The 57,191-nt window shown below is 59.5% G+C and carries 54 protein-coding genes and 1 tRNA gene (1 of these 55 running past the window's edge); 15 read left to right on the top strand and 40 right to left on the bottom strand.

Annotated elements, in window-relative coordinates; all coding sequences use genetic code 11:
* Positions 1-389, bottom strand: partial view of a YceI family protein gene (locus QP363_RS08925; RefSeq protein ID WP_070818865.1) — the 5' portion only. Its footprint begins 310 nt before the window's first position; only the first 389 of its 699 coding nucleotides appear in the window; the start codon lies at positions 387-389; its stop codon lies beyond the left edge, outside the window.
* A 3-nt stretch (positions 390-392) separates the two neighbouring features.
* Positions 393-752, bottom strand: coding sequence for a hypothetical protein (locus tag QP363_RS08920; protein ID WP_070818866.1), 360 nt, complete (start codon positions 750-752; stop codon positions 393-395).
* Positions 753-883: 131 nt separating this feature from the next.
* Between QP363_RS08920 and QP363_RS08915 the strand changes: the two genes are divergently transcribed.
* Positions 884-1,267 (top strand): RNA polymerase-binding protein RbpA, encoded by a 384-nt coding sequence (locus tag QP363_RS08915; RefSeq protein WP_284764083.1) that lies wholly within the window; start codon positions 884-886, stop codon positions 1,265-1,267.
* 94 nt (positions 1,268-1,361) lie between these two features.
* Here QP363_RS08915 and musI read toward each other — a convergent pair whose 3' ends face one another.
* From musI to QP363_RS08870, 9 genes are all read right to left on the bottom strand, one after another.
* Positions 1,362-2,003 (bottom strand): ABC transport system MusEFGK2I component MusI, encoded by a 642-nt coding sequence (musI, locus tag QP363_RS08910; RefSeq protein ID WP_284764082.1) that lies wholly within the window; start codon positions 2,001-2,003, stop codon positions 1,362-1,364.
* A gap of 24 nt (positions 2,004-2,027) precedes the next feature.
* Positions 2,028-2,942 (bottom strand): carbohydrate ABC transporter permease, encoded by a 915-nt coding sequence (locus QP363_RS08905; RefSeq protein WP_070511921.1) that lies wholly within the window; start codon positions 2,940-2,942, stop codon positions 2,028-2,030.
* 3 nt (positions 2,943-2,945) lie between these two features.
* Positions 2,946-3,791 carry a carbohydrate ABC transporter permease gene (locus QP363_RS08900; protein WP_070511918.1) on the bottom strand — a complete coding sequence of 282 codons (846 nt, stop codon included), beginning with the start codon at positions 3,789-3,791 and terminating at the stop codon, positions 2,946-2,948.
* A gap of 188 nt (positions 3,792-3,979) precedes the next feature.
* Complete coding sequence (locus tag QP363_RS08895) at positions 3,980-5,311, bottom strand: ABC transporter substrate-binding protein (protein ID WP_070511914.1); 1,332 nt, start codon at positions 5,309-5,311, stop codon at positions 3,980-3,982.
* 365 nt (positions 5,312-5,676) lie between these two features.
* Positions 5,677-6,921: a DUF4032 domain-containing protein gene (locus QP363_RS08890; RefSeq protein WP_284764077.1), complete on the bottom strand. Its 1,245-nt coding sequence runs from the start codon at positions 6,919-6,921 to the stop codon at positions 5,677-5,679.
* Positions 6,922-7,003: 82 nt separating this feature from the next.
* Positions 7,004-8,134, bottom strand: coding sequence for an ABC transporter ATP-binding protein (locus QP363_RS08885; RefSeq protein ID WP_284764075.1), 1,131 nt, complete (start codon positions 8,132-8,134; stop codon positions 7,004-7,006).
* Positions 8,135-8,339: 205 nt separating this feature from the next.
* The gene (locus tag QP363_RS08880) at positions 8,340-9,215 is read right to left on the bottom strand and encodes a polyprenol monophosphomannose synthase (protein WP_070643588.1); all 876 of its coding nucleotides are present in this window, start codon (positions 9,213-9,215) and stop codon (positions 8,340-8,342) included.
* Between the two features lie 28 nt (positions 9,216-9,243).
* Entirely contained in the window at positions 9,244-10,731 is a 1,488-nt protein-coding gene (gene lnt / locus QP363_RS08875) for an apolipoprotein N-acyltransferase (protein WP_070730215.1), read from the bottom strand.
* Complete coding sequence (locus tag QP363_RS08870; RefSeq protein WP_070710627.1) at positions 10,731-11,312, bottom strand: FxsA family protein; 582 nt, start codon at positions 11,310-11,312, stop codon at positions 10,731-10,733. The genes lnt and QP363_RS08870 overlap by 1 nt, the downstream gene beginning before the upstream one ends.
* Positions 11,313-11,382: 70 nt before the next feature.
* Between QP363_RS08870 and QP363_RS08865 the strand changes: the two genes are divergently transcribed.
* Positions 11,383-12,237, top strand: coding sequence for a cobalamin biosynthesis protein (locus QP363_RS08865; protein WP_070710626.1), 855 nt, complete (start codon positions 11,383-11,385; stop codon positions 12,235-12,237).
* On the opposite strand, the gene QP363_RS08860 is transcribed toward QP363_RS08865, so the two are convergent.
* Together QP363_RS08860 and QP363_RS08855 are read right to left on the bottom strand one after the other, a co-directional pair.
* The gene (locus tag QP363_RS08860) at positions 12,234-13,007 is read right to left on the bottom strand and encodes an SDR family oxidoreductase (protein ID WP_070710625.1); all 774 of its coding nucleotides are present in this window, start codon (positions 13,005-13,007) and stop codon (positions 12,234-12,236) included. The two genes, QP363_RS08865 and QP363_RS08860, sit on opposite strands and share 4 nt — an antisense overlap.
* Positions 13,007-14,122 carry a Xaa-Pro peptidase family protein gene (locus QP363_RS08855; RefSeq protein ID WP_070730223.1) on the bottom strand — a complete coding sequence of 372 codons (1,116 nt, stop codon included), beginning with the start codon at positions 14,120-14,122 and terminating at the stop codon, positions 13,007-13,009. The genes QP363_RS08860 and QP363_RS08855 overlap by 1 nt, the downstream gene beginning before the upstream one ends.
* Positions 14,123-14,167: 45 nt before the next feature.
* On the opposite strand from QP363_RS08855, the gene QP363_RS08850 reads away from it, so the two are divergent.
* On the top strand, positions 14,168-14,797 hold the full coding sequence (locus tag QP363_RS08850; RefSeq protein WP_236659272.1) for a trypsin-like peptidase domain-containing protein: 630 nt from the start codon (positions 14,168-14,170) through the stop codon (positions 14,795-14,797).
* Between the two features lie 9 nt (positions 14,798-14,806).
* Here the strand turns inward: QP363_RS08850 and QP363_RS08845 are convergent, their stop codons facing one another.
* From QP363_RS08845 to QP363_RS08795, 11 genes are all read right to left on the bottom strand, one after another.
* Complete coding sequence (locus QP363_RS08845) at positions 14,807-17,620, bottom strand: RNA helicase (RefSeq protein WP_284764070.1); 2,814 nt, start codon at positions 17,618-17,620, stop codon at positions 14,807-14,809.
* A 96-nt stretch (positions 17,621-17,716) separates the two neighbouring features.
* On the bottom strand, positions 17,717-18,706 hold the full coding sequence (tatC, locus tag QP363_RS08840) for a twin-arginine translocase subunit TatC (protein ID WP_070710621.1): 990 nt from the start codon (positions 18,704-18,706) through the stop codon (positions 17,717-17,719).
* Between the two features lie 191 nt (positions 18,707-18,897).
* Positions 18,898-19,161 (bottom strand): Sec-independent protein translocase subunit TatA, encoded by a 264-nt coding sequence (gene tatA, locus QP363_RS08835; RefSeq protein ID WP_070446624.1) that lies wholly within the window; start codon positions 19,159-19,161, stop codon positions 18,898-18,900.
* Between the two features lie 83 nt (positions 19,162-19,244).
* Positions 19,245-20,210 (bottom strand): YafY family protein, encoded by a 966-nt coding sequence (locus QP363_RS08830; RefSeq protein ID WP_070710620.1) that lies wholly within the window; start codon positions 20,208-20,210, stop codon positions 19,245-19,247.
* Positions 20,203-21,246, bottom strand: a complete 1,044-nt coding sequence (locus tag QP363_RS08825; RefSeq protein ID WP_070446622.1) for a YafY family protein — start codon at positions 21,244-21,246, stop codon at positions 20,203-20,205. Before QP363_RS08825 ends, QP363_RS08830 begins: the two co-directional genes overlap by 8 nt.
* A 31-nt stretch (positions 21,247-21,277) precedes the next feature.
* Positions 21,278-22,660, bottom strand: coding sequence for a Pup--protein ligase (pafA, locus tag QP363_RS08820; RefSeq protein WP_070446621.1), 1,383 nt, complete (start codon positions 22,658-22,660; stop codon positions 21,278-21,280).
* Between the two features lie 47 nt (positions 22,661-22,707).
* Positions 22,708-22,899 (bottom strand): ubiquitin-like protein Pup, encoded by a 192-nt coding sequence (locus tag QP363_RS08815; RefSeq protein WP_070446620.1) that lies wholly within the window; start codon positions 22,897-22,899, stop codon positions 22,708-22,710.
* A 35-nt stretch (positions 22,900-22,934) separates the two neighbouring features.
* A complete protein-coding gene (gene dop, locus QP363_RS08810; protein ID WP_070717767.1) occupies positions 22,935-24,479 on the bottom strand; it encodes a depupylase/deamidase Dop in 1,545 nt (514 codons plus the stop codon).
* Positions 24,476-26,050 (bottom strand): proteasome ATPase, encoded by a 1,575-nt coding sequence (arc, locus tag QP363_RS08805; protein WP_070710619.1) that lies wholly within the window; start codon positions 26,048-26,050, stop codon positions 24,476-24,478. Before arc ends, dop begins: the two co-directional genes overlap by 4 nt.
* 44 nt (positions 26,051-26,094) lie before the next feature.
* Positions 26,095-26,931 carry a tRNA (adenine-N1)-methyltransferase gene (locus tag QP363_RS08800; protein ID WP_010186638.1) on the bottom strand — a complete coding sequence of 279 codons (837 nt, stop codon included), beginning with the start codon at positions 26,929-26,931 and terminating at the stop codon, positions 26,095-26,097.
* Between the two features lie 38 nt (positions 26,932-26,969).
* Entirely contained in the window at positions 26,970-28,232 is a 1,263-nt protein-coding gene (locus tag QP363_RS08795; RefSeq protein WP_284764066.1) for a M18 family aminopeptidase, read from the bottom strand.
* Between the two features lie 76 nt (positions 28,233-28,308).
* Here QP363_RS08795 and QP363_RS08790 point away from each other — a divergent pair, with 76 nt between their 5' ends.
* A complete protein-coding gene (locus tag QP363_RS08790; protein WP_284764064.1) occupies positions 28,309-29,112 on the top strand; it encodes a RecB family exonuclease in 804 nt (267 codons plus the stop codon).
* A gap of 31 nt (positions 29,113-29,143) precedes the next feature.
* On the opposite strand, the gene QP363_RS08785 is transcribed toward QP363_RS08790, so the two are convergent.
* The 9 genes from QP363_RS08785 to QP363_RS08745 all read right to left on the bottom strand — a co-directional run bounded on the left by QP363_RS08785 (position 29,144) and on the right by QP363_RS08745 (position 38,618).
* Complete coding sequence (locus QP363_RS08785; protein WP_070446614.1) at positions 29,144-30,811, bottom strand: formate--tetrahydrofolate ligase; 1,668 nt, start codon at positions 30,809-30,811, stop codon at positions 29,144-29,146.
* 62 nt (positions 30,812-30,873) lie between these two features.
* Positions 30,874-32,181: an anaerobic C4-dicarboxylate transporter gene (locus QP363_RS08780; protein WP_070446613.1), complete on the bottom strand. Its 1,308-nt coding sequence runs from the start codon at positions 32,179-32,181 to the stop codon at positions 30,874-30,876.
* 299 nt (positions 32,182-32,480) lie between these two features.
* Entirely contained in the window at positions 32,481-34,013 is a 1,533-nt protein-coding gene (gene aspA, locus QP363_RS08775) for an aspartate ammonia-lyase (RefSeq protein WP_284764060.1), read from the bottom strand.
* 91 nt (positions 34,014-34,104) lie between these two features.
* Positions 34,105-34,950 (bottom strand): ATP phosphoribosyltransferase, encoded by an 846-nt coding sequence (gene hisG, locus QP363_RS08770; protein ID WP_284764059.1) that lies wholly within the window; start codon positions 34,948-34,950, stop codon positions 34,105-34,107.
* Between the two features lie 64 nt (positions 34,951-35,014).
* Positions 35,015-35,278, bottom strand: a complete 264-nt coding sequence (locus tag QP363_RS08765) for a phosphoribosyl-ATP diphosphatase (RefSeq protein WP_284764058.1) — start codon at positions 35,276-35,278, stop codon at positions 35,015-35,017.
* A gap of 59 nt (positions 35,279-35,337) precedes the next feature.
* The gene (locus tag QP363_RS08760) at positions 35,338-36,063 is read right to left on the bottom strand and encodes an HAD family phosphatase (RefSeq protein WP_284764055.1); all 726 of its coding nucleotides are present in this window, start codon (positions 36,061-36,063) and stop codon (positions 35,338-35,340) included.
* A complete protein-coding gene (locus QP363_RS08755; RefSeq protein ID WP_070717751.1) occupies positions 36,064-36,447 on the bottom strand; it encodes a hypothetical protein in 384 nt (127 codons plus the stop codon).
* 24 nt (positions 36,448-36,471) lie between these two features.
* Entirely contained in the window at positions 36,472-37,716 is a 1,245-nt protein-coding gene (mshC, locus tag QP363_RS08750) for a cysteine--1-D-myo-inosityl 2-amino-2-deoxy-alpha-D-glucopyranoside ligase (protein WP_284764052.1), read from the bottom strand.
* Between the two features lie 50 nt (positions 37,717-37,766).
* Positions 37,767-38,618, bottom strand: coding sequence for an undecaprenyl-diphosphate phosphatase (locus QP363_RS08745; RefSeq protein WP_201828226.1), 852 nt, complete (start codon positions 38,616-38,618; stop codon positions 37,767-37,769).
* Between the two features lie 75 nt (positions 38,619-38,693).
* On the opposite strand from QP363_RS08745, the gene QP363_RS08740 reads away from it, so the two are divergent.
* Positions 38,694-39,725 (top strand): hypothetical protein, encoded by a 1,032-nt coding sequence (locus tag QP363_RS08740; RefSeq protein WP_284764099.1) that lies wholly within the window; start codon positions 38,694-38,696, stop codon positions 39,723-39,725.
* Between the two features lie 47 nt (positions 39,726-39,772).
* The gene (locus tag QP363_RS08735) at positions 39,773-40,885 is read left to right on the top strand and encodes a quinone-dependent dihydroorotate dehydrogenase (RefSeq protein ID WP_284764050.1); all 1,113 of its coding nucleotides are present in this window, start codon (positions 39,773-39,775) and stop codon (positions 40,883-40,885) included.
* Positions 40,886-40,968: 83 nt separating this feature from the next.
* Here QP363_RS08735 and QP363_RS08730 read toward each other — a convergent pair whose 3' ends face one another.
* Both QP363_RS08730 and QP363_RS08725 read right to left on the bottom strand, forming a co-directional pair.
* Complete coding sequence (locus QP363_RS08730; protein WP_070446604.1) at positions 40,969-41,364, bottom strand: hypothetical protein; 396 nt, start codon at positions 41,362-41,364, stop codon at positions 40,969-40,971.
* Positions 41,365-41,387: 23 nt separating this feature from the next.
* Complete coding sequence (locus QP363_RS08725) at positions 41,388-41,951, bottom strand: YbhB/YbcL family Raf kinase inhibitor-like protein (protein WP_216381940.1); 564 nt, start codon at positions 41,949-41,951, stop codon at positions 41,388-41,390.
* Between the two features lie 219 nt (positions 41,952-42,170).
* Between QP363_RS08725 and QP363_RS08720 the strand changes: the two genes are divergently transcribed.
* Positions 42,171-42,256: transfer RNA gene (locus QP363_RS08720), tRNA-Leu, on the top strand.
* A gap of 79 nt (positions 42,257-42,335) precedes the next feature.
* Positions 42,336-42,605, top strand: a complete 270-nt coding sequence (locus tag QP363_RS08715) for a hypothetical protein (protein WP_070643533.1) — start codon at positions 42,336-42,338, stop codon at positions 42,603-42,605.
* Here QP363_RS08715 and QP363_RS08710 read toward each other — a convergent pair.
* A complete protein-coding gene (locus QP363_RS08710; protein WP_201828231.1) occupies positions 42,602-43,018 on the bottom strand; it encodes a DedA family protein in 417 nt (138 codons plus the stop codon). The genes QP363_RS08715 and QP363_RS08710 overlap by 4 nt on opposite strands.
* A 175-nt stretch (positions 43,019-43,193) precedes the next feature.
* Between QP363_RS08710 and QP363_RS08705 the strand changes: the two genes are divergently transcribed.
* Entirely contained in the window at positions 43,194-43,934 is a 741-nt protein-coding gene (locus QP363_RS08705) for a TVP38/TMEM64 family protein (RefSeq protein WP_070643528.1), read from the top strand.
* Between the two features lie 37 nt (positions 43,935-43,971).
* Positions 43,972-44,544, top strand: coding sequence for a MarR family transcriptional regulator (locus QP363_RS08700; RefSeq protein WP_284764046.1), 573 nt, complete (start codon positions 43,972-43,974; stop codon positions 44,542-44,544).
* On the opposite strand, the gene QP363_RS08695 is transcribed toward QP363_RS08700, so the two are convergent.
* On the bottom strand, positions 44,541-45,383 hold the full coding sequence (locus QP363_RS08695; protein ID WP_144656398.1) for a DUF3097 domain-containing protein: 843 nt from the start codon (positions 45,381-45,383) through the stop codon (positions 44,541-44,543). The two genes, QP363_RS08700 and QP363_RS08695, sit on opposite strands and share 4 nt — an antisense overlap.
* Positions 45,384-45,422: 39 nt before the next feature.
* Between QP363_RS08695 and QP363_RS08690 the strand changes: the two genes are divergently transcribed.
* Positions 45,423-46,190 carry a hypothetical protein gene (locus QP363_RS08690; RefSeq protein WP_144656361.1) on the top strand — a complete coding sequence of 256 codons (768 nt, stop codon included), beginning with the start codon at positions 45,423-45,425 and terminating at the stop codon, positions 46,188-46,190.
* Here the strand turns inward: QP363_RS08690 and QP363_RS08685 are convergent.
* From QP363_RS08685 to QP363_RS08675, 3 genes are all read right to left on the bottom strand, one after another.
* Entirely contained in the window at positions 46,187-47,305 is a 1,119-nt protein-coding gene (locus QP363_RS08685; RefSeq protein WP_284764044.1) for a ferrochelatase, read from the bottom strand. The genes QP363_RS08690 and QP363_RS08685 overlap by 4 nt on opposite strands.
* Positions 47,306-47,331: 26 nt before the next feature.
* Positions 47,332-49,167 (bottom strand): DIP1281 family NlpC/P60 protein, encoded by a 1,836-nt coding sequence (locus QP363_RS08680; protein WP_284764043.1) that lies wholly within the window; start codon positions 49,165-49,167, stop codon positions 47,332-47,334.
* Positions 49,168-50,629: 1,462 nt separating this feature from the next.
* Positions 50,630-51,106 carry a DUF6676 family protein gene (locus tag QP363_RS08675; RefSeq protein ID WP_284764042.1) on the bottom strand — a complete coding sequence of 159 codons (477 nt, stop codon included), beginning with the start codon at positions 51,104-51,106 and terminating at the stop codon, positions 50,630-50,632.
* A 370-nt stretch (positions 51,107-51,476) separates the two neighbouring features.
* On the opposite strand from QP363_RS08675, the gene can reads away from it, so the two are divergent.
* The 4 genes from can (at position 51,477) to QP363_RS08655 (ending at position 56,753) form a co-directional block, all read left to right on the top strand.
* Positions 51,477-54,293: an aconitate hydratase gene (can, locus tag QP363_RS08670; RefSeq protein WP_210388748.1), complete on the top strand. Its 2,817-nt coding sequence runs from the start codon at positions 51,477-51,479 to the stop codon at positions 54,291-54,293.
* 170 nt (positions 54,294-54,463) lie between these two features.
* Positions 54,464-55,036, top strand: coding sequence for a TetR/AcrR family transcriptional regulator (locus QP363_RS08665; RefSeq protein WP_070444799.1), 573 nt, complete (start codon positions 54,464-54,466; stop codon positions 55,034-55,036).
* A 48-nt stretch (positions 55,037-55,084) separates the two neighbouring features.
* Positions 55,085-55,876, top strand: coding sequence for a hypothetical protein (locus QP363_RS08660; protein ID WP_284764039.1), 792 nt, complete (start codon positions 55,085-55,087; stop codon positions 55,874-55,876).
* 106 nt (positions 55,877-55,982) lie between these two features.
* Positions 55,983-56,753 carry a hypothetical protein gene (locus tag QP363_RS08655; RefSeq protein ID WP_070710612.1) on the top strand — a complete coding sequence of 257 codons (771 nt, stop codon included), beginning with the start codon at positions 55,983-55,985 and terminating at the stop codon, positions 56,751-56,753.
* Positions 56,754-57,191 lie beyond the last annotated feature (438 nt).

The following is a 57,191-nucleotide window of genomic DNA, read 5'->3' as shown; positions in this document are numbered from 1 at the left end:
ATGTTCTGATCGCGCACCTTCTTGTCCGTGGTCAGGCTCGCCATGTCCACGGTGATGCTTGCCTCTTCAACGACCCCGCTCTTGATGGTGGCCTGGCCGGTGACATGCTTGGTGGAGCCAGACGTTGTGCGCTTATCCGCCGGCAGAATTTCGTCGATGGTAAATCCTGCGGAAGTGTAGTTATAAGCCGACCCCGGGACTACGTGCCAGTCGCCGTCGACGTCGGTGGTGGCTGCATGCACCTTGTCCGCATTGATTGGCTCAGTTTTAACACCGCGGCCCATGATCACCGAAAATGCTAGCGGTCCAAGGGCCAGCGCTGACGAGGCCAGAATCAGGACCACGAAGATACTGACAATCAGTTTGCGGTTACCCAATACAGATTTCATGTGCTATCTCAATTCCTCAAGCTTGCGAGCCAGTGCGACCAGTTCGGCACACAGTTGTTCCATCTCTTCAGCACTGGCGCTTTCCGACGCCGCCGTGGCCACGTCTTCGGCACAGCACCGAAGCTCAAAGAGACCGTCACGGAGACGATCTGCCCTGTCTGGAGTTAGGATGACAGCGTCCGCAGGAATGGGTGTCCCGACCACGTTGTGGCGCTGCTCATAGGCTCGTTGCTTGCACGAGGGTGAACAGAACTTGCGTGGCCTTCCCCGCCCGCCTTGCGCGATCTCTGTGCCGCACCACTGGCAGGTTGCGGTCCGGTGCCGCGAGGGCTTGCCGGGCTGCGGATCCTGTGTACCAATCACCTCACTCACCTTAGCCCATTAATCCGAGGGTGGGAACAAAGGCGGTGGGCCATTCGTTATAATGATAGAACTTTGGGTGATATAGGTCGACCCAGATCCCTTCCCTCAACGCTTGAAAAGGATGATGTTGCATGGCAGATCGCGTACTCCGTGGCAGCCGCATGGGTGCAGTGAGCTACGAAACCGACCGCGACCACGACTTGGCCCCGCGCCAGATGGTGAAATACCGCACCGATGATGGCGACATCTACGAGGTGCCCTTCGCCGATGACGCGGAAATCCCTGAGGAGTGGATGTGCAAGAACGGTAAGCTCGGCACCCTTGTTGAGGGCGAGGGCGTAGAGTCCAAGCCGGTGAAGCCGCCGCGGACCCACTGGGACATGCTGCGCGAGCGCCGCTCCATTGAGGAGCTCGATGAATTGCTGACTGAGCGCATCGAAAACCTGCGCTCGCGCCGCCGCGCGGCTGCCCGTCTGCTCAAAGAGCAGAAGGAACAGGAAGAAAACGACGGTTAAAAAGCCTGTCGCGGGCCTGTTGAACGGTCTAAGGGTAGTGGTTCCACGCAAGTGGAAACCACTACCCTATTTGTCGTTATAGGGCCCTAACACGCTATGCGCTGGTGTCGTTAAGCGTTGCTGCGTTAAGCTCCGGCCACTGCAGAGCAAGCTCCGCGAGATAGACCGCCAGGGCCGGGCCCAGTACTGCGAGGAAGAACACATAGCCTCCCCACTGCGCCGGGAAAAAGAACGGGAATAGTACCAAAAGTGCCGCCGGGCATACCGCCAATAGAGTACGCGGTAGGTGCGCTACCGCCTTCGTGATGGCGGCCGTGCTTCGTTGCCTAAAACTCAGTCCCGGGCGATCGAGGTGGAAGAACCACACGCTGACACAGCCCAATACGATAAGCCCCGAGATCAAGGCTGCACGCAGTATCAGGCCCATTGAACCCAGATCTGCCTTGGCAATAATGGCGAATTCATACGCGGCTAAGGCGGCGACGGCGAGGCAAATCAACCACCATGCGGTGTTGACCCCGGGACGCGTCAGAAGGCCCCGAACGAAGGCTGAGCCGCGGCGAGAACCTTCCTCCCGGACCATCTGCCCGGTCACCGCATGGGCGGTGCGCAAGGACATTCCCCCGGTGAACACGGGAAAGCACGTGATCACCAAGAGAACATTCACGATGACTAGGTCAGCGAAGAGGCTCAGAGCAGCGTAGAACTTCGATTCGGGGCCGAGCATGCGATTCATGGTTTTCTAACCTATCGCACCGGTTTAACCCTTCACGGCACCGGCAGCCACACCTTCGATGATGTGCTTCTGCGTGGAGAAGTAGAAGATGACGATGGGGATGATGGCCAGTACCAGCATGGCCATCATGGCACCCATATCGCGGTTACCGTTGGAGCCAACGAAGGACTGGATGACCACCGGGATGGTCTTGTATCGCGTGGACAGACCGATGACCAAGTACGGCAGCAGGTAGTCGTTCCACACCCACATGGCGTTGAGAATGGCCACGGTAATGGCAGTCGGCTTGAGCATGGGCCACACCACACGGAAGTAGTTTTGGATCGGCCCACAACCGTCGATCATCGCGGCTTCCTCGACATCCAGAGGGATGGACTTGACGAAGCCCGCAAACATGAACACCGACAGACCGGAACCGAAACCGAGGTAAAGCACCACGATACCGATCGGGTTGTTGAGGTGAAGCATGTCTGCAATCTTGACCGTCGGGAACATGACCATCTGGAAGGGGATGATCATGGAGACCACGAAGAGGTAGTACAGAAGGTTTGTCCACCACGTCTTGACGCGCGTGATGTAGTAGGCGGTCATCGCGGAGAAGAACACGATGACGATGACGGACAGGATCGTGATGATGAAGGACCACAAGGTCGCTTCCAAGAATCCCTGCTTGGTCAAGCCCACCATGAAGTTCTCGAAGCCGACCCACGTTTCACCGATGGGAAGCGAGAAAGGATCGGAGGAGATAGCGAACTTGGACTTAAAGGAGTTGATGAAGATGAAGAGGATCGGCCCAAGGAAGACGATGGTGAAGAACACCAGAATGGCGTAGACCACGAACTTGGCGCCACCAGACATCCGAGTCTTATTATCCAAGGGAAGCTGGTGATCCTTCTTCTTCGAGGCCGGAACGGCCTGCGCTGAAGTGCTGGTAGTCATAACTTAAGCCTCGATTTCCTTGGAGCGGGTCGCGCGCAGCTGGAAGTAAGCGATGACGACCACAACGACGACGAAGATGACAGCCTTGGCCTGGCCGACCCCCTCGACATTCATACGGTTAAAGAGCGTGTTGACGATGTTGAGCGCCACCATCTCAGTTTGCCCGCCAGGAGCGCCGTTGGTCAGCGCCAAGTTCTGGTCGAAGAGCTTGAAGGAGTTCGACAAAGTCAAGAAGAGGCAGATGGTAATCGACGGCATGACCATCGGAATAGTGACGTGGCGCAGCATCTCCCACTTATTGACACCGTCGAGCTCGGCAGCCTCGATGAGCTCGGGCGGGACGTTCTGGAGGCCGGCGATATAAATGATCATCATGTAGCCGATCAGCTGCCAGTTAAGCAGCATGATGAGGCCGGCGTAGCCAAACTTCCAGTCCGCACTAATCGTTGTGGAATAGTGCGAGAGCACGGCGTTGATCATGGTCTGCCAGGTATAACCCAGCACGATGCCGCCGATGAGGTTCGGCATGAAGAAGACTGTGCGGAAAAAATTGGTACCGCGAAGTTTGCGGGTCAGCATCCACGCCAGGAGGAAGGCGAAGACATTGACGGTGATCACGGAGACAATGACCACGAGGACAGTGAAACCGAAGGCTGAAACGAAACCTTCGCGTTGGGAGAAAGCTTTGGCGTAGTTGTCGATGCCAACCCACTTGGCGTTGGTGATGGTGGTGAACTTCGTAAAGGAAAGGAAGAAACCCACGATGAACGGCACCAAGAAGGCAATCATGAATGCCAGAAGGGTGGGCAAGACAAAGACTGGGAAGTACTTCTTCAGCGTTGCTTGCATGGTGGTGAAACCTTAATTTCTGGTGGTGCCACACGTGTCCTAGCGGGAAGGCGGCGAGGAGAGGAGGCTGAGGATGCGGAGAACCAGTCGCGCACGTGCTACCGGCGTGGGCCACAATCCCCACCTACTCCCCTCCCCGCCCTCCATTGCCGGAAGACGTTTGGCGAGGGGATTGGGACTTTAAAGATTTAGCCCCAGTTGGATTCCTTCTCAGCAGCCCAGTTGTCCTTGAACTGCTTGACGACGTCCTCCCACTTCAGCGTTCCGGAGGCGTATTGCGACAAGGCCTGGCCGAAGTCATCCTTGAATTGCTGCGACGGGAAGTACTGGAAATTCCACGGGTAGGTGGTCAGATCCTCGTTAGCGATAGCTTCCGCGACCTGCTCAGCAAGGGGATCATTCGGGGTGTCTTCAGCGGTGTAGCTTTCGAACGGTGCGATGAAGCCCAGGTCCTTCACCACGTGCTCCTTGCCAGCATCAGAGGTAAACAGCCAATCCACGAAGTCCTTAGTGGCTTGCTGGTCGACCTCAGAGGCCTCAGAGTTCACGCCCAAGTAGTTCTCGGTGCCGACGTTGATGCCGTACTTTTCTTCGTCTGGCAGACCCATGTACATGGGCAAGAACTTGATCTTGTCTTCCTTGACCACGTTGCCAGAGGTCTCGGAAATCTGGGACCATGCCCAGTTACCGTTCTGAACCATGGCGGCCTTACCCTGCGCAAACTCAGCCATGGAATCAGACACCGTCTTAGAAGGTGCAAGAGACTTTTCTACGGTGGAGTTATCAAGGTAGAGGTCGAAGAGATTCTTGTACTCCTTGTTGTAGGAGAACTCGATATCGTTGGTGTCCTCGACGTTCTTGTCCTGGTACTCCTGCCAGATCGGAGCGTTAGCCAAGTGGGTCTGCCAACGCCAGTCTTCACCGGAGGTCAGTGAGGTGGAGGCGAAGGCGCCCTCGATACCGAGCTCGTCCTTCTTTGCCTGCATATCCTCGGCGACTTCCTTGAGCTTTTGGTAGCTCTTGATTTCATCCGTGGACTTGATCTTCGCGCCGGAGGTGGCGATGTACTTGTCGAAGATCTCGTCGTTGTAGATGATGCCGAAGCCTTCGACGGCGAACGGGACGCCGCGTACCTCTCCGTCCTCGGTGGTTAGCGGTGGGATGTCGTCGGTGAGCTGCTTAGCTACCTCAGTGTCCGACATATCCGCCATGTAGTCTTGCCAGGTGATGAAGCCAGCAGGTCCGTTGACCTGGAAGAGAGTCGGGGCTTCATCCTTACCGATTTCCGCCTTGAGGGTCTGCTCATAAGAGCCGGAGGCGGCGGTAACGACCTTGACCTTGACACCGGTTTCTTCAGTGTAGGCCTTTGCGATTTCCTGGTATGCCGCGTCCTGTTCAGGCTTGAAGTTCAGGAAGTAAACATCGCCTTCCTCGTCGGTGGAGCCTGAGCACGCGACGAGACTTGCGGCGGCGAGCATGGATGCCATGCTGATGGATGCGATGCGAGTAAGACGCTTCATGAGGTCCTCATCTTTCTTGATGAAAAGCGGGATGGTGGGCCGAGGATAGATACCCGGCTCGTATTCGGTTGTGTCTGGGAGACCTCCCGTAACGAAGGCTTCTTCCCAGCGCCACCAAGTGCTTCATAGCGGATCGCAGTCCGACTATGAACTGGTTAGCCTGCCCTCCATCTTAGTGAGGTATTCCACATATTCAAAAGAATTCGGACATAAAACACCCGATTGTGACCATATCCATATTCAGGCATGGAAACCCTCCCCATTTATGGGGCAATCGGGCTTAAAACTTACAAAAACATATAAAAAGCAGTTGAAAAAGTCTGGTTGGATTTGAGATTGCGGGCGTTGTTGGGACACGCGAGAGGTTATGACAAGTCTTCGTCTGCCGGGGGCGTGTTGAGGAGCCGGGCCTCAGCACGGCGGGCTGGTAGTACAGACGCCAGATAGGATGCCGTGGCCTCCGCGAGCGTGACGGCCTCTCCCCTTTCCTGGGCGAGGAACCAACGGTGATCGACTATCTCGTGGAAGATTTGTGCCGGCTCAAGCTTGTCTAGCATCTCTTCGGGCACGGCAGCGATAGTCGGCTCATACTCATGCGTCATCCACAAGTGCGCGGCCTGGGTAAGGCCGACGTGAGGCCCACATTCCACGGCCTGGTAGGCCTGGATGGAGCCCAGAAGGCGTTGGGCTTGATGCTCTTCGACGCTGAGTCCAGTTAAGCTCAACAGCTCTCCACGATAGTGACCCGGATCCACCACTACGGGCCGGATTCGCACTATCTGCCGAGAATCGTCCTTGGTTACCTTGAGCTCCCCTACATCAAAGCCCAGTTGGTTGAGGCGGTCGATTCTCTCGGAGACGCGCCAGTACTCACTGGCATCCACGGCCTCCTCAGCGGTGAGTTCTGTCCACAGCTCAAGATAGGAACTCTCGACAAGGCTGCCTAGTGCAATGACATCGATAGACCCATCCAAGCATTCACCCGCCTGTAGGTCCATGAGTTCGCCGATGATGTTGACGCGGGCAATGTCGACGTCGTAAAGCCTGCGTGATTCGGAGAGGTTGGGTTGGAACTCGCCCGTCTCGGCATCGACAAGATAGGCGGAATAGGTCTCAGCATCGCGCCGAAAGAGAGTGTTGGACAGTGACACATCGCCCCAGTAGAAGTTGAGCAGATGCATCCGCACCAACAGCACGGACAGGGCGCGGATGAGCTTCTCCGCTTCCACGACCGTGAGGTGCCGAGAGAAGATCTCGCGATAGGGCAGGGAGAACTCCAAGTGCTCGGTTACCAAAGCTGCGGTGAGTTCCCCGTAGTCTTCCTCTGCCGGATGGCGGCCGGTGATCACGGCTACGGGGCGCACACTAGGGGCGCCAAGGCGCTGCAGTTCACGCAGCATCTTGTACTCGTGGTGGGCGGTACGCGCACCAATTTCTTTGACCGCGACGATGCCACGGTTGATCCCCACGAACCGCACGATATGCCGGGAAATACCCCTGGGCAATGCGGCGATGAGAGCATCGGGCCACTGCTCTAAGGGTGTGTCCCAGGGCAGCGTCAGCAGTGCCGACGCGTACGTCGACGAGGTGATGCTCATGGACTCTTTCATGGTGAATCACTCCACCTTTTCTGCTGACTATGGCTGAAACTGTCCTATTCATTACGTGCCGCGGGGCAGCCGGCACGGGGGCTTAAGGAAGGCGCTTGCCGGTCGACGCCGAGAAGTTGTGCTGGCCACCCTCCACGATGCGCGCGTGGAAAATGCTGCCCGGAGCCGGCGCGGTGTTCGGCGCAGCGCGGACGACGATTTGGCCGGACTCGGGGACGTCCTCGCTTGAGGATCCAAGGTCGCCCTCGCCCACCAACTTGCCGTAGAGGAAGGAATCAGAACCAAGTTCCTCCACGAAGTCGAGCTTGATCGGGATGGAAAGATCTGTGGACTCGCCCTCCGGAATGATCTCCAGTGCCTCCGGGCGGAAACCGATGGTGATGCGGTCATTATCCTCGGGCGTCATCGCGGCAAGGGTTTCCGGGGAAAGCTTGATGCGAGCGTGGCCAGAGGTGGCGTCACCATCCTTGACTGAGAAGGTGCCCAAGTTCATGGCTGGGGAGCCGATGAAGCCCGCGACGAAGACGTTGGCGGGGCGGTCATAAAGCTCGCGGGGCGCGCCAACCTGCTGCAGGTAGCCATCCTTCAGCACCGCGATACGGTCACCCATGGTCAAGGCCTCCGTCTGGTCGTGGGTGACGTAGACGGTGGTAACTCCAAGCTTGCGCTGCAGGGCTGCAATCTGGGTACGCGTCTGAACACGCAGCTTGGCATCGAGGTTAGACAGCGGCTCATCCATGAGGAAGACCTGCGGGTTACGAACAATGGCGCGGCCCATGGCCACACGCTGGCGCTGACCACCGGACAGGGCCTTCGGCTTGCGCTCCAAGAATTCGGTCAGGCCCAAGGTAGCGGCTGCTTCGTCGACGCGCTTATTGATCTCGTCTTGGGACTTGCCGGCGATCTTCAGTGCGAAGCCCATGTTCTCGCGCACGGTCATGTGTGGGTAGAGAGCATAGTTTTGGAAAACCATGGCGATGTCACGGTCACGCGGTGCAACGTGGGTGACGTCCTTGTCTCCGATGTAAATGGCACCGTCAGTAACGTTTTCCAAACCGGCCAGCATGCGCAGTGTGGTGGATTTACCACAGCCGGAAGGACCGACGAGGACGAGGAACTCGCCATCAGCGATTTCCAGGTTGAATTTCTTGACGGTGGGTTCCTTTGCTCCCGGGTAGGTCAGGGATGCATCTTTGAACGTTACGGTTGCCATAGCAAAATCTCCTCCATCGACAGGTACGTGCCGAACGATCCGTAGTGTGAGAAACAGTGAAGTAAATCACTGTGCACCAGCTACAGTGCTACTTATGACATTAGCACTAGCACTGGTAACTACGGCAAAAGCCCGGAAACCATAACGGGCTTCCGGGCTGGTTCTTATTCCTTACGCGCGTGTATGAGGCGCCATGAGCATCAAATTAACGCTTGAGGGTGCCTTTCACCAGGTTGGAGACTTCGGAAACAAAGTCGGCCACGGCATTCTTTGCCGTGTTGACCTTCGGGCCAAGCTCCAGGTCCTTGACCGTGCGGGAGCCGATCTTCGAAACCTCCGAGGTGAAATCGCTGATCTGCTCGGAGCGGTGAGCCACGCCCCACTTGGTTACTTCGAGCAGGGAATCCTTGACAAAGGAGCCGTCCAGCTTGGATTCGCCAAGCTCGCGCTCGGTAAAGGTGATCGGAACCTCGCGGACATCGAAGCCATCCTTGATGGCGCGGAAGGCAACGTCCACCTGGAAGATGTATCCGGCGTTGGAGAGCTCTTCAAAGTCGAGGTGTTCAAGCAGCTCGCGCCGGAAAGCACGGTAGCCAGCAGTCATGTCATTGATTCCGGCACCCAGGGCAACCGAAATGTACTTGTTGCCCAAGCGGGAAAGCAGCTCGCGGTTGGCAGGCCAGTTCACTGTCTCTCCGCCCGGTACGTAGCGAGAGCCAATGACCAGATCTGCGCCCTTCTCGATTTCCTCAAGCAAGAGGTGGAGCTGCTCCGGCGCGTGGGAGCCGTCGGCGTCCATTTCGCACAGAACCTGGTAATCCTTCTCCAGTCCCCACTCGAAGCCGGCGATATAAGCGCCAAGAAGGCCACCCTTGCCTTCACGGTGTAGAACGTGCAGGTGAGAATCCTCAGCGGCCAGCTTGTCTGCGGCCTCTCCGGTGCCATCCGGGGAATTATCGTCCACGATCAGGATGTGAACCTCGGGAGTGGCCTTGCGCACGCGGCCGGTGATCAGCGGCAGGTTCTCAATCTCGTTGTAGGTGGGGATGATGACCAGAGTAGATTCGTGGGTCGAGCTCACTAGTTCCTTGCTCCTTTAGGTTTCTGCTTTAAGACGCGCTGCGTCGTCCGGACAAGCGGGTGGAATAGATCGCAAACAGCGCGCAGACCGTTCCAATAATAGTCATGAGCCACTGCAGGAGCGAACCATAACGCACCGCAAATGTACGCCCTTCTCGCAGCGGAAGTTCCTCTTCGAGATAAGCCGGTTCAAAGATACCGCTGTCTTGGCTCACTGAACCATCGGGGTGCACGATGGCTGAGACTCCAGATGTGGCGGCCACAACCACGGCTCGGTCCGCTTCTATCGCGCGCAGGCGGCTCATGGCCAGCTGCTGGTAGGTCATGTCAGAATCACTGAACGTGGCGTTATTTGTCGGCGTCGTGAGAATCTGTGCGCCGTTATCGATTGCCGTTCGGAACGCCTGGTCAAAGCTGACCTCATAGCACGTAGCAACGCCCACTGCAGTCCCGGCCATGGTCACCACGCCTGACCCGTCACCGGGCTTCATATCGCCCGCTAGGTCTACCAGATCAGTGATCTTCCTAAAGAAATCGCGCATCGGCATCGTCTCACCAAAGGGCTGCAAGTACTTCTTGTAGTGGTGTTGCCCCACCGAGCCATCCGGGTTGAATACCTGCATAGTATTGCGCGCGCCGACCTCATCTCGGGTGAGAGTTCCGACCAAGATGGGGGCGTCGATGTCGTGGGCGGCGCCGTCGATAAGCGCCCGTGCGTCCTCGTTGGCAAAAGGATTGATGTCGGAGGAGTTCTCAGGCCAAATGACGATGTCTGGCTCAGCGCCATCCTGGGCTGCCTGCTCAGTGACGCGGACGTGGTTATCCAACACTGCGCGGCGTTGCGCTGCAAAGTCAAGGCCCAGCCGCGGGACGTTTCCCTGGACGGCGGCTACCGTGACCGTGCCTGTGGTGTGGTTCGGTCGATTCACGCCTTGCGCTGCGATGAGCCCTGCAAGAAGCGGCACCGCCAGCAAGGCACAGGCCAACCGTGGTGCGCGCGTAAGGCCCACCACACCCGCGGCGACGCAGACGACCGCAAAGCTAATGAGCGCAGGCCCACCCCATGGGGCAAGGTTGGCAAGCGGCCCTTCAATCTGTCCCCACGCCAGACGTACCCAGGCAAACCCCCCAAAGGGCACGGAGGAGCGCAGCATTTCCACCGCCACATAAAAGAAGGGAAAAAGTGCGAAGCCATAATTCAGGCGCAGCAACGCTGCCCCGCCGACGCCGAGGAGGATGCTGTACAAGGACAGGAAGATAGCGAGCGCAATATAGGGCATGTTGCCCACGAGCTCACCAATCCACGGCAGGGTGAATAGATACAAGACAGCGCTATGGACCACAGCGATGAGCGCCGCCCACCCTAAATGCAGGGGCTTTCGCCAAGGAGATAACGCAGCCACCAACATGGCCACCCCAATGATTCCCGCAGCCCACCAGCCGCGCGGCTCCACCGACAGATACGTGACCGCGCCCGAAAGAGCTGCGAGGACAAGCCGGGCACACACAGCGAGCACTATTTATTTCCGTCCTCAAAGTCTTCGGGCTTGACGTGTTGGGTCCATGTGCGGATTTCATCTTCATCGAGGACTTCGTGCGTTTGGTCCGCTTGTCCCCTGCTTCCCATGGCGCTGCCGGCAGCGCCCGCACCGAAGTTTCCAAAGGATCCATAGGAGTCGCGGTGCTGCGCCATGGGTGAGGCCTCGTAAACGCGCACGCCCATGTCTTCGATTTTCCGGAACATCGACGCAGCAAGAAGCGTGCGGATGATGGAACGCGTTGGCGCAAAAATGAGCAGAACCCCGATGATCGTGGAGACGAAGCCGGGCAGCGAAAGCAGGATTCCGCCCACCATAGTCAGGCCGACGTTGCCGGCTGTTTTACCTGGAGTGGGATCCTCCATTACATAGACTCCGTCTTCGGTTTGGCGGATGCGGCTGACCATCATGCGGCGAACTTCCCAGCTGGCTATCGTCATACCGAAGAGCATGGTCAGCGCCAAAGCGAGCAGCGCCCACAGCACACCAATCCACTCGGCAACTGCCCAGAAAGCCAGGGTTTCGAGGAGGATGTACGCGATGAACAGAAGAAACGGCATGCAGCCCACCATACTTGCTGGACCTGCCGGTTCGCTGGAGACCCTCCCGGAGCGATTAGACTGACCTACCATGTCCCTCCCCGAGTCGAAGCATCCCGAATCCGATACCTTGCGCTTCCATCCCGCCGGCGGTGTTGTCACCCCCGAGCAGTGGCTTGCCCTAGGCCAGGCCGCCAGGGAATGTGGCGATGGCCATGTGTACCTTGAGGAGCACAGCGTCATCAGCCTGCGCGGCATCCGCGATGAGCAGGTGCTTGGCGACGTCCCCCTGCCCACCACCGACGCCCACGTGCTGGCCTCTCCCCTCTCCCTTCATGCACGCCGTGTGGCGCAGCGCGTTGCTGATGTCCTGGCCGAAGCTGAAGGAGCCTCCGCCGCTCTCGACCAGGATGCAGTCTTTGGTATCGATGGTGGCGCGGGCGATCTCATCTCACACGGTGTGGCGGCTGGGCTCCAACTATCCGGTGCTAGCACTGGAGAAGACGAGGACGCCAGCTCCGCGCGCCTCATCCGAGAGGGGGCGGTTACCGGTCCGGTCCTAGAACTAGACGATGCGATTTCTCAGCTCGTCGACTACGTGCTCGAGCTATCTGCTCAGCGCCCTGAAGCCATCGATGGCTTCCCCTCACCGACGCGTGCTGCCTTTGCCGCGCCGACCTTGCCCATCGGCTGGCTGACCGAACACACTGAGCCCGGCCGCGTCGATCTGGGTGCGGGCCTGCAGGATGGCGTGCTGCCTGGGGAGTACGCAGGACTCATCGCCCAGCTGGACGCGTCGATTTCAGTAACGCCGTGGCGGGGTTTGGTCATCCACGATTTGCCCGAAGGCGATGCTGACGTCGTCTTGCGAGTCCTTGCCCCGCGCGGCTTCATCTTTGACGCTAACTCTCCCGCCCTCAACTCTCCCGCCCTCGGGCATCACTAGCGCGGCATGTGCCGCCAGATTGGCCGTGGGACCAGCTTCATGATCCAAGCCAACACCTGAAGCCTCCGAGGGATCCATAGCGTGCGGGAGACCGGCCGTGAATCCGACGGGGACCCGGTACCCGACGAGGACTCGATGGCCTTCACCACAGCTTGTGCCACGACGTCTGGGGTCACCGACAAGGGCGCGGGTTTCATCCCCTCAGTCATGGATCCGATGACGAACCCGGGGCGCGCGGTGATCAGGGCTAGGTCGCTGCCCTGCAGCCGATCCGCCAAACCCTGGCAGAAAGCATCCAGGCCTGCCTTGGTCGAGCCATAGACATAGTTGGCTCTGCGCGCACGCCAGCCGGCAATGGACGAAAAGGCCACGATGTGGCCCGTGGTCATGACATCAGCGAGCACGGTGAGCATGGATACCTGTGCTGCATAGTCCACCAGTGCTATGTCGAAGGCGTGGGCCTCGTCGTGCTCGGCGCGTTCCTGATCACCCAGGATTCCGAAGGCGACGACTGCTGTTGTAATGTCCTCACCCGCGAGTGCTGAGGCTTGTTCGATGACCGCGCGGTGGGAGGAGACATCCGCAGCGTCGAAAGATAGCGTGTGCACGGAAACCGCCCCTCTGCGGAGAAGCTCTGTGGTGAGTTCCTCCATACCGTGCTCACCCCGTGCGGCAAGTACCACTGGGCGGCCTGCGCACAGCCGACGCGCAAGCTCGCCGCCGATATCGCTGCGCCCGCCAAGAATCAACAGCGCACCAGTGCGTCTCATTAGCGTAACCCCCGCGGTGCCTGGTTCAGGGACTCACACCCGGATTCAGTGGTCACCACGATGTCTTCCAGACGCATGCCCCACTTACCCGGTACGTAGATACCCGGCTCAATAGAAAAGGCCATGGACTGGGAAAGCTCCAGCTCATTTCCCTCCATGATGAAGGGCTCCTCGTGCGTGGACAAGCCAATGCCGTGCCCGGTGCGGTGCGTGAAATACTCGCCCCACCCAGCATCATCGATCACCTTGCGCGTGGCGCGGTCAATATCCTGGGCGCTCGCCCCCGGGCGTGCGGCAGCTCGTCCGGCAGCCTGGGCCTTTTCCAACACCGCGTAGGCCTCCTGGAAATCGGCGGGTGCCGCAGAGGGGGCTGCCCCCACCACATAGGTGCGGGTGCAGTCAGAGTGATAACCGGACGGCAGCGTCCCTCCGATATCCACCACCACGGGATCGCCCGCGCCAAGTTCTCTGTCCCCATAGTCGTAGTGCGGGTTCGCCCCGTTTGGGCCGGAACCAACGATGATGAAGTCCACCTCTCGGTGCTCGCGCAAAATGAGTTCCCGCAAATCAGACGCTACCTCGGCCTCAGTGCGTCCCGGTTCTAAAAGACGCGGGACCTCGGCGTGCACGGCATCGATAGCCGCCGCGGCAGCGCGTAGCTCCGCCACCTCGTCTGGGTCTTTGCGACTAAAGAGCTCAGCCAGTGCCTCAGTAGCTAGAAGGTATTCCACGTGCGTTACATCCGGCGAGGACGGATCTAGCTGGCTTCGAATTGCGGACTGGAAACGCAATACGTGATCGGCGGTCAGTGAGGAGCCCAAGGCAACGGTATTGGGGCGCACGCCTTCCAAAGCCAGCGCATAGGGATCCTGCCCATCGCTCCATCCCACTAGGTGGGCTGCAACGCCCTGAAGCGACTCAATGTCGGTGTTGGGGGCGACGATTACCGGTTCGGCATCGGGGCGGATAACCAAGCAGGTCAGGCGCTCGTGGGAGGAAACCCACGAACCGGTGAGGTACGCGAATTCGGCACCTGTCCCCACTAACAGGATGTCGATGCCCTTAGCAGCGGCGATAGTGCGGGAGCGGCTCAGTCGGGACGCATAATCAGTCATGACAGTTAGCCTACCGCCCGGCTTCGTCCGGTTAAGCTGGGAGGCGTGAATTCCCATCGCGCTGCCGTCAAGATCCGTAATCGCTCAAGCTATTGCTCGGGAGTGCTCATCGATGCGTCCTTAGGCCCCCGCACCCAGCAGGCAACCCGGTTGGTTCTGACCTGCGCGCACTTTTTCCGCAGCGGCCTTGACAGAGGGGAACACTACAAGGTGAGTGGCGGGTTCAAGCGGCGCGTGGCCGCCGTGCGCACGATTGACGGGACCGACATGGCGCTGTGCTTGCTAGACCGGCCGGCCCCTCCCCGGGACCTTCCTGGGCTTGCAAAAAGCACCCCACCATTCCGCGCCCCAGTCACCACCTGGGGATACGGCGGAAAAGCTCGCCGTGCCCAGCAACGCAGTGGGCTTTTTCTCCTTCCCTTCTTCCGCACCTGGTCCATTGACTTCCGCACCACTGTCTCCCCCGCCGGATTTGTTTTCAACACGATTCCGGCAGTCAAAGGTGACTCGGGCGGTCCAGCTGTAGTCGATGACGCCGTCATCGGTACGCAAGCCCTCATACTTAACCCGCTGGGGCGCAACCTCAAGCTCGCCACTGTGGCACTCGTTGCGCCCCACCGCCAAGCACTCGCGGCGGCAGCCACGGCACTGCTTCGCGGTGGCTCCGAAAACTAGGCGCAAGGCCTAGGCGCCGATGGCGACGACGCCGCGCTGGATCGCGTCAATGGCGCGCCGGGCATTTCGGCGAATCTCGTCCTCGTAGCCGGTCTTGGCCACCTGCTGGAGCAGGTCGATGACCTGTCGACACCAGCGGACAAAGTCACCGGGGGTGAGTTCCGCGCCGGATTCGTTTGCCGCGGCCATGCAATAGGCCAAGGGGGCGCCCGCGGTCCACTGGTGGATGGCGAGCGCAAAGGCAGGTTCCGGTTCACGGGTCTGCGGCAGGTTATGGCGCTTCTCATCAGCAACAAGCTCTCCGTAGATGCGCCAGGTTGCGTTCATCGCGTCCGCCATCTCGTCGGTTGCTGCGCCAGGTTCGCCGCGGGTGGCCTTGCGGTTTTCGAAGACACAGAGCGAAGCCACACCAGCGAGCTCCGCCGGGTCAAGCTCGTTCCAGATACCGCGCTTGAGGCATTGTGCAACCAGGAGGTCGGATTCGGAATGGATCATGGCCAAGCGCTCGCCTTCGTCCGTGATGACCGGTTCGCGGTTCTCGCCATAGCCTTCGAACTCCACGTAGTCCATCTCTGCCAACAGGTCCACGATGCGCTCAAACGTGCGGCCAAGCGTATCTATGGCGCGCTCTACCTTGGCCTCTAGTCGCGCCAGTTCTCTCTCGCGGCGCGCCAGCTTTTGTGCCACACCGGCCAATTGCTCGCGGTCGGTCGCCGGCCAATGGTGCACCGGATGTTCGCGGAGGGCATCGCGCAACTGCGCGATCTTCTTGTTGGGGCGATTGCGCGGCTCGGTGCGCATCTTCTTCGGCCGCTTGTAGTAGTCACGCTTAAAGGCATCCTGCACATACCGGGTATGACGGCGCGGATTCTTTTGTGCTGCGCGCGGTAGCTTCATGTGGCCGACGACGATTGGCGGATTATCAATACCGGCCGAATCGATGCGACCAGACCACCCCGTCTCTGTGGTAACCCAGGGGCGCGGATCAGCAGTCTGGTTTGCCGGGGTAATGACGACGGCCAGCGTTGGGCGCTTCTTCGTGGCGATAGCGATGACTTCTCCCACTTGGAGTCGGGCAAGGACCGCCGCGACCTCCTTGTTGCGCTCCTCCTTCTTGGAAGCCCGTGTTGACTTTTCCTCCTCAGTTAGTGCGCGGCGCAGCCGCATATAATCCATGAGAATCTCAGCTGGGTCTTCGCCATCGGTGGCTGGCGGGGCCAGGTTTTCCACGGCCTGATCCAACTGTGCGCGCAGCTCCCGAACGCGGTGCTCGGCGCGCTCAATCTCACGGGTTTCCTCCACAACGGAACCATCCGCCTGGAACTGCGCAAAAGACTTTTCTAACAGGCGCAGCGAGTCCTCAAAGCCGAGCATGCCTAGCAGGTTGATGGCCATGTTGTAGCCGGGCTCGAAGGTAGAAATAAGCGGATAGGTACGAGTTGATGCAAGCCCCGCCACCGCCGTGGGATCCATGGCGGGTGCCCACTGCACGACGGCATTGCCCAAAGTATCGATGCCTCGCCTACCGGCGCGGCCGGTGAGCTGAGTGTATTGGCCCGGTGTCAGGTCCACGTGTGCCTCGCCGTTGAACTTCACCAGCTTCTCCAGCACCACGGTGCGCGCCGGCATGTTGATGCCCAGGGCAAGCGTTTCGGTGGCGAAGACTGCCCGGACGAGGCCCTTGACGAAGAGTTCCTCCACGATGTGCCGAAAGGCCGGAAGCATGCCTGCGTGGTGAGCAGCAAAGCCGCGCGAGAGTGCCTCGCGCCAACGCTTGAAATCAAGGACCTTGAGGTCCTCTTCCGGGATGCCTTCCACGCCTTTATCGACGATGGCCCTAATCTCGGTGGCCTCCTCCGGGGAGGTCAACACCATGCGGGAGCGCAAACACTGATACAGCGCACCATCGCAGCCTGCGCGGGAAAAAATGAAGGTAATCGCCGGCAGCATCTCCATGGCCTGCAGCTCTTTGAGCACCTCTGGACGGCCAAGCGGACGGTAGCGGTCTTGCATGCGGGGTGCGCCGCTGCGCCGATCACTGTGCCGGTCGTGGCGCCCGCCGCCTTTGTGACGGGCGCGAGCACGGAAGCTCGCACGGTTCTGGGCATAGTCTGCGCGGCCATTATCGGTATCGCCCGCCTCCAGGCGTTGGATGCGCCGCGCCAGTTCAGCGTTGACCTGGCCACCTGAGTCAGGTTCAAAGAGCGGATAGATTTTGCGGCCGACCATCATCCACTGATCCAGCGGAACGGGGCGCTTTTCGGTGACGATGACCTTGGTATCACCACGCACGGTGGTCAGCCACCGGCCGAATTCCTCGGAGTTGGATACCGTTGCGGATAGACCAATGATGGAGACGTGCTCCTCAAGGTTGAGGATGACTTCTTCCCATACTGCGCCGCGTGAGGCGTCGGCCAAGAAGTGGATCTCATCCATCACCACGTGGGTCAAGCGGTCCAGTGCGCCTGAACCCGCATAAATCATGTTGCGCAGGACCTCAGTGGTCATCACGAGGATGTCCGCGGAGGAGTTGATGGAGACATCACCGGTCAGCAGGCCGACCGCATCCTCACCGTGTGCGTCAACCAGGTCGTGGTATTTCTGGTTACTCAGCGCCTTGATGGGTGTGGTGTAGAAACAGCGGGTCCCTTGGCGCAGTGCCAAGGACACGGCGAACTCACCCACCACGGTTTTACCGGCGCCGGTGGGCGCGCAGACCAGAACGCCGTGGCCGGCTTCGACGGCTTGGCATCCTTGGATTTGGAAATCATCCAGTGAGTACGGAAGTGCTTGGGTGAACTCGTCCAGATGCGTCAGTGTCATAAGTCCCCAGGGTACCTGTCAGACACCGCCTGCTAATACGCCGGTCCCTGGTGTCAAGCGGGAACGTGAACAAGTTCCCTAAGAAGGCCGACAAGCCTACAGAACGTCGTCGAAAAAACCGCTCTGCGGGGGCTGCGTGTTCGTTGGTTGAGGCTTCGACACCCGAGCTTCACCGGTCGAAGCCGGGGATACAGGCCTCGAAGATACTGGCCGCGAAGAAGCGGAAACGCTTGTGGATGCAGATACAGGAGTTGGTGCGCCTATGGCACCCGGGCCTTCACCCAAGGACGAGGCAGTTTCGTCATCGAGGTCAAGCCAGTCAGGGCGCTCGCGCTTCTGGCGCTTATCGTTGATGCGGCAGAATTGGAAGGCTATCTCGACAAGGATTACGAGGGCTCCGGCCAAGACCAACATTGAGAAGGGCTCTTGGCCTGGTGTGACAACCGCCGCGAAAATCATGATGGCGACAATGATGATGCGACGCTTGTCCTTGACGTGGTCATATTCCAATACACCAATGAGGTTGAGGCAGACCACGAGTAATGGGATCTCAAAGCTCACACCGAAAATCAGGAGCAACGCTAGCAAGAAGTAGAAGTATCGCTCACCCGTCAGTGCCGCAGTCTGGTATTCGGAGCCCATTCCCATGAGGAACTCCAAGCCCACGGAAAGGATGACGTAGGCAAGAACCGCGCCGAGGACGAAAAGCAGAACCGCTGTCGAGACAAACAAGAAGGTAAAGCGGCGTTCGTTCTTATGGAGGCCAGGCACGATGAAGGCCCAGATTTGGTAGAGCCAGACCGGTGAGGACAATACCGCGCCAGCCAACGCACCGACCTTGAGGCGCAATAACAGCATTTCGAACGGGCTGGTGGCAAGCAGGCGGCACTCACCGTCGGAGGTGAAAGAAACACGCTTTTCCTCAGGAAGCGAACAATAAGGACCGCGCAGGATTTCGCCCAGCGGTGACGTGCCAAACGGGGCGTTCTGGTACCAAATAAAACCAATGATGGCTCCAACCGCCAAAGCGAGGAGAGAAATGACGATGCGTCGGCGCAGCTCCTGGAGGTGCTGGACGAGGGTCATCTCCCCCGTCGGATTCTTGGGCTTGCGGCGTAGCTTTGCGCCCCATTTTTGTTTCCGCGCGTTAGAACCAGCATTAGACGGTGTGCTCGCGGCACTCACAGCAAGACCTCCACAGAAAAGCCCACGGCGGCAGGCAAGGCCCTAGTGCTCCGAAAAACTCAGAGCGCGGCCTGCTTGCCGAGAAAAGATTATTAGTTCTGGTTTCCGTCAGCCGGCTTAGAAGCACGCGGCTGCATTTCCGGGCTATTCCAGAAGTCTTCGTCATTCTTCTTGGAAGCAGCAATCTGGGCCTGCTGCTCAGGAGTGTTGTTCTCCTCCTTCATTTCTTTTACTTCAGACTTGAAGATGCGCATGGACCGGCCCATAGAGCGAGCTAGCTCTGGCAGCTTCTTTGCGCCGAACAACAGCACGATAACGAGAACGACAAGGCCGATTTCCAAAGGTCCCACGGTCATTGAGGGTGCCCCTTCTTTCTAGGTCGATAAAGCGTACGGTTCCACACAACGAAGTGCTGCACGGGGCGCACGCAGGAGAGCTCTTAGTCTGGCAGTTGAGTATAACGCTCCAGCGCCCGATTTCTATGCTCCGAAATGGCCTCGACAAGCTTCTGGGGTCCCACGACCCGCAAACGGTCAGCTTGCCCGAGGGCGAAACGACTAAACCATGTCTCGGATCCGACGGGCATCTGCGCAGCTATGAACCCATTTTCAAGTGTTTCGCCTAGAGTGATGTCGTAGTGTTCTGCTAGCCAGGTGAATTCTTGGTTAATCTCCAGCTCCGCAACAAGAGTGTGATCTAGACCAAAGGGTGAGTCTGGGTTGAAATCCAGCTCTCGTACGTGCGGGGTAGCGGAAGCTTCGAGTACCTCGACATCACTCATGCGGTCGAGGCGGAAGGTGCGGTGCTCCCCCACTGAGTCATCCCATGCCACGAGGTAGGGCTCGCCATCCACGATGAAGATGCGGGCCGGATGCACGGTACGCTCGCTGGTCCGGTTGGAGGACATACTCCAGTAGGTAAAGCGCACTTGCTGGCGTTTGTCGACGGCCCCCGCCAACGCCGCTTGCACCTCAGACTCCTCGGGATCGGTCGTGGCTAGGGAGTCATAGATGGCGGCGGTCTTTTCATCCATGATCTCGCGCAGCTTCGCGGCGGCGGAGTGGACCGCTGAGACATCGACAAGCCCCGGCATCGCTTCTAAAGACTCCAGGGTGAGCAATAGTGCACCAGCTTCGGTGGGGGTCAAACGTAGTGCCTGGGTGAGGCCCTGGTCGTTGTAAATCTCGATGCCATCGCGGTAACTAAAGCTCAAATCGATGAGGTCTTCGGTATTGCGGCCCACCCCGGAGCAGAAGAGCCGGTCGATGGCGTCCTTGAGCTCCACCGGGGTCATCCCCAAATCCTCCGCTGCCTCCATCGGGGTCAACCCCGGGTGGTTACGCAGGTAAGGGATGAGGTTGAGGGAACGAACCAGGGACTGCAGTTTGCGGGGCTGATCAGCCATGGCGGGCCTCCTCCCTAAACTCCATGGTCTTAACCGTGGTTGCCGTTGTCGCTGTATCGTTCCCGCCGACATTCAAGAGTGCGATGATGTCGGCACGAACTTCTGGCGGTTCAACCACGACCACGTCCGGGGCATAACCGGCCGCCGTGCGCACCAGCCAATCCCGCCGCACGGCGGTGAGTTCTACGAGGTTGTCCTCGCGCCTGCGTCCGGCGTCGACAAGTTCGACAGCTTGCCCCTCTGGTACGTCAAGGAGAGCGTCCACGGTATCGCCACGGTTTAGTGCCTCCACAACGAGATCTTGCAGTGGTGCGGTGGGCTCGAGGTGTGTGGCTGCATGACGCGAACGCTTGACGTTGTCCACGCGGGTGGCACGGAAAGTCCGAGGTGCCTGGCGGTCCACGTCCCAGCCGACAAGGTAGACGCGATCTCGGTGGTTGACCAGCCCCCAGGGATCCATGTGGCGGCGAACTGCTTCGGCAGAGGGCGTAGCGTAATAATCAAAGGATATGCGCAGCCCTGCACGCACGGCGGTAATCACCGCGGTGACGAGCTCCGGGCTCAGCCTGGTCATGTCGTTGACAGCGGTGTAGACGGGCGCTCCGCTCAAGTCGCGGGAGGCGCCCGAGGCAGCCAGCTTGGTCCACGCGGACAAGCTGAAATCGCTTAAGCCTCCCGGTGTGCCAATGCCGCCGGCTACGCCCAACACCATGGCCTCCTGTGGCGTGAAATCGACGGGAGGTAGCTGGTAGCTTTCGGGATCGAGCCGGTACAGCGAACCTTCTGCCCCACTGCTATGCACTACCGGAACACCAGCGCGCTGCAGGGTCACAATGTCGCGGGAAAGTTGTTTCTGAAAAGCCTCGTCGCTGCGAGACTGGTAGCCCTCGACGTGGCTGCGAATCCAGGCTGCGCTGCGGTCAGGAACCCCGCCTTGGTGCGCGGCGCCATGCAGCGCAAAGGTGAGGTTGGTGAGCCTTTCGATAGCGCGGTCTCTGACCGGCGTCCGGGCTGCAGTGCGATCTGCTGAAGGCATAGTGGCAGGTTCCTTGATCAGCTCTACGGCTCTACGAGCCTGGGTGCGAACGCATGTAGTCTAACAACCCATCTAGGCGCGGGTCCTCGGACACAAAGGGGTCGGAGAATTCCTCGGTCATTGGCTCCGGCCGGTTGACCTTCATCCGCGTCCAATCCACCGTTACCGCGGCATCGAGCTCGCGGGCAACAGCGAGAAACTCCCCGCGCAGCTTGGCACGGGTGGTTCGCGGGGCGGTGTCGACGGCAGCATCGATTGCAGCATCGTCGATCCAGCGCTTCACCATGCCGCGCTGCTCCAATACGCTGTAGAGGCCACGGCCGGGACGGATGTCGTGGTAGGTCAGGTCAATCTGTGCCAGCTTGGGGTGCGACCAATCCCCGCCCAGGCGCTCGCGGTAGCGGTTTAGCAGGCTGCGCTTGATGACCCAGTCGATCTCGCGGTCAACACCGGAGAAATCCTGAGTCTCAATGGCCTGGAGGGTGCGCTTCCACAAGTCCACGACACGGGCCAGCTCAGCCGTTGGCGTGCCTGTGTCCTCGCGGTGTTCCAGCCAACGCTCAGCGGCGGTACAGAGCTCTTGCTGCACGGCGAGCGCGGTGGTGCTGCCGCCTCCCTCAAGCGGGAGCTGGGTGCGACCGGTCGGGTCGAGCGCGATGGCGCGGATGTGTTGAATAGGTTCGAGAACCGAGAGGTTCGGCACCTCAAAACCGGCCTCCAGCATCTCCAGCATGAGCAGCGTGGAGCCAACTTTGACGGCCATCGTGGGCTCAGCCATATTGGAGTCGCCGACGATAACGTGCATGCGACGGAAACGCTTCGAATCCCCGTGTGGTTCATCGCGGGTATTGATGATGGGCCGCGAGCGAGTCGTCGCGGAGGACACACCTTCCCAGACTTGGTCGGCACGCTGTGAGAGCACGAAACGCGCTGGTTCCTCACCCTTAGCAGGTCTAATCATCCCCGCGCCACAGATGAGCTGCCGGGTGATCATGAATGGCAGGAGAGCTTTGCCGAGGTCCTTGAGCACCACGTGGCGGCCGATGAGGTAGTTCTCGTGGCAGCCGTAGGAATTGCCCGCAGAATCGACGTTGTTCTTGAACAGATAGACGGCGCGCTTCTCCCCCTCGTCCGCTAGGGCTTCCTCCGCCTGCACGGCCATGCGGTTGACCATGGCATCGCCGGCGCGCTCATAGGCAATGAGCTGGCTCAGGCTATCGCACTCGGCGGTAGCGATCTCCGGGTGGGAGCCGACGTCGAGGTAGAGGCGGGAGGCGTTGGGGCTAAAGATATTCGAGGAGGAGTACGTCGACACGATGGGCCGGAAAAGTACGCGGGCGATCTCATCCGGGGACATCACCCGCTGTCCATCGCTTGCGCTCGCAGTGATGCCGTACTCGGTTTCGATGCCCATAATCCGCCGTGCATAAACGGGGGCGCTACCGGAGGGCTGCTCCACCTTTATTCGCCGCCCTTTTGGACGTAGGAGCGCACAAACTCCTCGGCGTTGGATTCCAGGAGGCCGTCAATCTCATCGAGAAGATCATCGGTACCCGCGCTGTTGATGCTGACTTGTCCGGCATCGAATTCCGAGGAATCACCTCCCTGCCCGTTACCGCCACCGGCATTAATCTGGGACTGCTGTCCGCTCATGGTGAGAGCTCCTTTCGCGAGTGGAGAATGCTGCGCTAATACAGTGTAGGGTACTCGATTCGCACCCCGAGCTGGCGCAAACTATCAACGAAGTCGGCGGCACTGCCCGCAGATTCCAGTAGAGCGCCCACCTCGTCTTGCCCGAGTCTTGTGGTGTCGTCGAGCGCCACGCAGGCGGTTCCAGAGTTGGCTCCCTCGGCCTCACCGATGCGGAAGGTCAGTGACTGCCAGGACGCAGCCAGGACATCCTCCCCGAACTTTCGGGTAGCGTGGCCGCGCAGGTAGGCGCGGGTGTCGCTGGGCGGCGTCTCTGCTGCCGCTGCGATCTCTTCCTCACTGACCAGGGTGCGCATCTGTCCCTTGCGCACGAGCGCATGGTAAAGGGATTTTGCGGGGTCGATGTCTGTGTACTGCAAATCGATCAGAGCCAGCTTCGGATCATCGGCCGCGACGCCGCGGTCAAGGTAGCCTTTAATCAAGCGATACTTGGCCACCCAATCCAGCAGGTGGGCGGCCTTGAGCGGATTATCAGCCAAAAGCGCGACAACCTCATCCCAGGCGGCGAGCACCTTTTCATCCGCCTCAGTGGTGGCGGTGACCCTCTCCCGGTAGACGGCGAGGATGTCGAGGGCGGTGAGGTGGCGGCCGTCGCGAAGCGCCAGCTTATGAGTCACAGTGAGGTCGCGGCTCACCCGCTGCACCTCCTCCACCGGCTCTGCTAGGCGCAGGTCACTAAAGTCCACGCCGCTCTCGATGGCATCGAGTACCAGCGAGGTCATGCCCAGCTTGAGCAGCGTCGAGGTATGGGACATCGTGGCATCACCGATGATGACGTGCAGGCGACCGAAGTCCTCGGCGACCGCATGTGGTTCATCACGGGTGTTGATGATGCCGCGGTTGAGGGTGGTTTCCAGGGAGATCTCCTGCTCGATATAGTCCGCGCGTTGTGAGATCTGGAAACCAGGTTCTTCACCATCAGCACCCAATCCCACGCGTCCGGCACCGGTGACCACCTGGCGAGCGACGAAGAAAGGAATCAATCCCTGGGCAATGTCATCGAAGTCAGTATCCCTGGAGTACTGGTAGTTTTCGTGGCTGCCATAGGAAGCCCCCTTACCGTCCACGTTGTTCTTGTAGAACTTCAGCGGTGGGCAGGGATCATGCGTGGCCAACACGGACGTGCCCTGAGCGGTCAGCGATGCTACGGCCTCCCCTGCGCGACGAAGGATCAGGTCGCCGGAGGCGTCGTAAAGCATGGCATCCCAGGCATTCGTGCACTCCGGCGAGGAGTACTCCGGATGGGCGTGATCGACGTAGAAACGCGCGCCATTAGCGCTCACCACGTTGGCCACACCCAAGGCATTCGGGTCCACCACGGGCACCGTGTGGTAGCGCTTGAGATCGAAGCCGCGGCTATCGCGCAGTGGGTGCTCCTCCCGAAAATCCCAGCGGGAGCGCGCACCGGTATGCAGGGCGGCATAAGCCACAACAGCATGGGTGGAGGTCACAATCGGTGATAACGCCGGGTTGGACGGCGTGGAGATTCCATATTCAGTTTCGGTTCCTAGAACACGGCTCACGGTTGTACTCCCATCAATTCGACCCCGGTGACATGCGCGCCAGCGGAGGTACCGGCGACGATCTTCGCCCACTCCTCCGGGTTGGCAGAAGTCGGTACGTATTCAGATTCTGCCTGCTCGGCCGCGATGGCCTGGTGCAGGTGCGCGGCGGTGATACCTGCGGGCTGCGCTCCCCCAGCAGAGTTTGTTGCGTCCAACGCTTCCTTAATCGCTAGCTTCTTGGCACGGGAGACGATGTTGGCAATCATGGCGCCAGACACGAAGTCCCGGTAGTGCAGCACGCGCGGATCCGCGTTAGCGAAGTGCAGAGTGACAAAGGGCCGCTCGGCGTAGAGAGCGTCCACCGCGGTATCGATGAGCTGTGAAAGATCACCCTCGTGGGGGACGGATTCCGGGAAGTGACGGGCGAAAATTTCGCGTGCGCCCTGTTTGGTCGGGCGGTTGACGCGGATCTTGATGTCGAGGCGCCCCGGGCGCATGATGGCGGGGTCGATGAGTTCCTCACGGTTGGTGGCACCGATGACGATGACGTTGCTGAGCTTTTCCACACCGTCCAGCTCCGTCAACAGCTGCGGGACGACGGTGGTTTCCATATCGGAGGACACGCCGGAACCACGGGTGCGGAAGATGGACTCCATCTCATCGAAGAAGATGATGACCGGGCGCTGGCTGCCATCCTCGGTGGGCTCGGAGGCTAGCTCGCGGGCGCGCTCGAAGATGAGGCGAATGCGGCGCTCAGTCTCGCCCACGAACTTGTTGAGCAGTTCTGGGCCCTTTACATTGAGGAAGTAGCTGGGGGCACTAGCTCCCAGCGACGCGGACAGTGAATGCGCCACCGCCTTGGCGATAAGCGTTTTGCCGCAGCCCGGCGGGCCGTAAAGCAGTACGCCCTTGGGCGGCTGGAGATCGTACTGGCGGTAGAGCTCCGGGTGCAGGAAAGGCAGCTCGACGGAGTCACGGATGAGGGAGATCTGTTCATCCAAACCGCCGATGTCCTCGTAGGAGACGTCAGGAACTTCCTCCAGCGTGAGCTGTGCTACCTCAGTCTTGTGCACGCGTTCGGTGGCTACACCAGATTTGGGCTCAACCAAGAGGGTATCGCCGGCGCGCACGGTATCCCGCAACGCTGCAGCGAGGAGAACAACCTGCTCTTCACCAGAGGAATTGATGACCACGGCGCGGTCGGTGCCGAGACGTTCTTGGATCGTCGCCAGCGCGCCCGTATTTACCGGGGCGCAGGCCTCCACGACGACGAAGCCCTCGCCCAAGCGCACCTGCTGCCCTACTTTCAGGGAGCCGGGCTCCAGGTTCGGCGAAATCTTGACCCGCATGGCTCGGCCATTGGTATAAACCTCGGCGTCACGGCGTGAATCATGCGCGCGCCCGGAATAGCCCAGAAAGACACCGTATGTGGAGGCAGGCTCCGCAAGGGCGTCAACCTCCGCGAGCATCTGCTGAAGCTTCGTGCGCGCATCCTTCAACAGGGCAGCAAGCTTGGCATTGCGTTCAGCGAGCTGCTCTATCTGGCGACGCTGCTGGCCAAGTTCCTGGGAATGAGTGGCATCGTTCATAGAGTCCACCCTAGCGCGCAGTGCGCCACGTTTAACCTCGGGGCTTATTTTCGCGCGCGGCGCTGCGGGCGGGGTGGAGTGACGCCGTCGGCAAGCCGGCGCGTCCAGATCAGAAACGCGGTGTGCGCGTTCATGCGATGCTCCGGGCGGGTGGCCAAACCTTCCACCTTCCATTCACGCACGAGGGACTCCCAGGCCCGCGGCTCCGTAAAGCACTTGAGCTCGCGGATGCCCTCCATGACCTTCATCAGCTGCGGCACGGTGGCCACGTAGGTCATGAAAACGCCGCCCGGGATGAGGATGTCGCGTACCTTCTCAAGGTGCTCCCAGGGCTCGAGCATGTCTAGGATGACGCGGTCCACGGGGCCGCCCAGCTCCTCGACGGTGACATCGGCCAGGTCTCCCAGACGCGGGCTCCACCATTCGGGCTGTTTACCGAAGTATTCGGTGACGTTGTCCACGGCATATTCCAAGTGGTCATCGCGCACCTCATAGGAGAAAACGTGGCCTTCCGGCCCCACGGCGCGCAACAGCGTCATCGAGAGCGCGCCGGAACCGGCGCCGGCCTCCAGCACGCGTGCGCCCATGAAGATATCGCCTTCGACCAGAATCTGCGCGGAGTCTTTGGGATAGATCACCGCGGCACCCCGTGGCATCGACAGGACATGGTCCACCATGAGATGGCGGAACAGGAGGAAGGAGCTACCGAGAGTCGAATCGATGACGGAGCCTTCATCCATGCCGACGACATCATCGTGGTTGATGATGCCCTTGTGCGAATGGAACTGGCCTCCCTCCTCGAGGACGATGGTGTAGTGACGCCGCTTGGCATCGGTGAGCTGCACGCGGTCGCCGTAGCGGAAGGGGCCGGAATAAGCCATGGCGTGGGAACCTTTCACATAGTTGAAGGTGGCAAGGATTAACCCACCAAGTATGCCTCAAGGGCGTTACCAAGCCATAGTTGGTCGCGCTCGCCCACCAGCTCGCGGGCCGAGTGCATGGACAGCATTGGGGCTCCCACGTCGACGGTAGGGATGCCCAAACGCGTGGCGGAAATCGGCCCGATGGTGGAGCCACAGGGCACGTCGTTATTTCCCACGAAGCGCTGGACCGGAACGTCCGCACGGCGGCAGGCGGATTCCCACAGGGCCACGGTGTGAGCGTCGGAGGCGTAGCGCTGGTTGCCGTTAATCTTGGTCACAGGTCCCTGGCCGATGATCGGGTGGTGCGTGGGATCGTGCTTCTCCGCGTAGTTGGGGTGCACGGAGTGGGCGGCATCCGCAGACACACAGCTGGAGCGCGCGAACATCTGGAAGCGCTGCTCCTCATTGGCCCCGAGCGCCCGCGCGGTGCGGGTCAGAATATCACCCAGAATCGGACCACCCGCGCCATACCGCGAGGAGGAGCCCACCTCCTCATGATCGAAGGCCGCCATGACGAGGATGTCCTTGTGCTCCATGGCATCGGCGTTGTGCGCGGCGGCGAGAAGAGCCCTTAGAGAGGCGTGAACGGAAGAGAGGTTATCCATGCGTCCAGCAGCGATGAGTTTTTCGCCGGCGCCAAAGACCTCACCGCGCTGGGCATCGGCGGTAATGAGGTTGAAGGAAGCGATATCTTCCGGGGCGACGCCCAGCTGCTTGCCGACGACCCCCATCACCGACGTTTCCGGAGTGCCCACGGAGAGCACTGGCTGCATGTGGCGCTGGCGATCCGGTTTGAACTCATCCTTGCGGTAGAGGTGAATCGCCAGCGAGGGAAGACGAAGCAGCGGGCCGGTGTTGACCAAGTGGCGGGTGCCATCACGCAGGACGACTTGACCACCGACGGTGAGCTCGCGATCAAACCAGCTGTGGAGAAGGACTCCGCCATAAACTTCCACGGCTACTTGCTGCCATCCGGCGGAATCGAAATCCGGAGTGGGCTTGAGAGCAAGACCGGGCGAATCAGTATGGGAGCCGATAATCCGGAAATCCGAATCCGGGCTAGCACCTTCGGGGACGAACCATGCCATGACCGCACCTCCCCGGACCATGACGTGACCGCCTGGTGCAGCCGACCATTCGGCAGACTCGTCTTGGCGGCTAAAACCCGCATCAACGAGTGCGCGCGCTACCTCCTCAGCCGCGTGATAAGAGGAGGGACTGGCGGCGATGAAATCGAGAAAATCTTGCGTAGTGCTCATGCCTACTAGCTTGCCACGGACCGTCGGGAGATGCGGGCGGGAACGAGGTTGCCTATGCGCTAGGCTGAGGAACATTATGCCGAAAAGACTAGCCCTCTCCCCTTCCCGTGCCTCCGATTACAAGCAATGCCCTCTGCTCTATCGCTTCCGGGCCATTGACAAGCTTCCTGAACCTAAGACAAAAGCCCAGGTCAAGGGAACGCTGGTCCACGCTGTGCTGGAGAAGATGCACCAGCTACCCCGTGAGCAACGTGAGTACCCGGCCGCGGTGAAGATGATCAAGCCGGAATGGGCGGTGATGCTCGACTCCGATCCGGAGCTGCGTGAATTGGTACCCGAGCCCGAGGAGTTGGATTTATTCGTCGAAGCACGCCAGCTCATCAAGGGCTATTTCCAGATGGAAAACCCCCAAGGTTTCGACGCCCACGAGTGCGAGATGTACGTCGATACCGTCTTGCCAAACGGTGTGCCTGTCCGTGGGTTCATCGACCGCGTAGACGTTGCCCCCACTGGCGAGGTGCGCGTGGTGGACTATAAGACGGGAAAGAAGCCGCTTCCCCGGTATTCCCAGGACGCGCAATTCCAAATGAATTTCTACGCGCTGGTGTACTGGCGGCTTCTCGGCACCATCCCCACGCAGCTGCGGCTGATGTACCTCAAGGTCTTGGATTCAATGTTCCTCACGCCTGGGCCAGAAGAGCTCGAGTACTTCGAGCGTGACCTAGGCGAGCTCTGGGCCAAAATCGAAGGCGATGGCAAGGCCGGAGATTTCAGGCCGAAGACGTCAAAGCTGTGTGGTTGGTGCTCGTTCCAAGACCTCTGCCCGGCTTTTGGCGGTACGCCACCCGAGTATCCCGGGTGGCCCGACCAGGCCTCGTAGACCGTCGCGCTGCGTAAGACCGTGCCGCGGCTTAGAACAAGCCGGAGATCGAACCGTCAGCGGCAACGTCGATGTTGTTCGCTGCGGGCTTCTTTGGCAGGCCCGGCATGGTCATGACGTCACCGGTTAGGGCAACGATGAAACCAGCGCCGGTGCGCGGCTGCAGTTCGCGGACGTGGAGGACGTGGCCTTCCGGAGCGCCGAGCTGGCTCGGATCATCCGAGAAGGAGTACTGGGTCTTGGAAATGACGACTGGGAACTGCTCCCAACCATTGTCCTTGATGTACTTCAAGTCCTTGAGAGCCTTGGAAGAATACTCCACCCGCTCGGCGCGGTAGATTTCCTTGGCGATAGTGTCGATGGAGCTCTCAATTCCTTCAGCGGGGTCGTAGAGCTGGCGGGAGGAGCCTTGGGAGAGGTTGTCCAGAAGGCGCTCAGCCAGCGCAGTCGCCCCTGCACCACCCTTCGCCCACACCTCTGCTTCTTCAAGAGCCACGTCGAAGTCGGCCGCCCACTGACGCATGAACTCGCGCTCGGCCTCGGTATCGCTCCCAAAGAGGTTGAGAGCGACCACTGGCTGAAGCCCGAACTTTCGCAGGTTCTCCACGTGGCGCTCGAGGTTGACCACGCCCTTCTTCAGGGCTTCCAGGTTCTCCGTGGTGAGCTCCTCGCGCGGCTGCCCGCCGTTGTACTTCTGGGAGCGGATCGTTGCCACGACGACCGCGCCAGCGACATCAAGCTCACCAAAGCGGGACTTGATGTCCATGAATTTCTCGCCACCGAGGTCCGCCCCGAAACCTGCTTCCGTGAGGACGATATCGCCGAAGCGCATAGCAGTTTGGGTGGCCAACAGTGTGTTGCAGCCATGAGCGATGTTGGCGAAAGGACCGCCGTGGACGAAAGCCGGCGTACCGCCCAGGGTCTGGACTAGGTTGGGGTTCAGCGCATCGCGCATCAGGGCGGTGAGTGCGCCCTCTGCGCCCAAGTCGCGGGCGGTTACCGGTTGCTGGTCATAGGTGTAGCCCACAGTGATATCACCGAGGCGTTTCTTCAGGTCTGCCAAATCGGTAGCGAGACCGAGGATGGCCATGATTTCCGACGCCGCAGTAATGGTGAATCCGGTCTCCCCCGGCACTCCGTGCGCTGGGCCGCCAAGACCGGTGACGACGTTGCGCAGAGCGCGGTCATTGACGTCAACGCAGCGCTGCCAGGTGATGCGGCGCGGATCGATGTTGAGGGCGTTGCCTTGGTGGATGTGGTTATCGATGATGGCGGCCAAGGTGTTGGTGGCCGCGGCGATAGCGTGGAAGTCACCGGTGAAATGAAGGTTGATATCCTCCATCGGCACAACCTGCGAGTAGCCGCCGCCCGCAGCGCCGCCCTTGATACCCATGACGGGGCCTTGAGAAGGTTCGCGAAGCGCGACGATTGCCTTCTTACCAAGCTGTGTGAGGGCATCGGTCAAACCGATAAGTACGGTGGACTTTCCCTCGCCGGCTGGTGTCGGAGAGACGCCAGTGACGAGTACCAGCTTGCCATCGGCGGGGGCATCCCCAACCTGGGTGATATCCACCTTGGCTTTGTTCTGCCCATAAGGGATGAGGGCGGGCGCTGGGATTCCAGCGCGGGCGGCAATATCTGTGATGGGTTCGAGCTGGTGGGCTTGGGCAATGTCAACATCAGAAGGTTGCGTAGTCATGCCCACCAGCTTAGCGCTCTAAAGAAGCCTCTTGAGCAACATTAGATAATTTCTCGATGATGCTAAAGCAGGACCGCACCGAAGGCGTAGCACAGGAGGACAGACAAGGCGATGCTGACGGTGCCGGGGATGATGAACGGGTGATTGAAGACAGCTTTGCCGATGCGCGTCGAGCCGGTGTCATCCATCTCAACGGCTGCCAACAGGGTCGGGTAGGTCGGCAGGATGAACAGAGCGGATACCGCAGGGAAGGCAGCCACAGCGGTCAGTGGGTTGACGCCGAGGGCCAGAGCAGCCGGCATGAGAGCCTTGGTGGTCGCGGCTTGCGAGTACAGCAGCGCCGCAGCAAAGAAGAGCACGACGGCCAGCAGCCAAGGGGCGGATTCGATGACGGAGCCGGAGATGGCCTGAATGTCCTCCATGTAGTGGTTAATGAGCGTGGTGCCCAACCAGGCCACACCAAGCACACAGATACAGGCGGACATGCCCGACTTGAACACTGGCGTATTAAGTACGTCGCCAGCGGAGATCTTGGTGATCATCACGATAAGGGTTGCGGCAGTGAGCATCACCGTCATGATGGCCTCATTGCGGGGCAGAGTCGGCTCTTCGATGAGTCCCACCTGAGAAGATGTCAGGGTGGCCCACAGCATAACGATGACGATGGCAACGAGGAAGATGATGACGGAGGTCTTAGCGCCCTGTACCGGGCTGTAATTGTGGGAGCCCTGCGGCATCTTTACCAGGCCTTGGGTCTTGCGTTCCTGGTATACGGGATCATCTTCTAGCTCCGCCCCGGAACGGTTGGCAATCCACGCGGCAGGGAAAATGGAAAGAAATGTCGCCGGAATGAGCACAGCGAGGATCTGCAAGTAGCCCACGTTCATCGGCTCCAAGAGGGAGGCTAGCAACACCACGGCGGCGGAAATGGGCGAGGCACAGATGGCCATTTGTGAGGCCACCACAGAGATGGACAGCGGACGGGATGGGCGAACCTTGCCTTCCTTGGCCACCTCAACGATGACGGGAAGCGTAGAAAATGCCGTGTGGCCGGTACCCGCCAGAACGGTCATAAGCCAGGTCACGACAGGGGCATAGAACGTGATCTTCTTAGGATTCTTGCGAAGGAATTTCTCGGCGAGGTAGACCAGATAGTCCATGCCGCCGGCGCGTTGCATAGCAGCAATGGCCGCGATAACAGTCATGATGATGCCGATGACATCGAAAGGAATGTCTTCGCGTGTAACGGGAACGCCGCTCAGGCCGAGAAGCAGGACACCCAAGCCGCCGGCCATGCCAATGCCGATCGAACCAATTCGGGCACCGAGATAAATCGCCGCGAGGACGATAATGATGTGCACAACAACCATTATGTAACTCCAATATGTGCAGGTGATCTGCAGTATGGGGTGAATCGCGCGACGGTCCGCACACGACCTGGGCGCGAGAACTGACAGTCTCTATTCTGCCCTACTTATGTGGCATTAGCGAGATTCCAGGCCCGATTGTGTCCGTTTACACACCCCCTTCGCTCGAAGGAGGGCCGAGGGGCTTGAGAGATGGACAGCCACTGAAAGAAAACGACGCGCCCGCGCTGCCTCGTTGAAGGTAGCGCGGGCGCGTGGCGTGCAGCATCAGCGTTTCTATACGCTAGTGCTGTGGCACAGCTTTATTCGTCGATGTAGAGCTGACCGCGGAATTCTGGGTGCATGAGGTTCTCTACAGACAGAACCTTGTTGAGAGTCTCTTCGTCGAGCAGGCCCTTCTCCAGAACTAGGTCCTTGACTCCCTTGCCGGTCTTGAGGGACTCCTTAGCAATCATGTCACCGTTGTGGTGGCCGATGAACGGGTTCAGGTAAGTGACGATACCAATGGAGTTCTCCACGTAAGCGCGGCACACATCAGCGTTTGCGGTGATGCCCGTGACGCACTTCTCGCGCAGGGTATCGACGGCGTTGCCCATAATGCGGATGGACTGGAACAGTGCCTCACCGATGACCGGCTCCATGACGTTGAGCTGCAGCTGGCCAGCCTCAGCCGCCATGGTGACCACGTGGTCATTACCGAAGATCTTGAAGCAGACCTGGTTAACAACCTCCGGGATAACCGGGTTGACCTTACCCGGCATGATGGAGGAACCAGCCTGACGCGGCGGCAGGTTGATCTCTGCCAGGCCCGCGCGCGGACCAGAAGACAGCAGGCGCAAGTCGTTAGAAATCTTGGCCAGCTTCATTGCCGCACGCTTGATGGTGGAGTGCAGCAGTACATAAGCACCACAGTCAGAGGTTGCTTCAATGAGATCGCGGGCGGTCTTAATCTCCAGACCAGTGACCTCGGACAGTGCGGCGGTGACCTGGTGGCGGTAGCCGGCCGGGGTGTTCACGCCAGTGCCGATAGCGGTTGCGCCGAGGTTGATCTCCAGCAGACGCTTCTGGGCGTCGCGCAGGATGGCCTGCTCTTCCGCAAGGTTGTGCGCAAAGGCCTTGAATTCATCACCAAGGGTCATCGGAACGGCATCCTGCAACTGGGTGCGGCCCATCTTCAGGATGTCAACGAACTCATTGCCCTTGGCGTGGAATGCTGCCTGCAGGGAATCGATGCGCTCGATGAGGTCTTCCATGGCGTAGTAGATGCCCAAGCGGAAGCCGGTGGGGTACGCGTCATTGGTGGACTGGGACATGTTGACATCATCGTTCGGGTTGATGACGTCGTAGGAACCCTTTTCCTCACCGAGGTACTCGAGCGCCAGGTTGGCCACAACCTCGTTGGTGTTCATGTTGAGGGAGGTACCAGCGCCACCCTGGAAGACATCCAGCGGGAACTGGTCCATGCAGCGGCCCTCTTCCAGGATCTGGTCACAGGCCCAGATGATTGCCTCTGCCTTCTTCTTAGGAAGGACGTGCAGACGGCGGTTAGCCATCGCGGTGGCCTTCTTGACCTGCACCATACCGCGGATGAAGTCCGGGATGGTGTTGATGGTCACGTAGGAAATCTGGAAGTTCTCGATAGCGCGCAGCGTGTGAACGCCATAGTACGCATCGCTAGGTACCTCCACGGAGCCGAGAAGATCAGTCTCAGTACGCGTCTTCTTGTTAGACGTGGACTTTGAAGACTTGTTGGTGGCCTTTTCCTCAACCTGGGACTTTACATCCTTGGTCTCCTTGGCCTCTGGCTGAGCATCCTTCTTAGTTGTCTTTGCCATCGGGGCTGACTCCTTGCATAAAAATCGAAGAACGATGATGGTCAGTCCCTATCGTAGCTAGAGGCCCGAATAAAATGTTTCGAATCTCCCCCTAAAAGCGGGCAATTCGAAGATCTGAAGCGAGGATAGCTTCTGCTCCGATCCCCTCGAGGCTGTCCATGACCTGATTGGCCAGCTTGCGGGGAACCATGACGCGCACGGCAACCCACCCTTCACGGGCCAAAGGAGAAATGGTCGGCCCCGTCAGACCGGGTGTCACTGCCTCGACGTTAGGCAGCTTTTCTTCCGCCACGTTGTAATCGAGCATGACGTAGTGGCGTGCATTGAGGATTCCGCGAATACGGCTGAGTACAACGTTCTCGTCAGCAGTGACGTCTTCGCCTTCGCGCTTGATCACCACAGCCTCCGAAGTCACGATGGGCTCACCGAAGGGTTCAAGCCCTTGCTGGCGCAGTGTGGTTCCGGTGGAAACCACATCGGCAATGACATCTGCGACACCAAGGTGAATCGAAATCTCAACCGCACCGTCAAGGCGGATGACTTCCGCGTCGATGCCATTGGCTGCGAGGTGATCACGGACCACGTTGGGATAAGACGTAGCAATGCGCTTGCCCTGCAGCTTGGCGACGTCCCACTTCTCCCCCGCCGGTGCGGCATAACGGAAGGTGGAACCGCCGAAACTCAGAGCCAGAACCTCGTTGAACTGTGCGCGGGAATCCAGAGCTAAATCGCGGCCGGTGATCCCCAAATCCAGGACGCCCTGCGCCACGTAGATGGCGATATCTTTGGGGCGCAGGAAGAAGAACTCGACTCCGTTCTCCTCATCCACGACGTTGAGTGACTTGCTGTGTCCACGGCCTTTGTAGCCGGCCTCCTTCAGGATTTCGAGGGCGGCCTCGGACAGGGACCCCTTGTTGGGGACGGCAATTTTGATCATTGGTGTGTAGTACTTTCTACGCTGAATGCGGTGTTGGCTGTGTACTAGGACGGCAAGGGGCCGACTAAAGGTAGGAGTAAATATCCTCAAGCTTCAGGCCGCGCTTATGTGCCATGACCTGGAGCCAGTACAGCAGTTGCGACATCTCCTCAGCGAGTTCCTCATCAGACTGATACTCGGCCGCAATCCACACTTCGCCAGCCTCTTCGATGATTTTCTTGCCCAAGTGGTGGATTCCTTTATCGAAGGCTTCCACGGTGCCGGAGCCTTCGGGGCGATCGGCGATCTTCTGGGACAGTTCCTCAAACAGGCTTTCAAAATTCTTCACAAAGGAATATTCTTCCACACCGCTGCATAAAATTCTGCACCCCGGCCGAAATTCTCCGCTTACAGTGAGCGCAAGCGCTGGAACCATTCATAAATGTCGCGCGCCGTGGCACCGTCTAGGTGGTGGTGCCCACTGCCTCGTAATTCGGCGATGACAGTGACCTCGTCGGGGACTGTAACGTGCTCCCCTTCCGGCAAACCAATGACGGAGCAGCCAGCGGCGACCGCCGCGCGCATACCTGCCGCCGAATCTTCGAATACGAGGCAATCCTGGGGTCGAGCGCCCACCCGGCGGGCGGCCTCGGCATACATGTCAGGAGCTGGCTTGCCGTTGGGAATCTCGTCGCCACAGATTGTGTCGACGAAATAATCTCGGCCCAAAGCCGCGATCGCGGAATCCGCCACGTAGCGCTCAGTGTTCGTGGTCACCATCATCGGCATTCCCGCATCCTTGAGCTCACCAAGAAGCTCCGAAATTCCCGGGAATATCTCGAGATGATCGGAAAAAAGCGACTTTACGTAGTCGAACATGAGCATGCGGTAGCGTTCGCTATCACCAGACTGGAGCTCGACGCCGGCTTTGTCAGCGCAGATCGCGAGCGTGTCCTCGAAGGTCGCGCCGACCGTCGCCAAACGCTCAGTAGGTGTCAGCCGGCGCCCCAACGTTTCGGAGAGGTAAAAGGTGGCCTCTTCCCATAAAGGTTCAGAGTTAGTGAGTGTGCCGTCCATGTCCCAGAAGATCGCGGCGGGACGACAGGTATGTGCGGTCTGATCGGTATCAGTCAATTAGAAATCCAGCTCCGGTAGCTGCGCGAGGGCTTCATCATCTGCACCTGTTGCTGCGGAGGCCAAGTGAATAAACTCGGTGAGCTCCTCCTTCTCCTCCGGCTCAAGTACAGCGTCGGCGTTCTTGCGGTTGAAAGCTGCGAGCTTCTCGACGGAAGGACGCACCGCAGCTCCCAGGAGACCACCATCTGGATCATCTGGAAGTTTATCCAGGTCCTCGAGGAAGGACTCCAAGATAGAGCGGAGGTCTGGGAGCACCGAAGCATCAAACGGTGCCTCCCAGAACTCCTTCTCCTCTTCCTTGAGGTAATCCCCGGTGGCGAAGGACTGCAGGTTGGACATGAACTCATCAACGGTGGGCTGGAATTCTGCACGAATCGTCATGAGCTAAATCATGCCTGAAGTTTCCTAGAGGCGCACGCCCAGCAAGGAATTAACTGCAGTGCGCAGAACGTTAGATGCTTCTTCGGACGCTTCCACTGCCCCTGTGGCCTTCTTAGCCCACTGATCCAGAACCGCAATAGCGCGCGGGGTAGCCAAATCATCCGCCAACGCTAGCCGCACGTTGTGGACAACGTTCTTGATCTCTTCCACGGTGCCTGGGGTTCGGGAGGCCGCACGCCAGCGCTCCAAACGCTCCTGCGCGGTGCGCAGGACCTCGTCGGACCAGTCCCGGTCCTCACGGTAGTGGCCGGAGAATACGCCAAGGCGAATCGCAGAGGGATCAACGCCTGCCTCCACAAGCTTGTGGACGAAGACCAGGTTACCCAAAGACTTGGACATCTTGGTGCCCTCCAAGCCAATCATGCCGGTGTGCACATAGGACTGGGCCATGCGTTCGACCCCACGAGCGGCCTCAGCATGCGCCGCAGAAAACTCGTGGTGCGGAAACTTGAGATCCGAACCCCCACCCTGAATATCGAAGCTGGAGCCGAGCCGGTTGGTCGCGATGGCAGAACACTCAATGTGCCAGCCCGGACGCCCCGGGCCAAAAGGAGATTCCCAGGCGGGTTCGCCCTCGCGGTGGGCACGCCAAATCAAGGCATCTAGCGGATCACGCTTACCGGGGCGGTCCGGGTCACCGCCGCGCTCGGCAAAGAAGGTCTCCATCTGCTCGCGGGAATAATTCGATTCGTAGCCGAAGTTCTTCGTGGCCTCGATTGATGCGTAGACGTCCGGATAGTCGGGGTCATCGACGACGTAGGCCGCACCTGCGTCGAGAAGCGCCTGCACCATCTCCGTGATCTCATCGATGGCTTCCATCGCCCCAACGAAGTGCTGCGGAGGAAACACAGAGAGCAGTTCCATGTCGGAGCGGAAAAGATTGATCTGCGAGGTACCCAACTCGCGCCAATCCACGCCATCGCGCTCGGCGCGTTCGAAGAGCGGATCATCCACGTCGGTGATGTTCTGGGCGTAATTCACCTTGTAGCCGTTATCCAGCAGCTGGCGGTAGATCAGATCAAAGGTGAGATAGGTCGCCGCATGGCCCAGGTGGGTGGAATCATACGGGGTAATGCCACAGACATACATGGTGGCGGTCTCCCCCTTGATGCTGAGCTTTTTTACCTCTTCATCAGCGGAATCATAGAGGTGAAGCGGCGACGGGGCGCCAGGTACGGAATCGATGTGCGGGACAGGCCAAGAGTGCATGGGCACCATCCTAACGTGTACTGACTCCGCAACTGGCGCATGCCCGGTTATTAAGGGGCGAGCACTCCGAGGCCCAGCAAGAGCATGACGAGGAGCCCGACAGGGATGCGGTAGGCCGCAAACCACTCGAAGGAGTGGTTACCCACGAACTTCAGCAGCCACGCAATAGACGCATAACCGACGACGAACGCGATGAGCGTGCCGACGAGCAGTTGGGCGCCGGTGGCAGATTGCCCCACGGTGGGGCCGAAGGCGTCGCCAAGCGAAAACAGGCCCGAAGCCATAACCGCAGGAATGGCGAGGAGGAAGCTAAAGCGCGTCGCCACCTCGCGATCCAAGCCCAAAAAGAGGCCGCCCGAAATCGTGCCTCCCGAGCGCGAGACACCTGGGATGAGAGCTAAGCACTGGCATAGGCCCATGACGATGGCATCGCGCATCGTCAAGTCCTCGAAGCTGCGCTCCTTTTTGCCCACCCTCTCAGCGATGATGAAGACAACGGAGAAAAGCACGAGCATGGACGCTGTAATCCACAGGTTGCGCAAGTTATCCCTGATCAGGTCCTTGCCCAGGACGCCTAGGATGCCAATCGGGATTGAGCCGACGATGACCATCCACCCCATGCGGTAGTCCTGGCCACGCTGCTCCTTGTGCACGAGACCTATGAACCACCCTTTGAGGATCTGCCAGATCATTCCCGCGAAGTACACAATCACTGCTAACTCAGTGCCGAGCTGGATAACGGCAGTAAAGGAGGCGCCGGCGTCCTGCCCCCAAAAGAGCGTGGAGACGATGCGTAGGTGCCCCGAAGAGCTCACGGGCAGGAATTCGGTGAGGCCTTGGACAAGAGACAAGACGATGACCTGTACCCATGTCATGGCGTCAGTTGTAGCTGTTGTAGTCACCCGCGACAGCCTACTAGCGCGCTCCATGGCTTCCGGTTTCCACCACGCTGACTGCTAGGATGAGGGATCGTGAAAATGCGTCGAGTCCTGCTTTCTTCTGCCCTTCTTGCCAGCACATGCGCCCTTGCCGCCTGCAATCCCACGGAAGGGGTTGGCGGGGACCCCAACTCGGCGGTCTATGGCAAGGCCGAACCCGCTTCTTCCCCAGAGTTATCGGAGCCAGTGGGCACCGTCGTGCCCTACACTGCCGTGACTGACCTCGAGGCGGTGGGTGATACCCTCGCCGTGCGCACCGAGGACTCCCTCGCTGTAGGTTCGGCTGCAGACTTTGAGGAAGAAAAGGCCACGCAGATTTCCGTCGATCAGAAGTGCGGCGACCTGACCGCTTCCGACAAGCATTTCCTCCTCGCGTGTGGGGAAAAAGTCTTGCTTGTTGATCCATCCCAGCCGGATTCCCCCCAGGAATTGGCAGTGGATGAGGAGCAGCCAGTAACGGTAGCCGCGGAGGCTTCCAGCGGTGAAGTATTCGTTGGTTCAAAGGACTCGACCACCGTCGGCGTGTACCGCGACGGGGAACGCAGCACCGGCATCACGGTGGAGGCCGGTTCGGATCAGCTCATTTCCGTTCCCGTTTCTGATGGTGCGGACGGCATCGTCCGAGCCTTAAGGGAAGACTCGACGATTCAATCTCTCGATTGGGAAAAGGACCGTGCGGGCGGGCGTCTGCGCGTAGGCCAGGGCGTCGGCCAGATCTCCGGCGGCGAAGGGGCCGTGGTCGTGGCATCGGACACCGTAGGCAAACGCGTGGCTATCTACACTGCCAGCGACGTTATTCGCCTGCACCAATACGGCAACACCGACGGCACACCGTGGGGCGTGGCTTGGGATGCCGGCCGCACACTGGCGTGGGTAACCACCACCGATAACAACCATCTCCACGCCTATACCGTTTCCGCGGGCGTCCCAGAAAACGTTGGCACCATGGACACTGTGGCTGATGCACGCACTATTGCTGTGCTGGGCGACGGCACCCTCGTCACCGCCTCCGCATCCGGTGAAGGCCTCCAGTTCATCACCGATCCGCAACTCGACACATCACCGCGCTAGCATCCGGTCTCAAAGACCTCATTCGCAACCTCAGCTAAGGACACTTCATGCAGTACTCCGCCCTTGACCGCGCCCGCCATGCTGCCTACCAGGCAGCATTGAAGGGAATGTTTAAACTCGACCCAGAGCGAATCCACGGAATCATCAACGGCGGACTCGCTATCTTCCAAGCCGGTGGCCCGCTCAATCGCGCGCTGGGAAAGGTGGTACCGGTTAATGACCCGGTATTGGAACAGGAAGTCTTTGGGGTGCGCTTCCCACGTCCGCTAGGGTTGGCGGCCGGCTTCGACAAGAACGCGGCGGCTGCTGATGTCTGGACCCCCGTTGGCTTCGGCTATGCCGAGCTGGGCACCATCACCCCGAAGGCGCAGCCCGGAAACCCTGCTCCCCGCCTGTTCCGACTCAAGGCGGACAAGGCAATCCTAAACCGCATGGGCTTTAACAATGAGGGTGCGCTAACCGCCGCGCGCAATCTACGCAAGCGCCGCTACAACGATGTCGTGGGCATCAACATTGGCAAGAACAAGGTCACCGACGCCGAGCATGCTGTGGATGACTACCGTCAGTGCGCAACTGTGCTGGGGGATCTGGCCGATTATGTCGTGGTTAATGTGTCCTCCCCTAATACCCCAGGATTGCGTGACCTGCAGGCAGTGGAGTCCCTCCGCCCCATCATGGAAGCCGTGGTGGAATCAACATCCTCGCCGGTCTTGGTCAAGATTGCTCCCGATCTCAGCGATGAAGATATTGATGCCGTGGCGGATATGGCCGTGGAAGTTGGCTTGGCTGGGATCGTGGCTACCAACACCACTATTTCCCGTGAGGGATTGAACACCCCGGCCGACGAGGTTGCTGCCATGGGCGCGGGTGGCGTGTCGGGTCCCCCGGTGGCTGAGCGTTCGATGGAAGTGCTCAAGCGACTTCACGCCCGCGTAGGCGATGAACTGGTGCTGGTTTCGGCGGGCGGAATTTCCACGCCGGAGCAGGCATGGGAACGTATTACTGCCGGTGCCTCGCTGCTGCAGGGCTACACCGGACTGATTTATGGTGGACCGGATTGGATTCGCGACATTCACCGCGGCATTGCCCAGCAGATTCGCGCGCACGGCCTCAGTAACATCTCGGAGGCAGTTGGCTCCGGTCTGGGATGGATCGACTAAGCCCCCGAAGAGTCTTCGAGGGGGCTTAGCCCTGTCGATGAAGAGAAGCACGGATGGGGGCTTCCGCGCTTCATGCGTTTCACTTAACGCAGTGTGCGGCGGATAATGACCGCGCACAGGCCTGCAGCCACGGCGTAGAGGAAAACCACGTACTGCCCCATCGTGGTGAGGACCGTACTGGGCAGTGCGCGGCTAGCGATGATGAGCACCAGCGCTAGGACTAGCGCAATGATTTGCTCGCGGCTGCCGCGCTGATCGCGGCGTTGGGTGCTGAATGCACCGACGAGCAGCGCCGCGCCAACGATGGCGAGGTGGCGCCATGTCCATTCAAAGGTGGCGCCCCAGCCGTCGGTGAAAATCGATACGAGCCCAAATAGTGCTAACACGGCGGCCAGCAACATGAAAGCGCCGCCCACGCGCAGGGCGGCGGGGATATCTACTCCGTCAGTCGTGGGGTTAGTATCCGAATTCCTAGTCATTGTGCCGAGTCTAATGGGCCGTATTAGTGGGCCTCGTACCAGCCCCACGTAATCGCACGGCCGAGGGTGTGGAAGAAAAGGTTAAACCCAAGGACCGTCGGCGTTGCCTCCGGGTCGATGTCGAGGCGCTCAACGTCGACGGCGTGGACCGCAAAGAGGTAGCGGTGCGGGGCATGACCAGCTGGCGGCTGGGGCCCGTAATAAACGCGCTGGCCGGAGTCTCCGCGCAAGCTGATGACACCTTCATGTCCAAGGTCTTCCGCGGAGCCTGCTCCCGTAGGAAGCTCACGTACGTCAGCCGGAATATTGAACGCAGCCCAGTGCCAGAAACCGGAACCCGTCGGAGCGTCCGGGTCAAAGCAGGTGACAGCGAAGGACTTGGTTCCCTCGGGTACGTCCGACCACGAGAGTTGCGGTGAGATGTTCTCAGGAGCGCGGAAGCGCTCTGCGATTTCCGCCCCCTCTTCAATATCAGCGGACGTTACGGTGAATGCGGGGACATCCCCCAGTGGTGCATAAGGGTCCGGGCCGGGAAAGCGGGAATCGGTGGCGTAGCTCTCAACGGAATCTGAAGTGTTCTTAGTCATAGATTCATTTGTACCGGAAAGCTAAAACCCATGCCGAAGAATGGTCTTCTGCCCTAGACAGCGGCAGTAAGCGCTCGGTTGGGGCGAGCGAGTTTCATCGTTGTGTTTTCAGCACACTGCACGAGCCTAAAACACAGCGTGAGCTGCTGATTTGTGAAGTTATGCCCATTCGGGATACAGTATGCGAGTGCCCAGCCGAGAGGCTGAACAAACACCCTAGCCCGGGTGGCGGAATGGCAGACGCGCTAGCTTGAGGTGCTAGTGTCCTATTAACGGACGTGGGGGTTCAAGTCCCCCCTCGGGCACAGATAGAAGCCCCGTGTTTCGCATTGCCAGAAAGGCAGGCGATTCACGGGGCTTTTCGCATCGGTACAGTGGGTGCGTATGCACGCTACTTTTACCTATCTAGATCCCTTCACCGCCCAGCGCCATGTGGTCGAGGCCCCCGAGGACTCTCAGTATGTTGTGGTTAAACGACGCGGTGACGCCGTTGTTGATGGCACGGTGATGAGCTTCCACTCCACCCATGCGCAAGCCCGCGACGCGGTCATGGCCGGCCTCACGGAGGAATTGCGGCACGCTGGGGACAACGAACCCGTTTATGTCACCCACGCTCGCTTGCGGGGTGAGTACGCTCGCTACGTGGACTGCTAAGCTGCCCGGCTATTAATAGGTTCCGCTTCTTCCACTACAGTTGCCTTCTTCTTCGACGTGACGTAGCTGTGCACAGCCTTGATTAGGATGGGCGCTACAGACAGCGCGATGATAAGCAGCATGATCTTCTCAATCGAATCGGCAATGCCTGGAATATTTCCCAAGAAGACGCCGACCAAATTCATGGAGAGCACCCATGCCACTGCCCCGCTAACGTTCCATCCGATGAACTTTTTATAGGGCATTTCGGCCGTACCAGCGGCCACCAGGAGTGAATCCCCCGGAAGGAACGGAAAGAGTACTCCTGACTCAATGAACACCACGAGGCCAATACCGCCTATGACCCATGGCCCAAAAGCCTCAAGCAAGGTAGCCGCGTCCATATAAGACGTGAGGTTATGAAGAAAGTTCATGCGGATGCGTGCCTCAGATAAGTATCCACCGCGGAGTGCTGAAACCGTGCATCGAACCGAGGCTTGCCAGCAAGTTGGGGCGCTACTCCCAGTTCCTCCCCAGACACCGCGACTCGCGGGACGCGCTTGGATCCAATGAGGATTTCGGCCTCACTCGGATTAAGCTTGTAGCCCTATGAAAACTGGTTGGGTGCACAGCGTCGGTGACTTTTGTACGTCTTTGGCGCGCTCGGCTTGGCGGAGCTGCAGCCGCTGGACGTGGAAGCGTTGGGCGGCGGTAATCCTCACCGGCATGGCGCTGGTGATTCTTGCCGTGCTTGTCGACGTCCCCTCTCTCGCCGCGCTCCGTTCTTGGTCGCAGCACCTCGGGCCATGGTTCCTCGTCGCCTTTGCCGGCTCCTATATCTTCTTCACGCAGTTCCCCATCCCCCGAACAGTATGGACTTTAGCCGCGGGGCTCCTCTTCGGCCCGTGGCTCGGGCTGGTCATCTCCCTCGTCGCACTGACCATCTCCGCCACTGTTTCCCTGCTGATAATCCGCAGGTTGCTTGGTGAATGGATTCGCCCGCACCTCACGCACCCGGCTGTCTATGCAATCAATGCGCGCCTGGACCGCCGCGGTTGGCTCGCCGTGGCCTCATTGCGGATGGTCGCGGGAGTTCCGTTTTCCTTATTAAACTATGTCGCGGCCCTCACCCCAATTTCGGTCCTGCAGTTTTCCATCGCCACTCTCATCGGTTCGATTCCCACGACCGCTATCGGTGTCTTTTTCGGGGACGCGCTTACCGGTAAGACAAGCCCCTACACCATCGTTGGCTTTGTCCTCGCTGCTGCACTCGGTATCGCCGGACTCATTTTAGACACGCGCTTGCCGCTCGAGCCCGGTATGCAGCGACCGGTCAAGCGCAAGGGGTAGACTAAACGTTGTTTCTCGCTGGAAGGAGTCTCTCAACGTGCTAGCAGTCCATGCCCGCTACCGCGGTCGCTCGGTGCGCCGCGCCGATTTGGTCCAACGCTCCGCAGCTGCGCTTTCCACGCTGGAGGGCGTCGGTGAATTCGAGGTCCTTGGCGTCGAGGATATTTGCGCCGTTGCCTACTCCTCTTCCGCGGTGTGCGATGTCGTCATGGCACTTCTTGCGGACGGTGACTGGGCCATCGGTATCGGTGTTGTCCCGGGCGAGGGCGCGGGAGATGCCGAGACGCGCGCCGTCGCTACCGCTGCTGTGAAGGGATCAGCACGCGCGGGGCATGTCTACGCCAAGGTTGATCGGCGCGGGCAGGCGCAGGAAGCGCAGGATATTGCAGCAGCCTTCGCTCTCCTCGGATTCGTACTCACTAAGCGCACGATGGAGGGCCGCGAGGCTACATCCTTGGTGCGCGGAGGACTAAACCAGAATGAGGCCGCCGAGGAATTGGGTATCTCCAAACAGGCTATGTCCCAGCGCCTCCAGGCGGCAGGCTGGGCAGCGGAAACCGCCGGATGTCAGCTCGCGGTGAATCTCATCGACCGAGCGAACTCGAACTAAAGAAGATCTTCTTTGCGCAGCTCGGGCGTCGTGACGAAGTCTACGAGACGTTCTACAGCGCCGATGAGCGTGGAATCGAGATCCCGGAAGGAATTGACGGCATTATAAACACGGCTCCAGCCTTCCTTGGGATCGGACCAGCCCGTTCGCCGGCAGATACCAGTCTTCCAGTCTTCCCCATAGGGAACTTCGGGCCAGGCGCGCAGCCCTAGGCGCTCGGGTTTAACGGCTGCCCAGATATCAATGAAGGGATGTCCGGTCACGAGCACATGCTCGCCCACTGTTTGCGTCAACCGCGTTTCCTTTGAGCCTTCTACGAGGTGATCCGCGAGAACTCCCACGCGGCGCCCAGGTCCTGGCTGGAATTCAGCGAGGCGTTCCTCGAGGTTGTCTAGACCCTCGAGGTATTCGACTACCACGCCCTCTACTCGCAGGTCGTGCCCCCAGACCTTCTCCACGATCGCCGCATCATGGATACCTTCGACCCAAATGCGCGATGGCGCGGCTACTTTCGCCTCAACGTTCTCAACGCGGCGCGATCCAGAGTTCGACTTTCTGGGCGCTTGCTTCTCGACGTATCTCGTCAGCGTCACCGGCTGCCCCTCTACAAGGAAGCCGCCCTTGACAAGTTTGAATACTCGCTCGGTACCGTGACGATCTTCGAGGCGCACGACTGGCCCCCACGCGGTCTTGTCCACGCCCATCACCGCCCCCACGAAATCGTCTCCCCGAACCTCGACGACCAGCCCCGGTTCTGCGGGCACCTCGGGGTATTCGGTTTTCTTGTTGCGTGTATGTCCGGCGAAAATGTCGCCGCCGTAAGGATCCCGGGAATTCAAGTTCATAGCGGTCTACCCTATCGTCTACACTGTCCAGCCATGGATATGCGCGCCGAAGTCTGGTCCCCCGTACAAAACGTCGCAGTCTGGCTTGGCGCGTGGCTGTGGGGACACGAATCCGCCGATGATTTCCTTGATGCCCTCGGCGAGCTAGGCGGGGAACAGCAGGGAGCGAACGGAGAACCCTTCCTTGATGTTATGTCACGTCTCCGACGCGAAACCATCTCCATTATCGAGCGCGATGAACGCGAGCCCCTCCTGCGACTCATCCTTTCTGGCCCTGGCGAGGCGCCAGCACTACCGGCGGGTTCGGATTCGGCGCGTGCAGCGGCTAATAATCCGGCCGGCGCTATCGTGGTGCGGACCAACGATAGAGACCGTCATTTAGTATTGGTGCCCTCTTATGCCGACGGCGCCACCCAGTGGATGGTAATTGAGGAAACTGCTGCGCTCCCCTCGCCTGCGTGGCTAAGCCCGGGCGAGGCTGATGCGCTATTGAGCGCCGCAACGAATGAATCCGCAGCACTCATCGAAGCTCTGGGCTACCGCAGCGATGCTCTCCCCAATCCGCGGCTGACGGTGGGAACTCTTAGTGACTTCTATGACACTCCGGGTTTACCCGCTGCGGTACCGGGGCGCGCAGCAAAACTTTTTGCGCGCGCTGATCGCGTCGCGGCCATCATCGAGACAGTGACCGACCGCATCCAGGACCACAGCCTCGATCCACAGCTGCTGCGCCTATGGCGCCACATCCGTCAAGCACGAATGGCTGGCGTGGCCTACGCGCTCACGGATTTCGCGCGTTAATGCGGCTTGTGCAGCGACCAGATATCGCAGCACCCTTCAGCGCAGGGGGCACCATCGACGGTGCAACCTTGGACAGTGACGTCTCCGAGAGAAACGGGCTCGGTTCCCTGCTCCAGCTCATCGATGAGGTCCACGATGAGCGAGGCGAAACGAGTGGTTGGACCAGCGGTGCGGGTGCGATAGACGCTAACCCCCATCTCCTCCGCGGCTTGCTTCAGTTCTGAATCGAGGTCCCAGATGACCTCCATATGATCGGAGATGAATCCGATGGGACACACGACGACGCCATCGACACCGTCCTCCTGGTGGATGAGCGTCGTGTGATCGACGATGTCCGGCTCTAGCCATGGAGTAGCCGGGTTGCCTGACCGCGACTGCCATACAAGGTCATAGTCCTCCACCCCTGCTGCCTCGGCGACGAGACGGGAAGCTTCCGCCACCTGGCGGGAGTAAATGTGCTTATCCCCTTCAGCACCCCCCACTGCATCGTGCGCCGTTGGAACTGAGTGGGCAGTAAACAGCATGCGGGTGCTAGCCAGCTTGTCTTCCGGGACCTGTGCGTAGGCATCTCGGACCGCGGCAGCCATCTCTTCGATGAACTTCGGGTGATCGAAGAACTGACGAAGCTTGGTGAAGGTCATGGCGGGCAAGTTCTTGTCTTCGACGTACTTGCGCAAAGCGACGATGTCTTCGTTGTATTGTCGGCAAGCACTGTAGCCACCCCACGCCGAGGTAGCAAAGACAGCCACGTTGCGCACTCCGTCGGCAGCCATTTTCTCGACAGCTTCTGTTCCGAAGGGATGCCAGTTACGGTTACCAAAGTAAACCGGTAGATTATGTCCGCGAGCCTTGAGCTCCGCGGCCACGTTGTCAATAATCTCTCGGTTCAATTCGTTCAAGGGGCTTTTACCACCGAAGTGAAAGTAGTGCTCCCCAACTTCGATAAGGCGCTCGCGCGGAATGCCGCGGCCACGGGTAACGTTCTCCAAAAACGGGACGACCTCCTCGTTTGCTTCCGGGCCACCGAAAGAAAGAACGAGGAGGGCGTCGAATGAAGAGGGCACCGAATCGGTGCTGTGGGCGTTGCCCTGGGCAGTACGCAGTGTGTCAGTCATGCAGCCCAGTCTAGCAACGGGCTGTTCTAGATCAGGCGCACGGCATAGGGTGCCATGCCGCCTTGACGCACAGGGGTAATGCTGACGTTTTGACCAGACTGCGGGGCTTCAACCATCGTGCCATCGCCGAGGTAGATCGCCACGTGTTGGTTGCCGCTTGGGCCGTAGAAGATTAGGTCACCACGCTCCATCTCACTCGGTGCGATCTTGGTCCCCTTCTGGTACTGGTAGCCGGTGTAGTGCGGCAGGGAAATGCCTACTCCTGCAAAGGCATAGAGAACAAGGCCCGAGCAGTCGAAGCCGACCTTGTTGTAGTCACCGTGGGAATCCGCCACGCCGCCGTCACGAATGCCCTGGGTGGGACCGTTTGCATCGCCACCGCCCCACGCATACGGAACACCTACCTGGGACGTCGCGCGCGAAATGACAGTCTCGATCTTTGCCTCACGGGAGGCATCACCCAGAGATTCGGAAGCCTTATCCGTGACGCTATCGGTCGTGTCAAGTGGATCCAGCACACCGGAAACCTTGGACTCCACAGTGTCTTCATCCGAAGTCGCGGAAGCAGAATCGCTAGCCTCCGCGGTGCTCGCGCCTTCGCCCTGCAGGGCGAAAAGCTTTGAGGAGCCTTCAACCAAAGCGTCGATCTCGTCCTGGCTCAAGCTGTTGCTGTGGCCTGGCTGAGAAGCGGCGACCAAGGAAGCTACGGTTCCTACCGCGCCAATGCCCAATGCAACCGTCTCAGCATCGATCCCGCTCGGGTCGAAGGAGCTGCCGCTGCCGCCTGAAGTCGCCTCCTCTTCAGCGGAGCTTGCAGTGCTTGTCGACCACAATTCCTGCACGTTCGGATCGTTGGCCACAGTGCTTGCGGCACTCGAGAGCGCATCCATGTCTTCAGCAGAAACGGAGGGCGCAGAGCGTTGTGATTGCAAAGTAGGGTCCTTCGCCTCGGAGGCTGAAGGGCCGGCGGCCGCGACGGAATCGGTCTCTGGGGTCGACTCTGTGGAGTCATCGGCTGGGGCCGTAGTTGTGTCCTGAGTACCGGCCTCCCCCGCTGGCGACAAGGCCTCATCGTTGACGTTCTTTCCGGTCTCTGGACTTGACGAATCGACCACGTCAACACCCTTAGCTTGATTAAGGGCCTTGTGGAGAGATGAGAGTTGAGAGAGAAGGTCCTCGCGCTCGGCCGCAGATTCTTCAATTGAAGCTTCGGAAGCGGAGAGCTGTTCGCGTGCAGCGGACTCAGCATCGGCCGCCTTGTCTGCGCGCTCCTCAGCCAACTGCTGGGTCTTGCGTAGCTGCGACTCCTTGTTGGCCTTCTCCGTGCGCTCCTTTTCCAGATCGCTCACAATGGCCTGTTGCTTTTCTGATTGCGAGCGGAGGTAGGACTGGCGCTCCAACATATCCGAGCGGGCATCCTTGCCGGCCGCGTGGGAAACGGCGTCAGAGGTATTTGCTCGGCGGTAGGCAGAGCGTGAGACCTCGTCCAGCTTGGCTTGTGCATCGGCGACGTCTGCCTGGGCGTCATCAAGCTCCTGGCGAGCCGTCGTGGTTCCCCGGCGAGCCTGGGCTGCCTTAGTGCGAGCGTCATTGAGATCAACGAGCGCCCGGTTGACGGTTTCACGTTGGATGCCGATTTCGGCCTCCGCTTGCGCGATGCGTTCCTCAATCTGAGCGATGGCGCCGGCGAGGTCAGCGATGGAAGGACTATCAGAGGACAGCAGTGACTCAATATTGAGCCGCTCAGGCTCCTCCGCCACTGCAGGAGCGAGCGAAGAAGCGGTAGACAAGGCTACGGTGGTCGCAATGGCAGCGAAAGCTGCCTTGAAACGCCGGAAGCCAAATGACGATGTGGTGGCCACGAGAGTTATCTCCTAGGCACCTACCTCATTGGAACTGTCATGCGTGTCGTGCAGACATGCGTGCCGGACATCGAGCGGTACAGGCAACGAGTCAGCCAGGCAAACGGTAGTTAAGGCACGCAAAGTGCGCATAGCTAGCTCGGTCTTCCCGCAGGATGTTACGACGACGGCTACGTCCAAAGGAATAAGTGGAACCGAAAAGGCTGGCACCCGGTGCTGGCCGGGGTATGCCCACGCGGGTTGCCCTAGATGATTACGAGCAACTTCACGACAATATAGGTCGAATAAGTTGGGCTGCACCATCACTGACACGGGGCAACACGATACTGCGCGGCGTCTCGTGTGTGCACCAACATCAAGCCGGACCGCTTTATAAAAGCAAATCAGACTGCGCACTCGCGGGCTCGTTTGCTCCGCATAGAGCGCGCTTAAATATGACTGCGCGATCCGGCGATGAGGGGGCACACACCCTAATCTGGCGATAAGTCCTATGTCGGTTCCTCCTCGCTCGGCGCCGCGCTCATGGAAGGGTCGCGTCTCGCACCAATAGTGGCGCACGCGCAAGCCCTCGTGGCTGGCACCCAACCGGAAACCGATGGAACCCAGGCCGACGCAGCCCTCAAAAAGGCATGCGTATGAAGTGTATGAAGCCTCTTCCACTCGGGAGGTAGGTGTTTCGATATCTAAAAAAATTTGAACACTGGTACCGACTGCGCCGAGCAAACTGTACTGCTATGCGCATCAACATAGTGGTGCGACGGTCATCCACCAGGCGGTGAACCTCAACAGTTCCCTTCGCTCGTGGCGTGCTTCCCCACATACCCGTGCGACAAATCAGTTGAGAGTCAAGGCTTGGTCCATGAACGTATGGAGCAGTAGTCAACCCGTGAGTCGATACGTGAACCATACGTCACCGACACGCCTTCTCGCACACTTTCCCCATCTTTCACATAAGCCACGCATGACCACACGGCGTTACAGGCGCACCTAACCTGCAATGACATTGTTACCAAGGTGTGACTGTGATGTTGCTCACTCTACCCTCGGCCCTCACCTGTCCTGCCCATCGGGCACCGCCCCTTTGTCGCGTCCCAAGCCTTGCCTTGCGCCTTTCTCTCTTCGGGGGCGAGTTCCTAGCGGCACACCATTCGGAGGGTGCTTGAGGAGGCGGCACTTGCGTGCGAGACCCCATTAGCCTTTCGCCCTTCGAGCTCTGCCTCGCGGCGTCAGCTTCGACCTCGGGATCGCCCGCCCGCCGTCCGGAGATTTCACCCTCCAGCGGGACGAGAAATTGCCCGCCCTGCGCCTGTCTCAAGTCTCGTGGCACACCTAGCTTTGGAAGGCTCGAAAGCCCAGCGGCAACCACTCCCCCGGCGAAAAATCAAGTCTTAGTGGTTGATTTTCGCCACTTCCCTACTCCCCCGCACTGAAGGCCGGCGCGTGTTGGTCGGCGTCTTCTCGCCTAGTGATCGGCTGGTTCAACCTCCGTGGCGGCTGCCCGGAAACTCGCCCATCCAGCGACCGCCGCAACGGTGAACGCGACCGCAAAAATCAACAACCACGGCACGGAGAACTGATCTGCAACGGCATAAAAATCATTAAGCAGGGTTACCTGATCGAGTCCGGTGGGAAGCGAATCTTCGGCCGCCTCTAGGGCTGCCCGGTCATAAGAATTACTGACCGCGGACACCCGCATGGGTGCCTGGAGAATTACTGTGTCAAGTCCCGTTTGCTCTTGAAGGGTTGTGGCCAGATCGCGGAGATCTGGAATTTTCTCCGGAAAAACATCAACGACAGCAATGCCGTGGTTGGGTTGGAGGGATTCTGCGATGTGGGTCTGGAGGTCGTCGTCAAGCGGTAGTTCTGGATTGGAGAATGCCACGCCATCGGCCGAGAGCTGATCGGCGATGTCATCTACGTCTACTCCCGCAGGAATCATTCGCCTCTCCTTAATCTCTAGCCTCAATGATCATTGGGACCTTGATCGCTGTGCTTGGCGTCACGGCTCGTCAAGCTCATTTCTTTGGCGGGGCGTGTCCCCCCTGCTGCTCCCGACTGAGCCTAAACCGTGCAGTGCGGTTGACGTGGGCGACTCGCCGCTACCCCCGAAATGTAGGAAACAGAACGCTCGTACTGTTATGCTGGTGTCAACCGAGGGTTCTTACATCTACAATAGATACGGAACATTAGCGTTCTGAGACTGTCGAAATTCCTGGCTCCAGTTGGCTGCTAGGGCATGACGGCAAATTCGATGAACCTTCGACCAGTGTTCGATAACCCACAAGCAAAAGCAAGGAATGGAGCTCCTTATGACTGAAAGCCTGAACTCCTTCGGCGCCAAGAAGACTCTTGAGGTCAACGGTAAGTCTTATGACTACTTCGACATCAACGCAGTCGAGGGCCTGGAGAAGCTTCCTTACTCCCTCAAGGTGCTGGCTGAGAACCAGCTGCGCTACGAGGACGGGAAGAACGTAACCAAGGATCACATTAACGCTTTGGCGAACTGGGATCCCTCCGCTGAGCCGGATACCGAGATCCAGTTCACCCCGGCCCGTGTTCTTATGCAGGACTTCACCGGTGTCCCCTGTGTGGTGGACCTGGCAACCATGCGTGAAGCTATCACCGCCCTCGGCGGCAAGCCGGACCAGGTGAACCCGCTCAACCCGGCTGAGATGGTTATTGACCACTCCGTCATCGTCGAGGCCTTCGGCTCAACCGAAGCTCTAGAGAAGAACGTTGAGATCGAGTACGAGCGCAACCAGGAGCGTTACCAGTTCCTGCGCTGGGGTGCTGAGAACTTCTCCAACTTCCGCGTTGTTCCTCCGGGAACCGGTATCGTCCACCAGGTCAACATTGAGTACCTCTCCCGCGTTGTCTTCGACAACGACGGTGTTGCTTACCCGGATACCTGTATCGGCACTGACTCCCACACCACCATGGAGAACGGCCTGGGCATTCTGGGCTGGGGCGTCGGCGGCATCGAGGCCGAGGCTGCAATGCTGGGCCAGCCGGTGTCCATGCTGATCCCCCGCGTCGTGGGCTTCAAGCTCACCGGCGAGATTCCGACCGGTGTGACCGCAACCGATGTGGTTCTGACCATCACCGAGATGCTGCGTCAGCACGGCGTCGTTCAGAAGTTTGTTGAGTTCTACGGCAATGGCGTGAAGTCGGTGCCGCTGGCCAACCGTGCCACCATCGGCAACATGTCCCCCGAGTTCGGTTCTACCGCCGCGATCTTCCCGATCGACGAGGAGACCATCAAGTACCTCGAACTCACCGGCCGCCCGCAGGAGCAGATCGACCGCGTCGAGGCATACGCCAAGGCGCAGGGTATGTGGCTGGAGCAGGACGCTCCGGAGGCAGAGTACTCCGAGTACCTCGAGCTGGACCTGTCCACCGTTAAGCCCTCTATCGCCGGCCCGAAGCGCCCGCAGGACCGCATCCTCCTCTCCGAGGCCAAGGAACAGTTCCGTAAGGATCTGCCGACCTACGCTTCCGGCGAGGTTGTTGCAGACGAGTCCACCATCGAGGCGAAGCGCATGACCGCTGAGGGCGCCGACGAGAACTCCCTCGTCGACGTGACCGGTGGCCTGAACAAGTCTCGCGCTGGTGAGGGCGAATCCGCAGCCAAGGGTGGCTCCGGCCGCCAGTCCAACCCGGTGACTGTCACCTCCCCGAACGGCGGCGAGTACACCTTGGACCACGGCATGGTAGCCATCGCTTCCATCACCTCCTGCACCAATACCTCCAACCCGTCCGTCATGGTCGGCGCAGGCCTCATCGCCCGCAAGGCGGCCGAGAAGGGCCTGAAGTCCAAGCCGTGGGTTAAGACCATTTGTGCTCCGGGTTCCCAGGTTGTGGATGGCTACTTCCAGCGCGCAGACCTCTGGAAGGATCTGGAGGCCTTGGGCTTCTACCTCTCCGGTTTCGGCTGCACCACCTGTATCGGTAACTCCGGCCCGCTGCCGGAGGAAATTTCCAACGCCATCAACGAGCATGACCTGGCTGCTACCGCGGTGCTGTCCGGTAACCGTAACTTCGAGGGCCGCATCTCCCCGGACGTCAAGATGAACTACTTGGCTTCCCCCATCATGGTCATCGCCTACGCTATTGCCGGCACCATGGACTTCGATTTCGAGACCCAGCCGCTGGGCCAGGATCAGGATGGCAACGATGTCTTCCTCAAGGACATCTGGCCTTCCCCGCAGGAGATTGAGGACACCATCCAGCAGGCCATCTCCCGCGAGCTCTACGAGGCGGACTACGCCGACGTGTTCAAGGGCGATGACGCATGGCGCAGCCTGGACGTTCCGGAGGGTGAGACCTTCAAGTGGAACGAGGACTCCACCTACATCCGCAAGGCACCGTACTTCGACGGCATGCCAACTGAGCCGGAACCGGTTCAGGACATCAAGGGCGCTCGTGTTCTGGCTAAGCTCGGTGACTCCGTAACCACCGACCACATCTCCCCTGCTTCCTCCATTAAGCCGGGCACCCCGGCCGCTCAGTACCTGGATGCCAACGGTGTGGAGCGCCAGGACTACAACTCCCTGGGTTCCCGTCGTGGTAACCACGAGGTCATGATGCGCGGTACCTTCGCCAACATCCGCCTCCAGAACCAGCTGGTCGACGTCGCCGGTGGCTACACCCGCGACTTCACCCAGGAGGGCGCACCGCAGGCCTTCATCTTCGATGCTTGCGAGAACTACAAGGCAGCCAACATCCCGCTGGTTGTCCTTGCCGGCAAGGAGTACGGCACCGGTTCCTCCCGTGACTGGGCTGCTAAGGGCACCAACCTGCTTGGTGTGAAGGCCGTCATCACCGAGTCCTTCGAGCGCATCCACCGCTCGAACCTCATCGGTATGGGCGTCATCCCGCTGCAGTTCCCGGAGGGCGAGTCCCACGAGTCTCTGGGCCTGGACGGCACCGAGACCTTCGATATCGAGGGCATTGAGGCTCTTAACGAGGGCGGCATTCCGAAGACGGTCCACGTGACCGCCACCAAGGAATCCGGCGAGACCGTTGAGTTCGATGCCAAGGTTCGCATCGACACGCCTGGTGAGGCCGACTACTACCGCCACGGCGGCATCCTGCAGTTCGTTCTGCGCCAGATGGTCAAGGCCTAAACCAGCCTTGTCCCGCATGCGGGGACGCCGACTACGGATAGCCCCGCATAACTAGGCAAAAGGCCAGCTAGCAACAACGAGTGCTGGCTGGCCTTTTCTATTTCCTAACCTTTACGTATTTTCATCACCTGATTATCCCCCGCCGTGCCTTAAGGAGCGAGATTCCAGCCATGCCGATTATGAGCGACTCCGAACTTCATCGCCGCCGCAACGACATCCTGGTTGGGGCACGAAAATGCTTTGCGGAGCACGGCTATGACGGTGCTACAGTCCGCCGCCTTGAAGAAGCCACGGGCAAATCGCGTGGGGCTATCTTTCACCACTTCGGCGATAAAGAGTCTCTCTTTTTGGCCCTGGCCCGGGAAGACGCGGCCCGCGAGGCCGAGGTTGTGGCAAATAACGGTCTGGTTGAGGTTATGAGCGAGATGCTGCGCCACCCTGAGCGCCACGACTGGTTGGCCACTCGCCTGGCCGTTACCTCGATGCTGCGCACTGATCCGTCTTTCGCCGCTCGGTGGCACGAAGAGCAAGAAGTTCTGGATAAGGCGGTACGCGCTCGCTTGGAATCCAACGCGGAAAAAGGTCGCCTGCGCGATGACGTCTCCATCGATACCCTCGTGACGTACCTAGAGACTTTCATGGACGGCTTCATCAACCGCCTCGCGCTGGGAGACACCAAGAACCTAGACCAGGTGTTGAGTTTGGTAGAACAATCGATTCGTGGCTCCCGCGCCGAGCACTAAGCGATTAACGCTCAGTGGCGGAGTGTGATTGACGCTACACTATGGCGTATGCACCATACTCCCCTACAGCTTCCGCGGACGCAGTGTGGAATTAGTCTAAACGCCACACCCCGGCTTGCTCCGAAAGAACAGCGCGCCCACGATGCTCAGCCGAGCGCGCGAATAGATAATTCAGGGCTCCGCGAGGTCATCGAGGAGGCTGGTCCGCTGCCTGGGCGCCTGAAGTCTGGCGACGTGGCTACCTGGATTTTTATCACTATCGTGGTGCTCTTCGTATGCGGCATGGCGTTCACTTTTATTTACGATTTCCTCGGCTCAGCGCGACATGTCATTTCACAGTTTCGGCTCATCTCTTTCATTCCCGTCTTCCCTTTACTGATCATCCTGATCATCGTGGGGATTGGCTTGCGACGCGTGGCCATGAAAGTCAGTCGTTCTCGGCGTCTGCGCACTGCATGGCGCAACGGCTGGGTAGAATACCGTCCTGCTCTCATCGGTGAGTTGGTGTACCTACGCAGCAAAACCGTAGGCCCCGACGACCGTGAACGAACCTATTTTTATTACTCGGCGCCCCTTCTGCTCCTCCAGCCAGACGGCACACTAGCTAGAGCCATGTCCGGTGAGTTCCGCGCTGCAAATCCGAACTGGCTGAGATCGCGGGGCACTGCTATCGCCGAAGGATCCCGCTTAGCAACCGTGGACTCCACGAATAACAATGGATGGACCGTCGCTGCTTACCGCACCGACGGGACGAGTTCAGAAGCAGAACTTTCGTGTGGCCTCACCGGGCGCCAGGTAGAAGCCGTTCTCTCCTTCGCCGAACAGCGCTGGGTGCGCTAAGGCCGCTCTTTCATTGGGGTCGGCCCGCCGCCCCACACGGGTCCTGCTCCCCATTGGATGTTGAACCGACGATCAAGGCAGCTCCAAGCCCTTTACACTGTGATCCATGACGCAATCTTCTATTCAATTGCCTCGGTCAACGCTGAAATTTGATGCAGCCAGCGCCGACTCCCTCGCGCCTAAGGAGCTAAAGGAGCACGATCAGCAGCCCAACCCCAACGTAGATCGCAGCGGCATACGCGAAGCTATCGATAGCGTCGGGCGACCGATCGGCCAAACGAATCCCGGCATGACCATCGCTGGTGTCATTGTCATCTCCATGGGAGTTATGTCCCTGTTCTTCTCAGTGACGCATGCGCTTTTCCTCTTCGTCCTTTTTCCCGGCGCAGATGGAACCATCGGCGGGATACCGATAGCCAGTATTATCATCGCGCTCACCGCACTGGTATTCATCCTTATCGGAGTTATGGTCATGCGAGGGCGCTGGGGATCCACGACGCGGCTGCGCACTGCGTGGGCGAATGGATGGATTGAGTACCGCCCCGCATTGATCGGTGAGCTGGTTTATAAGCGTCGCGTCGATTACAACGACACCACCGATTACTACTACACCGCCCCGATACTGATTTTGCAGCCGGACGGCTCATTGACAAAGAGCCGGACAGCGGAGTTCATTGCTCCGAATCCGAACTGGCTGAAGCTGCGTGGCCGGTTGCTCGCCGACGGTCCCCTCGTCGCCACCGTCGACTTCAACCACAATAACGGCTGGAGTGTGGTGGGATACCGCGCCGACTCGGATAATCCGCGACTAGAACTCCAGCATGGTCTGCGCAAGAAGAACATCGAGGCGGCGCTGTCTTTTGCCGAGCAAAACTAGATAAAAGGTTAATGCTCAAGGATTTACAGTCTAGACTGGCCGCCTTCTAGGAGCCGATAAGAATGCCTCAACACTACATAGCCCCTTTTGACTTTCCCGACCATGAATACAATGAAAGGCTGATTCCTCGAAGTCATCGGTCAGTTTCTTCTCCCAACCCCTCGCCAGCAACTAGCGCCATCACGTGTGCAATCGCAACAGCAAGTCCACTTCTTGGCGGGAAAACGCTTGAAACTAAAGAACTTCGCACGCGCATTGTGGTGGCAGTAATACTCTGTGAGGTTGCCCGCAAATCGTGGACACGTAGTGGAGCTACCTAGTGGTTAGGCAGCTATTTCTTTTCTGCTGTTGATTGCGCCGGTGTGGTTCTCGAAGTCGACGGGGCTTACCATACCGAGTGCGGAGTGTCGGCGCCGGCGGTTGTAGACGACTTCAATC

It is taken from the genome of Corynebacterium sp. UMB6689 (genome assembly GCF_030215295.1).
GTDB lineage: Bacteria > Actinomycetota > Actinomycetes > Mycobacteriales > Mycobacteriaceae > Corynebacterium > Corynebacterium aurimucosum.
The sequence above is the reverse complement of the archived record's forward strand: the minus strand, read 5'-3'. Positions and strand labels throughout refer to the sequence as shown.

What these genes read in the sequence shown, in the direction of transcription:
- QP363_RS08825 (WP_070446622.1), bottom strand. Translation starts at nt 21,246, where the DNA reads ATGCCTTCAGCAGATCGCACTGCAGCCCGGACGCCGGTCAGAGACCGC.
- arc (WP_070710619.1), bottom strand. Translation starts at nt 26,050, where the DNA reads ATGAACGATGCCACTCATTCCCAGGAACTTGGCCAGCAGCGTCGCCAG.
- QP363_RS08855 (WP_070730223.1), bottom strand. Translation starts at nt 14,122, where the DNA reads ATGACTGATTATGCGTCCCGACTGAGCCGCTCCCGCACTATCGCCGCT.
- QP363_RS08800 (WP_010186638.1), bottom strand. Translation starts at nt 26,931, where the DNA reads ATGGCTTATTCCGGCCCCTTCCGCTACGGCGACCGCGTGCAGCTCACC.
- QP363_RS08675 (WP_284764042.1), bottom strand. Translation starts at nt 51,106, where the DNA reads ATGATTCCTGCGGGAGTAGACGTAGATGACATCGCCGATCAGCTCTCG.
- aspA (WP_284764060.1), bottom strand. Translation starts at nt 34,013, where the DNA reads ATGGCAAAGACAACTAAGAAGGATGCTCAGCCAGAGGCCAAGGAGACC.
- QP363_RS08710 (WP_201828231.1), bottom strand. Translation starts at nt 43,018, where the DNA reads ATGAACTTTCTTCATAACCTCACGTCTTATATGGACGCGGCTACCTTG.
- QP363_RS08725 (WP_216381940.1), bottom strand. Translation starts at nt 41,951, where the DNA reads ATGACTAAGAACACTTCAGATTCCGTTGAGAGCTACGCCACCGATTCC.
- QP363_RS08780 (WP_070446613.1), bottom strand. Translation starts at nt 32,181, where the DNA reads ATGGTTGTTGTGCACATCATTATCGTCCTCGCGGCGATTTATCTCGGT.
- QP363_RS08845 (WP_284764070.1), bottom strand. Translation starts at nt 17,620, where the DNA reads ATGACACTGACGCATCTGGACGAGTTCACCCAAGCACTTCCGTACTCA.
- QP363_RS08860 (WP_070710625.1), bottom strand. Translation starts at nt 13,007, where the DNA reads ATGAGACGCACTGGTGCGCTGTTGATTCTTGGCGGGCGCAGCGATATC.
- QP363_RS08655 (WP_070710612.1), top strand. Translation starts at nt 55,983, where the DNA reads ATGACGCAATCTTCTATTCAATTGCCTCGGTCAACGCTGAAATTTGAT.
- QP363_RS08690 (WP_144656361.1), top strand. Translation starts at nt 45,423, where the DNA reads ATGGATATGCGCGCCGAAGTCTGGTCCCCCGTACAAAACGTCGCAGTC.
- mshC (WP_284764052.1), bottom strand. Translation starts at nt 37,716, where the DNA reads ATGCACTCTTGGCCTGTCCCGCACATCGATTCCGTACCTGGCGCCCCG.
- QP363_RS08915 (WP_284764083.1), top strand. Translation starts at nt 884, where the DNA reads ATGGCAGATCGCGTACTCCGTGGCAGCCGCATGGGTGCAGTGAGCTAC.
- QP363_RS08755 (WP_070717751.1), bottom strand. Translation starts at nt 36,447, where the DNA reads ATGACGATTCGTGCAGAATTCCAGCCCACCGTTGATGAGTTCATGTCC.
- QP363_RS08885 (WP_284764075.1), bottom strand. Translation starts at nt 8,134, where the DNA reads ATGGCAACCGTAACGTTCAAAGATGCATCCCTGACCTACCCGGGAGCA.
- hisG (WP_284764059.1), bottom strand. Translation starts at nt 34,950, where the DNA reads ATGATCAAAATTGCCGTCCCCAACAAGGGGTCCCTGTCCGAGGCCGCC.
- tatC (WP_070710621.1), bottom strand. Translation starts at nt 18,706, where the DNA reads ATGACCCTCGTCCAGCACCTCCAGGAGCTGCGCCGACGCATCGTCATT.
- QP363_RS08740 (WP_284764099.1), top strand. Translation starts at nt 38,694, where the DNA reads ATGCGTCGAGTCCTGCTTTCTTCTGCCCTTCTTGCCAGCACATGCGCC.
- can (WP_210388748.1), top strand. Translation starts at nt 51,477, where the DNA reads ATGACTGAAAGCCTGAACTCCTTCGGCGCCAAGAAGACTCTTGAGGTC.
- pafA (WP_070446621.1), bottom strand. Translation starts at nt 22,660, where the DNA reads ATGGGCATCGAAACCGAGTACGGCATCACTGCGAGCGCAAGCGATGGA.
- QP363_RS08705 (WP_070643528.1), top strand. Translation starts at nt 43,194, where the DNA reads ATGAAAACTGGTTGGGTGCACAGCGTCGGTGACTTTTGTACGTCTTTG.
- QP363_RS08660 (WP_284764039.1), top strand. Translation starts at nt 55,085, where the DNA reads ATGCACCATACTCCCCTACAGCTTCCGCGGACGCAGTGTGGAATTAGT.
- QP363_RS08870 (WP_070710627.1), bottom strand. Translation starts at nt 11,312, where the DNA reads ATGCCGTTTCTTCTGTTCATCGCGTACATCCTCCTCGAAACCCTGGCT.
- tatA (WP_070446624.1), bottom strand. Translation starts at nt 19,161, where the DNA reads ATGACCGTGGGACCTTTGGAAATCGGCCTTGTCGTTCTCGTTATCGTG.
- QP363_RS08735 (WP_284764050.1), top strand. Translation starts at nt 39,773, where the DNA reads ATGCAGTACTCCGCCCTTGACCGCGCCCGCCATGCTGCCTACCAGGCA.
- musI (WP_284764082.1), bottom strand. Translation starts at nt 2,003, where the DNA reads ATGAATCGCATGCTCGGCCCCGAATCGAAGTTCTACGCTGCTCTGAGC.
- QP363_RS08815 (WP_070446620.1), bottom strand. Translation starts at nt 22,899, where the DNA reads ATGAGCGGACAGCAGTCCCAGATTAATGCCGGTGGCGGTAACGGGCAG.
- QP363_RS08865 (WP_070710626.1), top strand. Translation starts at nt 11,383, where the DNA reads ATGTCCCTCCCCGAGTCGAAGCATCCCGAATCCGATACCTTGCGCTTC.
- QP363_RS08715 (WP_070643533.1), top strand. Translation starts at nt 42,336, where the DNA reads ATGCACGCTACTTTTACCTATCTAGATCCCTTCACCGCCCAGCGCCAT.
- QP363_RS08665 (WP_070444799.1), top strand. Translation starts at nt 54,464, where the DNA reads ATGCCGATTATGAGCGACTCCGAACTTCATCGCCGCCGCAACGACATC.
- QP363_RS08900 (WP_070511918.1), bottom strand. Translation starts at nt 3,791, where the DNA reads ATGCAAGCAACGCTGAAGAAGTACTTCCCAGTCTTTGTCTTGCCCACC.
- QP363_RS08730 (WP_070446604.1), bottom strand. Translation starts at nt 41,364, where the DNA reads ATGACTAGGAATTCGGATACTAACCCCACGACTGACGGAGTAGATATC.
- QP363_RS08685 (WP_284764044.1), bottom strand. Translation starts at nt 47,305, where the DNA reads ATGACTGACACACTGCGTACTGCCCAGGGCAACGCCCACAGCACCGAT.
- QP363_RS08785 (WP_070446614.1), bottom strand. Translation starts at nt 30,811, where the DNA reads ATGACTACGCAACCTTCTGATGTTGACATTGCCCAAGCCCACCAGCTC.
- QP363_RS08895 (WP_070511914.1), bottom strand. Translation starts at nt 5,311, where the DNA reads ATGAAGCGTCTTACTCGCATCGCATCCATCAGCATGGCATCCATGCTC.
- QP363_RS08830 (WP_070710620.1), bottom strand. Translation starts at nt 20,210, where the DNA reads ATGGCTGATCAGCCCCGCAAACTGCAGTCCCTGGTTCGTTCCCTCAAC.
- QP363_RS08890 (WP_284764077.1), bottom strand. Translation starts at nt 6,921, where the DNA reads ATGAAAGAGTCCATGAGCATCACCTCGTCGACGTACGCGTCGGCACTG.
- QP363_RS08795 (WP_284764066.1), bottom strand. Translation starts at nt 28,232, where the DNA reads ATGAGCACTACGCAAGATTTTCTCGATTTCATCGCCGCCAGTCCCTCC.
- QP363_RS08790 (WP_284764064.1), top strand. Translation starts at nt 28,309, where the DNA reads ATGCCGAAAAGACTAGCCCTCTCCCCTTCCCGTGCCTCCGATTACAAG.
- QP363_RS08905 (WP_070511921.1), bottom strand. Translation starts at nt 2,942, where the DNA reads ATGACTACCAGCACTTCAGCGCAGGCCGTTCCGGCCTCGAAGAAGAAG.